Source organism: Saccharothrix sp. 6-C (genome assembly GCF_016695385.1).
Taxonomy (GTDB): Bacteria; Actinomycetota; Actinomycetes; order Mycobacteriales; family Pseudonocardiaceae; genus Actinosynnema; species Actinosynnema texasense.
Window position 1 is genome coordinate 8,926,436 of sequence record NZ_CP064192.1, and the last position, 56,268, is coordinate 8,982,703.

Sequence of the window (56,268 nt, forward strand, 5' to 3'; positions counted from 1 at the left end):
CGCGGCGGGCCGCGTCCCGTCACCGGGCACACCCGCTTCGAGCTGGGCTCGCTGACCAAGACGTTCACCGGCCTGCTGCTCGCCGAGATGGCCGGCCGGGGCGAGGTGCGCCTGACCGACCCCGTCCGGCGGCACCTGCCGGTGGGCGCGGCGCCGCACCTGGGCCGTGACGTCACCCTGGAGCGCCTGGCCACCCACACGTCCGGTCTGGCGCGCCTGCCACCGGGGCTGCTGTCGCGGGCGGTGCCGCGCTGGCGCACCAACCCCTACCGCGACTTCGACGCCGACGACTTCGCCGCCGCGCTGCGCCGCGCCCGGTCCCGGGCGCCCGGCCGCTACCGCTACTCGAACTTCGGCGGCGCGCTGCTGGGCGAGGCCCTGGCGGGTGCGGCGGGCCGGCCCTTCGCCGACCTGCTGGCCGAACGCGTGCTGCGCCCGCTGGGCCTGACCGACACGGACTGCACGCCGTCCGCGCAGGTCACCGGGCACCTGAGGGGGCGTCCCCGGCCGCCGTGGGAGATACCCGGCATGCCCGCCGCCGGTGCGCTGCGCTCGTCGGCGCTGGACCTGCTGCGCTACCTGACCGCCCACCTGCCGCCCTTCGCCGGGCCGCTGGGCCGGGCCGCCGCCGAAGTCGCCCGGCCGCGCGCGTCGGCGGGCGACCACGACGTGTGCCTGTTCTGGGACCTGCGCCGCCGAGCGGACCGCGAGCTGCTGGTCCACTCCGGCGGCACCCGCGGCTGCACCGCGTTCGCCGCTTTCAGCCCCACCACCTCGACCGCGTTCGCCGCCCTGGCCAACGCCGGGCCGACACCGGGCAGCACCTTCGTCCAACGCGCCTACGAAGCCGCCTGGGCACTGGTCGACCGCGCGGCGAACCGGACCGCCGAGCCCTGTCCCGTGCCGGACCTGCGGGCCACCTGACGGTCAGGTCAGGTTCCGGACCCGGTCCAGGCGGGCCAGCCAGCGGGCGGTGGTCTCGTCGTCGGCGGCGAACTCGGCGAAGCGGTCGGGTGCCGGCGGGTGCGCGGGCACGGGCAGGTAGCCGTTCACCGGCCGCGGGGAGTCGGTGGTCACGTCACCGTCCATCAACGACAACGTGGCCAGCCCGCACGCGAAGTCCAGCTCCGGCAGCGCGGCGGCCAGCGCCAACCCGGCGGCCATCCCGACCGACGTCTCCACCGCCGACGACACCACGCACGGCAACCCGCACGCCTCCGCCACCGCCAACGCCCGCCGCACACCGCCCAGCGGCGCGACCTTGATCACCGCGATGTCCGCCGCGCCGGCCACCGCCACCTTCAACGGGTCCTCCGCGCGCCGGATCGACTCGTCCGCCGCGATCCGCACGTCGACCCGCCGCCGCACCGCCGCCAGCTCCTCGATCGACCGGCACGGCTGCTCGACGTACTCCAAGCCCCCGGCCGCCCGTGCCAGCTCGCGGATCGCGGTGACGGCGGTGTCCACGTCCCACGCCATGTTCGCGTCCACCCGGATCGCCCCGGCCGGCCCGAGCGCGTCCCGCACCGCCTCGACGCGCGCCAGGTCGTCGGCGAGCGGCGTGCCCGGATCGGCCACCTTCACCTTCGCCGTGGCGCAGCCGGACGCCGCGACGACGGCGTGCGCGCGTTCGGGGGAGACGACGGGAACCGTGCAGTTCACCGGGATCTCGGACCGGACCGGCGCGGGCCACCCCTGCTCGGCGGCCTCCAGCGCGCACGCGAGCCACGGCGCGCACTCGTCGTCGGCGTAGTCGAGGAACGCGCAGAACTCGCCCCACCCGGCGGGCCCTTCCAGCAGCACGCCCTCGCGCACCGTGATGCCGCGGAACCGGGTGCGCATCGGGATCGAGTAGACCAGCACCACGCGACCCTAAGCGATGCCGTGCCGGTCCCGACGCTCGCCACGCTTATTGAAATTCGATAGGTTTCGAGTGATAATCGATGTGGTCATACCTCAGGAGGTCTCATGAAGTACGTGCTCCCCGTGCTGGTCCTCGCCCTCGGCCTCGCCGCCTTCGTGGCCGGGGGAGCCGACGACTCGCCGGGCCTGCAGCTGATCGGCGCCGTCATCGTCGTCGGCGCGATCGTGCTCGGCGTGCGGGCGGCCCGGCGGGCGGGCTGACCAGTGGAGCGGGTCCAGGGCGGCGACCCGGCGCAGGGCGCTGTGCGTCAGCTCCGGGTCCGACTCCTCCGCGACGATCCGCAACGCCGACTCGAACTGGTCGAGGCGGCGGTCCAGCTCGGCCAGCTCGCGGGTCGGCTCGGCGATCGCGGCGGCCAGGCCGGGGCGGTTCGTCTCGCGGTGCAGGGCGGCCCGCATCGGCAGGCTGTCGCGCAGCGCCACCAACGCGCGCCAGAGCAGTTGTTCCACCTGCGCGACCCGACGCGCGTCCAGGTCGCGCACGGCGTCGAAGTGGGCGCACAGGCGGCCGGCGCGGCGGCGTTGGGCGGAATCGGTGAACTGGTCGCAGTGCACGACGTCCCGCGCCTCGGCCGCCAGCACGACGTCCCACTCGACCACCCGCGCCCAGAACCGCTTCCGCTTCGCGGCCCGGCGGATCGCGTCGAGGTCGGCCTCCGGCCGCCACATCCACCAGCGGGGTAACGGCGCCACCCGGGTCACGTCAGCGGGCCCGCACGCCGACGACGGTGGAGACGCGCCACTGGAACTTCATCGGGGTCACCACTCCATTCATAGCCTTCCGGGCCCGGCCCGCACAATCCTCGGGCTCGTCCGCCCCGGCACGCAGTCGGGTCAGGGCGTCCCGGTACGTCATGACCTGAGCCGGGGTCGGCGAAGGTGGTCGAGCCCTTCCAGCGAGCGCTCGACCGTCTCCGCTCACCCGACCCGGCGCCGAGCGGCTCAGCCGACCTCGGGCAGCTTCGGTCCGAGCAGGTCGTCCGCGTCCACGATCTTGTAGGCGTAGCCCTGCTCCGCCAGGAACCGCTGCCGGTGCGCCGCGTAGTCGGTGTCCAGGGTGTCCCGCGACACGACCGAGTAGAAGTGCGCCTGGCGGCCGTCGCCCTTGGGGCGCAACAACCTCCCGAGCCGCTGCGCCTCTTCCTGCCGCGACCCGAACGTCCCCGACACCTGCACGGCCACCGACGCCTCGGGCAGGTCGATGGAGAAGTTCGCCACCTTCGACACCACCAGCGTCCGCAGCTCGCCCCGCCGGAACCGGTCGAACAGGGCCTCGCGCTCCTTGTTCTTCGTCGAACCCTGGATGATCGGCGCGTCCAACGCCTCGCCCAGCGACTCCAGCTGGTCCAGGTAGGCCCCGATCACCAACGTCGGCTCGTCGGGGTGCCGCTCCAGGATGGCCTTCACCACCGGCAGCTTCGTCCGGGCCGTGGAGCACAGCTTGTACCGCTCCTCCGGCTCGGCCGTGGCGTACTGGAGCCGCTCGTTGTCGGTCAACGTCACCCGCACCTCGACGCACTCGGCGGGCGCGATCCAGCCCTGCGCCTCGATGTCCCGCCACGGGACGTCGTACCGCTTCGGCCCGATCAGCGAGAACACGTCGCCCTCCTGGCCGTCCTCGCGCACCAGGGTCGCGGTCAGGCCGAGCCTGCGGCGCGACTGGAGGTCGGCGGTCATCCGGAACACCGGCGCGGGCAGCAGGTGCACCTCGTCGTAGACGATCAGGCCCCAGTCCCGCGAGTCGAACAGCTCCAGGTGCTTGTACTCGCCCTTCGACTTGCGGGTGATCACCTGGTAGGTCGCGATCGTGACCGGCCGGATCTCCTTGCGCTCGCCGGAGTACTCGCCGATCTCCTCCTCGGTCAACGAGGTCCGCGCGATCAGCTCCCGCTTCCACTGCCGACCGGCCACGGTGTTCGTGACCAGGATCAACGTGGTCGCGCCCGCCTCGGCCATGGCCGCCGCGCCGACCAGCGTCTTGCCCGCGCCGCACGGCAGCACGACCACGCCCGAGCCGCCCGCCCAGAACGCCTGCGCGGCCAGCCGCTGGTAGTCGCGCAGCTTCCAGCCGTCCTCGACCAGGTCGATCGGGTGGGCCTCGCCGTCGACGTACCCGGCCAGGTCCTCCGCCGGCCAGCCGACCTTGAGCAGCAGCTGCTTGAGCCGGCCGCGTTCGCTCGGGTGCACGACCACCGTGTCGTCGTCGACGCGCGCGCCGAGCATCGGCTTGACCTTCTTGTGCCGGAGCACCTCCTCCAGCACGGCGCGGTCGAGCGAGTTCAGCACCAGGCCGTGCACGGGGTGGTTGGCGAGCTGGAGCCGGCCGAACCGGCCCATCGTGTCGACCACGTCCACCAGCAACGGCTGCGGCACGGGGTAGCGGGAGAACCGGACCAGCGCGTCGACCACCTGCTCGGCGTCGTGGCCGGCGGCACGCGCGTTCCACAGCGCCAGCGGCGTGATGCGGTAGGTGTGGACGTGCTCGGGCGCGCGTTCGAGCTCGGCGAACGGCGCGATGGCGGTGCGCGCGTCGTCCGACAGCGGGTGCTCGACCTCCAGCAGCAAGGTCTTGTCCGACTGGACGATCAAAGGGCCGTCGGTCACGGGTGCGCGCTCCTGTCGCTTGGTGTACCTCAAGTGTGCATACCGCGTGCAAGTCGAGAGCGGACAGTACGCGGGCGCGCACGCAACGCTTACGGACTCGGTTCGGTAAAGCCGTGCACACCGAAGTGGTGCAGTCGATAGCGTCCCTGCGCCCCACCACGCGACCCTACGCGCGGACGTACGGGGCCCTCCCGGATGAACGAAGGTCCACATGAGCACGGACATGCCCGCGTCCGCACCGCAGTACCAGAACGGTCCGCAGTACCAGGGCGCCCCGCAGTACCAGAACGCCCCGCAGCCCCAGCAGGTTCCGCCGGCGCCGAAGAAGAAGGGGATCGTCGCGCGCATCCTCACCGCGATCATCGGTATCGCGGTGGCCGCTGTGGTCGTGTACGGCATCAACTACTTCACCAGCGACGCGGCCCAGTCCAAGGCCGGTGACTGCGCCAGCCTGACCGGCACCAACACCAAGCCGGACTACAAGGCCGTCGACTGCGGCTCGGCCGACGCCAACTACACCGTGGGCCAGGTGCTCGACTCCACCACGGCTAAGTGCGCCACCGAGTACTACGACGAGTACACCGAGACCGCCCGTCGCGGCCCGGACTCGAAGCTGTGCCTGGTGCCGAACCTGGTCGAGGGCAGCTGCTACGACCTGGAGAACACCACGCAGATGGGCTACCCGGCCGTCGACTGCGGCCAGTCCGGCACGTTCAAGCTGGTCAAGCTGGTCAAGGGCAGCGCCGACGAGAGCGCCTGCGCCGACGCCTCGCCGCTGACGTTCCCCGAGCCGAAGACGACCATGTGCTTCGCGCCGAACGAGTGAGAACCGCTCCACCTCGCGGGCACGCGGGCCCGTGACGACGCGGACCCGGGCGGATCGCCGGTGAACCGGCCGGGCCGCGAGCGGCTGATCCACCTCGCGGTGCGCGTGGCGCTACCTTCTGTGGCGTCACGCGCACCCGTCCAGCGAGGATGATCATGAGCAACGAGCCGAGTCGACCCGCCGACGACGACGTGCCGGCCGGGGCCGCGGGCGACCCCGCCGCGCGTCCCGACGTGCCACCCGCCGACGCCGACCGCATCGCGGCCTCGCGGGACGCCGCCGCGTCGGCCGAAGAGCGGGAGCTGTCCACCCCGGCGTCGTCCGGGCTGGGCACGGGCGCCGGCTCCGCCGAACCCGCCGGCGCCACCCCCGAGCCCGGCGCCGGCGCCAGGGAGCGCCCGGTGGCCGGCAACGAGCCCGTCACGCCCGCCGGCCCCACCGCGGTGCCCGGCGCCCGCCCGGCGCCCGCCGCGGACCCCGTCGAGCCCGCCTCCGCGGCGCCGGCGGTGAACGAGACCGGCACGTCCGGCGGCAGCGGCCGGAAGGTCCTCATCGGCGTGCTGGTCGTGCTGCTGATCGGCATCGTCGTCTACGGCGTGCGCTACCTCACCAGCGATCCCGCCAACGCGGAGGCCGGCGACTGCGTGAGCGTGTCCGCCGAGACCGACAACCGGGCCGAGGTCGACACCCTGGACTGCTCCGCCGACCAGGCGTCGTACAAGGTGGGCAAGGTCCTCGACGCGACCGACGCCACCTGCCCCGAGGACGGCCTCTACACCGAGATCGTGCCGGCGGGCGGCGTCGGCGACGGCTACAAGCTGTGCCTGCTGCCCAACATGGCCGAGGGCTCCTGCTACAAGCCCGACGAGGGCACCGGGTTCGTCAAGACCCAGTGCACCGGGCCGGAGACCATCAAGGTGACCAAGGTCATCGAGGGCTCGACCGACCTGGAGGCCTGTGCCGACGGCGCGGGCATGGCCTACCCGGAGCCGCCCGTCACGTACTGCCTGGCGCCCGCCGAGCTGTGACGTCCGTCGCCCTGACCTGACCACTGGCGGGTGAACCCGCTCAACCCGGCGCGCGACCGTGCCGATGCCCTGTTCCATGCGGAAGATCGGGTTGGGCATCGGGGCGGTCGCGGTCGTGGTGGCGGGCGCGTTCGCGTTCACCCTGCTCACCAGCGGGCCCGCGGGCACCGAGCCGGGCGTCTGCGCGCACATCGAGAAGGCCGAGAAGGGCGCGAAGTACCGGCCGATGGACTGCCGGGCCGCCGACGCCAACGTGCGGGTCGCCAAGGTCGTCGACGAGGCCTCGCAGTGCCCCACGGGCGGCGCGCCGTACACGATCTTCACCCGCGCCGACACGTTGTGCCTGATCCCCAACTTCCTGGAGGGGGCCTGCTACCAGGGCGACCGCGAGTCGGGGATGAAGAGGGTCGACTGCACGACCGCCGAGGCGATCCGGGTGACGAGCGCCGCCCGTGAGCCGGTGGAGTGCGCGAACGGGCAGAAGTTGACCTACGTCGAGCCCGTCGTCACGTTCTGCCTGGTCCGGGTGTCGGACAAGGGCTGAAATCGCTGCGCCCCCGAGGCGCGCGACGGTACGTTCCGCTCGTTGCACGTCGAGAGGAACGCCAGGTGACCACGCCACCCGACCAGCCGCCCCACGGCTACCCACCGCCCCAGCAGCCTGGCTGGGGGCCACCGTCGTCGCCGCAGGGCTTCCCGGCCCCACCGCCCGGCCTGCCGGACCCGCAGCAGCCGCCTCAGCCGCAGCCGGGCTACCCGCAGGTCCCCGGTGACCAGCAGCAGGGGCCCGGCTACCAGCCGATGCCCGGCTACCCGGGCCAGCCGCCCCAGTACGCGCAGCCCCAGTACCCCGAGCAGGCCCCGTACCCCGGTCAAGCCCAGTACCCCGGCCAGGCCCAGTACCCCGGCCAGGCCCAGTACCCCGGCCAGGCCCAGTACCCCGGCCAGGCCCAGTACCCCGGTCAAGCCCAGTACCCCGGCCAGACGCAGTACCCGGGCCAGCCCGGTCAGTTCGGTCAGCCGGGCCAGTTCGGTCAGCCGGGTCAGCCCGCCTACCCCCAGCAGTTCCCGCCCCCGCCCGCCAAGGGCACCTCGCGCGGCGCGAAAGCGCTGGTCGCGGTGGTGGTGCTGGGTGTCGTGGGCATCGTGGTCGCGGGCGTCATCGCCGGCCTCACCGGTCCCGCGGGAGCGGAGGAGGGCGACTGCATCAAGGTCGTCTCGGCCTCCGTGACCGACGCCGACGTCGAGAAGATCGAGTGCTCCTCGGCCGAGGCGGCCTTCAAGGTCGCCGCCAAGCTGGACAGCAGCGCCGACTCCTGCCCGGACGGCGACTACGCCGAGTACTCCGACAGTGGCGGACGGCGCAGCAACGGCTTCAAGCTGTGCCTGATGCTCAACGCCGCCGAGGGCGACTGCTTCAAGGAGGAGTCCTCGATTGCCGCCGCCAAAACGACCAAGGTGACCTGCGATTCGAGCGCCTCGTACAAGGTGGGCAAGGTCGTGACGGGTCGAGCGGACGAGAACGAGTGCGAGAGTGGCGACACCGTGACCGTTTACTCACAGCCCGCGACGACGATCTGCTTGACGCAAGCCTGATCACGACAGCGCCGAGACGCGGCCGTCGCCGGATCGAGTTCCAACCGACGCGGAAAATCAAAGAAAAAGGGGGCCTTCCGCAATGGGAAGGCCCCCTAACGCACGGGATTTCGCTGACCGTGTGTCAGTTGGTGGTTCCAGGCGGCAACAACCCGCCGACGTCCAAGCGCTCGGGCAGCACCTCTTCGGTGTCCATCATGTCGGCGACGCGCTGCAACCGGACCGGGTTCAGCGACAGCGGGAACGTGCCCACCGACACCAGCGCCGCGGTCTGCTGGTCGACGTCCATGTAGCCGGTCAGCGCGTTCTGCACGGACAGCTTGTCGTTGGACGCCGCCTCCTGCGCGTCCCGCAGGACCTGCCGGAACAGGGCCAGCGTGCGCGGGTTGCCGTCGGCGAACTTCTTGCTCGACGCGTACCCGGACATGGGGAAGTCCTTGGTCGGGCCGACGGCCGTGTCGGTGAGGATGCGCGCGCCGGCGCCGGCCTGGGCCTGGGTGATGTACGGCTCGGTCATCCACGCCGCGTCGACCTGCTTGGCCTGCATCGCGGTGACCATCTGCTCGAACGGCATCTCGGACAGCCTGATCCGCTGCTTCTCCACGCCCGCCGTCTTGAGCACGGCCTTCGTGGTCAGCGCGCCGACGTCGCCGACGGACGGCACGGCGATGCGCGGGTTGGCGAGCTTGCCGGGGCTGTCGTAGTCCGGGTCGAGGGTGACGAGCGCCATGGTGTTCGCGCCCGCCTGGTACGCCTCGCCCTGCAGCTGGAGCGGGGTCTGCTCGGCGTAGCTGCGGAACAGCGTGACGTGCGTCGCCCAGGTCAGGTCGAGCGTGGTGTCGAGCTGCTTGATGCCCTCGACCTCGTTGTTCAACGGCACCAGCTGCACCTGCAGCCCGGCCTTCTCGAACAACTTGTTGTTGAACGCCAGGCGCAGCGGCGCCACGTCCACCACCGGCAGCACACCGATGCGCAGTGTGTTGCGTTCCACGTCGGGGCGGCTGTTCCCGTCGGTGCCGGGGATCAGTCCGCACGCCGTCAAGGTGGCGGCACAAGCGAACAACGCTGCCGCACGTCGCAGAACACGCGCTGGGGTAGGCATGGCACCTCTCGCCGGGATGACCTCGAGAGCGGGGTCTTTTTGATCAACGAATTTGTCGACGCACTTGTCGATGCCCGGGATGGTAACCACCCAGAGGTATGAAACGACAGCCCTGCTCCGATACGGTGAGTGCTTCCGGAGTCTTCCCCGGGGCTGGGGACGAGCACTACGCTCCCCGGCTGGTGGCACAGGTCGTCGCAGACCGTCGTGTCCCCGCGCGGGGTGGGGGTGACTAGCCGGCACCACCGCTCCTGTGCTGCAATTCGGCCCGAATTCGAGTCCATGCTTCGGTCCGCGGGGGAGAGGCCGGAACCACTGCTGCCGGAAGAGGAAGCCCAGGGTGGCCCGTCGAGAGAGAGGTCCCAGCCAGTCAGGCGTGGGGTTTACACCGCGCTCCGAAAGGCCCGGAACGGGTGACGGACTGACTGCGCTGAGTGATGGAACGGTGACCGAGCAAACGGGGCCGACGAAGACCGGTGCGACCACGGCCGGCCGGGCCGGCTCGGCTCGCACGGCCGGCTGGCGCCTGCGCAACTGGCGGCTGCCCACCAAGCTGACGGCCGTCCTGCTGATCCCGACCATCGCCGCGGTGGCACTCGGCGGCCTGCGCGTGAACTCCGACCTCGCCGACGCGGCCGACCTCAACAGGCTCGCGAACCAGATCCAGCTGGAGTCGGCGGTCGCCGACCTGGTGCAGCAGCTGCAACGCGAACGCGACCTGAGCGCGAGCCACGTGGCGTCCGGCAAAGAGCTCGACCGCGTGGTGCTCGACCGGCAGCTGCGCCGCGTCGAGGACACCGTGCAGGCCCTCAACGCCAAGATCGTGGACCTCAGCGCCGACCTCGACGACGAGGTGGTGACCCGGTTCCGCCGGGCGTCCAGCCAGCTCAACCGGCTCAACAGCCTCCGCAACGCGGTCCGCGAGACGCAGTACCCGTCCGAGGCCGTGATGCGCACCTACTCCGAGTCCGTGGAGAGCCTCCTCGACCTCGGCGAGCAGGCCATCGCGGGCATCAACGAGCCCGAGCTGGTGCGGCTGCACCTGGCGACCAACGCGATCGCCCGCATCAAGGAGCAGGAGTCGCGCAAGCGCGGCATCATGCTCGACGTCTTCCAGGGCGGCGTGTTCGGCCCGGGCCAGGAGCGCCAGCTGCTGGCCGCGAACGCCGAGCTGGACGCGGCCCGCAACGACTTCCGCAAGTCCGCGACCGCCGACCAGGCCAAGATCTACGACGACACCGTCACGGGTCTGATCGTCGACACCGCGAACGACATGCAGGAGACGGCGCTGAACCTGGCCGCCGCCGGCAAGCCCATGACGTCGCTGCGCCCGGAGAAGTGGGACATCGCGTCCACGCTGACCGTGAACCTCACCCGGGACGTGGAGAACCTGCTGCTGGAGCAGCTGCAGAACCGGACCGACGAGCTGACGGGCGTGGCGCGCGCCGCCGCGTTCCGCGACTCCGGCATCGTGCTGGGCGCGTTGCTGCTGGCCCTGGTCATGGCGCTGTTCGTGGCCCGCTCGATCCTCAACCCGCTGCGCACGCTGCGCCGCACCGCGCTCGCGGTCGCCGACCGCGGCCTGCCCGAGGCGGTCAACCGGATCCTCGCCGACCCGAACCCGCAGGAAGCGGCGAAGACGGCCATCGCGCCGGTGCCGATCACCACCCGCGAAGAGGTCGGCCAGGTGGCGCGGGCGTTCGACGCGGTGCACGGCGAGGCCGTGCGGCTGGCCGCCGAGCAGGCCCTGCTGCGCGACAACGTCAACTCGATGTTCGTCAACCTGTCCCGCCGCTCGCAGGCGCTGGTCGAGCGCCAGCTGAACCTGATCGACCGGCTGGAGCAGGACGAGCAGGACCCCGACCAGCTGGCCAGCCTGTTCGAGCTGGACCACCTCGCCACCCGCATGCGGCGCAACAGCGAGAACCTGCTGGTGCTGTCCGGCACGGACCTGTCCCGGCGGCTGACCCGCCCGGTCCCGGCGGCCGAGGTGCTCGGCGCAGCGGTGTCCGAGGTCGAGCAGTACGCCCGCGTGCAGGTCGGCCAGACCCCGGAGCTCACCGTCCAGGGCCGCGCGGTCAACGACCTCGTGCACCTGATCGCGGAGCTGCTGGACAACGCGACGGCGTTCTCCGACCCGGTGACGAAGGTCACCGTGCGCACCGCCCGCACCCGCAAGGGCGAGCTGGCGATCGAGATCCAGGACCGCGGCGTCGGCATGGGCGAGCAGGAGATCACCGACGCCAACGAGCGGCTGGCCGACCCGCCGGACGTGGACGTCGCGGTGTCCCGCCGGATGGGCCTGTACGTGGTCGCGCGGCTGGCCAAGCGGCACGACATCAAGGTGCGCCTGCGGTCCAACGAGGACATCGAGGGCGGCACCACCGCGCTCGTGCTCGTGCCGGACACGCTGGTCGCCTCGCCGGGCGCGATGGGCTCCCCGATGGGCGCCGAGCCCGCCGCGGCGTTCGGCGACTCCGGTTTCGGCGACGCCAACGCCAACGGCTTCGGCGATGGCGCCGGGTTCGGCGAGTCCGGGTTCGGGACGACGGCGCAGCGCGCGTCCGGCATCGCCGGCGCGTTCGGCACCGGCACCATGTCCCGCCTGGACGACGACGCGAGCTTCCCGAGCATCCCGCGGGTGGAGGACGAGCCCGCGTTCCCGGTGAGCTTCGTGCAGGGCCAGGGCGAGCAGGACCCGGCCCGCGTGCCCGCCTTCGGCGAGACGCCGACGTTCGGGCAGGCGCCCGCGGAGACCTCCGCCGAGGTGTCGCAGCCGTGGCTGCGGACGGCCGACGAGCGCGACGTGGACGACCGGGAGCCGGTGGGCTCGTTCGGCGAACCGACCCTGTTCACCGCCTACGAGGACCGCTCCGAGCACGACTCGGACTACGAGCACGGCTTCGAGACCACCCAGTTCGCGCCGCTGGACAGCGGCTTCCTCGTCGAGCCCGAGCCCGAGCCCGAGCCGGAGCCCGAACCGGCGCACGTGCCGGAACCGGAGCCCGCGCACCGCAACGGCTCCGCACCGCGGGTCGCGCCCGCGGCCAGGGAGGTCGACCGCGACTTGGACGCGCCGACCGAGCGGCTGCCGATCTACGAGGCGGTCCTCTCGCAGTGGTTCCAGGCCGTGGGCAGCGAGACGTCGGCGGCGACCGCGCAGGCGGTGCCACCGGCGCCGGCCGAGCCGGAACCGGCCGTGCCCGTCGGTTCGGCGCTGCCGACCCGCCGGCCGCGCCCGATCCCGCCGGTCGCGCCGACCACGTCCGCGGACCCGCTGCCGCCGCGCGGCGGCCTGCTCGACACGGGCCACAACGCCCAGCCCAAGCACGAGTCGGACGGCGGTTCGGCGCCCCAGCGGGGCGAGACGACGTCCGGTCGCGCCGAGGGCACTAGTCTGACCGAGGGCGGGCTGCCCAAGCGGCAGCCCGGATCGCCCACCAACCTGCCCAAGCGCGCCGCGGAGGTGTCCCGCGTGACCGAGCCGGAACCGGTCGCCGAACCCGAGCCGGCCGCACCCGCCGCCGAGTCGGTGTGGGAGTCCCCCGCCGACGAGGGTTGGCAGGCGGCACAGGCCTTGCTGAACAAGGCACCCGAGACCACGACACAGGCGGGGTTGCCCAAGCGGGTGCCCAAGGCTCAGCTTGTGCCGGGATCCGCCGCACCGAAGCCGTCGGCCTCGGAGCGGCAACCGCAGCGGCCCCCGCTGCCACCACGATCGGCTGACGCGATCCGTGGACGCATGTCGAGTCTTCAGCAGGGCGTCCATCGAGGGCGACACGCTTTGATCGACGCTTACGCTGGTGACATGTCGAGCCGGCAAGACGAGGAGCAGGAGTGACGACCGCAGCTCAGCCAGGCAGCTTTGGTTGGCTTATCACCGACTTCGTGCGCCGGGTTCCCGGTGTGGCACATTCCGTGGTCGTGTCGGCGGACGGGCTATTGCTCGCCGGCTCGCAGGGTCTGCCCCGCGACCGCGCCGAACAGCTGTCCGCCGTGGCATCCGGGCTCGTGAGCCTCACCGCGGGCGCGGCACGGTGCTTCGAGGCGGGCACGGTCAACCAGACCGTGGTCGAGATGGAACGGGGCTACCTGTTCCTGATGTCGATCAGCGACGGGTCGTGCCTCGCGGTGCTCGCGGCCCCGAACTGCGACATCGGCCTCGTCGCGTACGAGATGACGTTGCTGGTCGAGCGCGTGGGCCAACAGCTGACCCCGGAGCTGCGCGCGCAGCTCCAGGGCGTGGTTCGGCGGTAGATCCTCATGAGATCGTGGGGGTGAAGGTAAATGGCTGAACGATCTGGCGCCGGCGGCCGACGCTTCGGTAGGAACTTCGACTACCAGGAGTGGGCGGTCGGCGGCTTCCGATTCGCTGAGCCGGATGCCGACCTCGCACAGGACGAGGAAGCCGAGGACGCACCCAACTCGTGGCGAGGCCGCCGGGCGGAGCAGGCGCAGCGGCCACGGGTCGAAGGCACAGGGCAGGGGCAAGGCGATATGTCTCAGCGTGAGGTTGACGACTCGTCGTACGACTACGACGACGTTCCCAACCGGTTCGACATCGACGGGTACGGCAGCGGCCTGTTCGGCGGCCCGGGAGCCGATCTGTTCGGCGCCCACGGCCTGCCGGACAGCGTGCCGGAACAGGTGCCGTACGCGACCGGTCCGCAGCCGGTCGTGCGGCGCGAGGAGAACCCCGCCGCGGAGTCCGGGTCGCTGGTCCGCCCGTACACCCGGACCGGTGGCCGGACCCGGCCCGACTACGACCTCGCGATCGAGGCGCTGGTGTCCACCAGCGAACGCGGTCTCGAACGCGACGCGGCGGTGCTCCCCGAACACCGGTCGATCTGCGGGCTGTGCACCGACACCAGGTCGGTGGCCGAGATCGCCGCCCACCTCCGGCTACCGCTCGGCGTGGCCCGGGTGCTGATCGGCGACATGGCGAGCATGGGTTTGGTTTTGATTCATCAGGGCGGCTTGATCACCGGGGACAAGCCGTCCATTGATTTCCTTGAGAGGGTGCTCAGTGGGCTTCGCAGGCTCTAGCCCCAACGCGGCCGAAGGCGAACGGAAGCCGACGACCTCCGCGAAGATCGTGGTGGCCGGTGGCTTCGGCGTGGGCAAGACTACGTTCGTCGGTTCCGTGTCGGAGATCGTTCCGCTGACCACCGAAGCGGTGATGACCGAGGCCAGCGCCGGGGTCGACGACCTCTCGGCGACGCCGAACAAGGTCACCACGACGGTGGCCATGGACTTCGGTCGGGTGTCGCTCGACCAGGATCTGATCCTGTACCTGTTCGGCACACCCGGCCAGCACCGGTTCTGGTTCATGTGGGACGACCTGGTGCGCGGCGCGATCGGCGCGATCGTGCTGGTGGACACACGGCGGTTGGCGGACGCGTTCGCCTCCATCGACTTCTTCGACGACCGGCAGTTGCCGTACGTGGTCGGGGTCAACTGCTTCGACGGCCTGCTGCACCACCGCATCGAGGACGTCCGCGAAGCGCTCACGATCGACCAGTCCGTGCCGATAGTGACTTGCGACGCGCGCAACCGGCAGTCGACCAAGCAGACGCTGATCACGTTGGTCGAGCACGCCATGCGCCAGTGGATGTCGGTGCGCGCGGGCTGATCGACCTCCGGGTCGGGCCGCGCGCGTGCTGATCAGACGGCTTTCGCGCCGTAGGGCGGTCTCCTCCGGGGGCCGCCCTTCGACGTGCCCGACGGCCGTCGGCTCCGGGGCCGAAGGGGCGGTCTCCTCGTAGGAGGCCGCCCTTCGACTTGCCCGAGCGGGTGGGGGTGGCCCGGCCGTTCGACGCGCGGGTGGTGCGCGGGCGTCGCGATTCGACGCTAAGGGGTTCCGGGATCACCGTTCAGGTGATCATCGGCGCCGAACGGGGGATTACGCGCCGTCGTCCTCGACCAGGGCGGCGGAGGTGATGCGGTGCAGGGGGAAGCGGCGGACCTCGCCGTAGCTGACGTCGACGCCTTCCAGCACGCCACCGCCCACGACCTGCGGGGTGATCACGCGGCGGGCGGCGGTGCCGTGGCCGTCCACGAAGTCGACCAGGACGCTGCGCCCCTCCCGGGCCGCGCGTTGCAGCAACGCGAGCGTGGCCGACGGTCCCGCGCCCAGGTGACCCGGCACCGACACCCGCGCACCGCCGGTGGTCGTCGCGGCGCGGTCGCCCGCCCGCACGAGCAGCACCAGCTCGCCCAGCTGCTCGTCCGACGGCACGCTCGGCTGCACGGGCCTGCGCCGCCCCTTGCCCGCGATCCGCCGACCACCGGCCCGCAGGTCCAGCACGTGACCGTCCGGCCCCTCGGCGGCGGGCGCGAACCCGGCGTCGCGCAACCCGTCGAGCACCTCGGCCAGCGGCAGCGGGCTGACCACGACGGTCGGCGCGATCTTGCGCAGCGCCAGCCGCTCGGCCGCCGCGTGCGACATCACCTCGGTGACCAGCACGGGGTCGTCGCAGCGCAGGAACGACCCGGCCGCGCCGCCCCGCAACCGGCCGTGCCTGCGGGCCGCGTCGTCGATCAGGTACGTCAACGACTGCGGCACCGGTGTGCGCGACCGGGACCGGAACAGCTCGTGCAGCTCGGCGGCGCTGCGCCCGGCGTCGAACGCGCGCCGCACCGAGCCTTCCCGCACCCGGTAGACCGTGGCGCTGCCGGCCGACTCGACGTCCGCGACCAGCGCGATCTCGTCGGCCAGCTCAGGGTCCAGCCGGCCGGGCGCGACGACGGTCAGGTCGGCCTGCACCAGCACGTGGTCGACCGGCGCCGGCAACGCGTCGCCCAGCCGCTTCGCCGCCGCCCCGGGCCCTTCGACCAGCAGCGTGCGGCCCTGCGCGGTGATCGCGTTGTGCGCGAGGACGCCGACCCGCGTGCCCTCGTCGACGGTCCAGCGCACCAGCTCGTCGCGCAGCCGCCCGCCACGTCGGGGCGCGCGCCACGCCAGCACGGCGGCCAGCTCGTCCGGGTCGATCACGGCGGTGCCCGGCTCCAGGGCGGCCAGAGCTTCGAGGATGCGCTTGCGGTCGCGTGGCGCGCCCGGCCGGTTCAGCTCCGGCGCCAGCGGGTTGAGCAGCCGGTCGCGCTCGTCGCGCTGCCCGATCAGGCCCGGCAGGCGGGGCAGGTCGAGCCACGCCTGGGCCAGCGTCGCCCACCGGTGCTCGGGCGCGGCGACCAGCCACGCGTCGGTCTGCGTGGTCGGCACCCACTCGGGTTCGACGCCTTCGGTGTCGGCGACCAGGCCCGCGTTGACGACCAGCTCGACCAGCAGCGCGGCCCGCCGCTCGTCCACGTCGAGGTCCTTGGCGAGCTTGCGCAGCTCCCGCACGCCGACGCCGCCCGACCGCAGCACCGCCGGCGGGTCCTCCGACCAGCTCTTGAGCAGCGTCTCGACGTGCCGGGACAGCTCCAACGCCTCGCCGCCGCCGGTGTGGTCGACGTCGGAGGGGTCGCGGCGGAACGTGGTGAGCGGCGGCTCGGTGGTCCGGATCGCGCCGAGCGGGTGCTCGCCCCGGACCTTCAGGCCGATCTCGCGGGGCAGCTCGACGGTCTGCGCGTCGCGCCGGACCAGCAGGCCGCGGGCGAGGAGCTTCTGGATCGGCGTCCGGGCGTTGGCGAGGGAGACGACGTGCGCGGCGTCCTTGGTCTGGCCGACCGGCGGACCGGCGGCGAGGGTCTGCAGGACCCGGAGTTCGTCGGGGTCGAGGTCGGCCAGGTCGGCGGTGGCCAGGCGCGGCACCGAGCGGCCGAGGCCGCCGGGGAACGGGTTGACCGCGTCGCGGGTGGCCGGCGGGGTGCTCAGCGCGTGGTCGCCGCCCCACAGCAGGGCACGGGCGCGCAGCGTGCCGAGGGGCCCGCTGATGTCCGTCGGGCCGAACAGCTCCTGCAGGGCGGTCCGGCCGACCGGCGCGAGGTCGGCGTCGAGCACGAGCAGCGCTTCGAGGACGGTCAGCGTCAGCGTGTCGAGGTCTTCGCAGGCCCGCGCCACGGAAGCCCGCGACCCGATGCGGGTGGCGAGCACGGTCGTGTCCGCCGGTGGGGGCGTGGCCAGGTCCGGCCGGGCGCGCAGCAGAGCCACGAGCGCGGAGTCGTCCTGCGCCCGCAGCCACTCGGCGAGGGTCGTGCCGGACATCCTCACCACGGTATATGCCGACCGCCGGGGCCCGTCGTGCGACTCCGGTTCACGTCGGCGGCGCGACCGCCCGGCCGGGGCCGGCGGTCGCCCGCGAGCCGACGGCTAGAGCCACCACTTCCAGTTCTCGGCGGGGTTGCCGGCGCAGTACCAGATTTCGGTGGGCGTGCCCGGGGTGGTGCCGAATCCGGCCACGCTGAGGCACAAACCGGATTGCTTGTGCATCAGGGTGGCCCCGTTGAAGGACCAGAGCGCGACCTTCGGGTTGCACGCCCACAGTTCCGTCGGCGTGCCCGCCAGGACGCCGTAGCCCACCGTGTTCAAGCACAATCCGGAGTTCGGGTTGTAGAGCTGCCCGCTGCTGTTCAGTTCCCACAATTCGGCCGGTTGGTCGAGGCAGTTCCAGATTTCCGTCCGGGAGCTCGGCTCGCTGCCGAAGCCCTTCACGTTGAGGCACAGCCCCGAATTGGGGTTCAGCAGGTGGGCCTTGCCCGGCGGCGCGGGGGACGTGGTGGTCACGGGTGTGGTGGGGAGGGGTGTGGCGGAAGCGGGCGCGCTGGCGGCGGCAACAGGCCCGGTGGCGGCGGGTGCGGTGGCGGCGGTGCCGACCGCGGTGAGCGCGATGGCGCACAGCGCCACGAGCGAAGAGGCCGCGCGAATGGTGAAGGAACGGATTCTCACGACAGTTCCCTTCCGTTTCGCCGGTCAATGCCGGCGGCAGGGTTGCACGGAATTGGGTGACTATTTCGCGGCGGCACCTCGAAGCTTACCGGCGGTGAAGCGGGGGCGGCAAGGTTCCTTTCGCCGGCCCGGCCTTGCCGATCGGTCGCGATTGCTGCACCTTTCGGCTCAACGGCGCGTGGTCGTCGCGAAATAGATTAACCGGGACCGCGAAAATCGGGACGCGGCCGGCGGGGCGGGAAGCTCACCCGAGGCGGTCGCCCGGTGTCGTGGTCGGCTCCGCCGGCCAGGAGTCGCGCCCCGCCAGGTGGAGGACCAGGGCCGCGATGTTCCACGCGTCGTCCGCGCCCGAGTGGTGCCTGCCCTCCAGCGGCAGGCCGGCGACCTCCAGGGCCTGCGCCATGCCCGGCCGCTTGCGCAGCCCGTGCGCCCCGGTGAACACCAGCTTCGCGTTCCAGTGCCGCCGCCCGAACGGGTAGGGCACGCCGGTCGCCCGGCACTGCCGCGAGAACTGCTTGCGGTCGTAGTCGCCCCAGCTCGCCCACGGCCTCGAACCGGCCTGGTGCTCGACGGCCAGCTGCCGGCACGCCTCGGCGAAGTCGACGCCCGCGTCCACCTCCGCCTGCGTCAGGCCGGTCAGCCCGGTGCAGAACGGGCTGACCGACGAGCGCCGCGGCCGGACCAGGACCCGGTGCTTGCCGACCCGTTCGCCCGACGCCAGGTCGACCGTCGTCAGGCCGATCTCGATGATCTCGGAGACCTGTCCGGGGGGTGGGTCGCCCGCCCAGCACGTGGCCTCGATGTCGACCACGTTGAGCAGTGCCGTCGTGTCGCTCACCGGCACGAGGGTAGGGATCACACCCGTGACGTGGCTCTCGCTTTTCCCGGCCGGGCACCCCGCGTCGCCACCAGGGCCGATGAGGCACACTTGTCGCGACGAAGGCACGACCGAGGAGGAACCGTGGCCAAGGCCCGCCCCGAGCGCATCGACCCGCACTGGCCGGAGCCGCCCGCCGACGGCAAGTACGCGGTGTCCGAGCTGGCCAGCGACATGCAGGGTGCGATGTCCCCGTTCGGCACGGTGACCTTCCCGCTGCCCGTCGAGGAGCTGGGCTACCACCACCCCGTGACGGAGATCAACCGCTAGCACGGGCGCGCGCGGCCGTCGAGCCGCGCGCGTTCCGTATTTCCGCCCGGACTACGCTCGATCCCTCTTGAGCTGTGCTGTTCTGGGAGGTTCGATGCCGGTCCCCGGCCCTGGTTACTCGATCACCGTCCGGCTGGAGGCCCCGCCGTCGGCGTCGGCCGCCGGCGACCTGACCTCGGCCGTCGGCCGGGCGGGCGGCGTGATCACCGCGTTCGACGTCGTCGAGTCGCACACGGACCGGGTGATCGTCGACCTCACCTGCAACGCGCTGTCGGCCAACCACGCCAAGGACATCACCGACACCCTGGAGCTGCTGCCCGGGATCGTGGTCCGCAAGGTGTCCGACCGGACGTTCCTGGTCCACCTCGGCGGCAAGATCGAGATCTCGTCCAAGGTGCCGCTGCGCAACCGCGACGACCTCTCCCGCGCCTACACGCCCGGCGTCGCCCGCGTCTGCATGGCCATCGCGGAGAACCCGGACGACGCCCGCCGCCTCACCATCAAGCGCAACACGGTCGCCGTGGTCACCGACGGCTCGGCCGTGCTCGGCCTGGGCAACATCGGCCCGGCCGCCGCGCTGCCCGTGATGGAGGGCAAGGCGGCGCTGTTCAAGAAGTTCGCGGGCGTCGACGCCTGGCCGGTCTGCCTGGACACCCAGGACACCGAGGAGATCATCCGCGCGGTCGAGCTGATCGCGCCGGTCTACGGCGGCATCAACCTCGAGGACATCGCCGCGCCGCGCTGCTTCGAGATCGAGGCGCGGCTGCGCGAGAAGCTGGACATCCCGGTCTTCCACGACGACCAGCACGGCACCGCGATCGTCGTGGTCGGCGCGCTGCGCAACGCCCTGCGCGTGGTCGGCAAGAAGATCACCGACTGCAAGGTCGTGGTGTGCGGGGTCGGCGCGGCGGGCAGCGCGATCATCCGGCTGCTGCTCAAGCAGGAGCCCGGCGACGTGGTGGCCGTCGACGTCGACGGCATCGTGCACCGCGACCGGCCCGGCCTGGACGACAACCTGAAGTCCGTCGCCGCGTCGACCAACAAGGACAACGTCACCGGCCGGCTGAAGGACGCGCTGGTCGGCGCGGACGTGTTCATCGGCGTGTCGGCCCCGAACCTGTTCGGCGCCGAGCAGGTCGCCACCATGAACCAGGACGCGATCGTGTTCGCGCTGGCCAACCCGGACCCGGAGATCGACCCGATGGAGGCGCAGAAGCACGCCGCCGTCGTGGCCACCGGGCGCAGCGACTTCCCGAACCAGATCAACAACGTGCTGGCGTTCCCGGGCGTGTTCCGGGGCCTGCTCGACGCCCACGCGCGCACGATCACCGACTCGATGCTGATCGCGGCGGCCAACGCCATCGCCGACGTGGTGGACGGCGACCGGCTCAACGCGTCGTTCATCGTGCCCAGCGTGTTCGACACCTCGGTCGCGCCCGCGGTCGCGGAGGCCGTGCGCAAGGCCGCCACGGAATCCGCGTCCGCCTAGCTTCGGCCTAGCATCGGCTCCATGAGCAACCAGTTCACCCACCTGGACTCCAGCGGCGCGGCGCGCATGGTCGACGTGTCCGAGAAGGAGCAGACCACGCGCACGGCGGTGGCGTCCGGTGTGCTGCGCACGACGGACGAGGTGGTGGCGTTGCTGGGCAGCGACGGCCTGCCGAAGGGCGACGCGCTGGCCACGGCCCGCATCGCCGGGATCATGGCGGCCAAGCGGACGTGGGAGCTGGTGCCGCTGTGTCACCCGATCGCGTTGTCCGGGGTGAGGGTGGACCTCGTGCTCGGTGACGCCGAGGTGCGCATCACCGCGACCGTCCGCACGACGGACCGCACGGGCGTGGAGATGGAGGCGTTGACGGCCGTGTCGGTGGCCGGGCTGACGCTGCACGACATGGTGAAGGCGGTCGACCCGGCGGCGTCGCTGGACGCGGTGCGGGTCGAGCGCAAGGAGGGCGGCAAGACCGGCCTGTGGGAGCGCCCGTGACGCCCGGGGCGGCGGGTGCGGCGGTCCGGACCGCGCGGGTGATCACCGCGTCGAACCGGGCGTCCGCGGGCGTGTACGCCGACCGGGGCGGGCCGATCATCGTGGCGTGGCTGCGGGAGCGGTCCTACGACGTGCCGGACCCGGTGGTCGTGCCGGACGGCGAGCCGGTCGCGGAGGCGCTGCGGGCGGCCGTGGCGGACGGGGTCGCGGTCGTCATCACGACCGGCGGCACGGGCGTCAGCCCGACCGACCGCACGCCGGAGGCGACCCGGTCGGTGCTGGACTTCGAGGTGCCGGGGGTGGCCGACGTCATCCGCGGCTCAGGCTGGCCGCGCGTGCCCACGTCCGTGCTGTCGCGCGGGGTGGCGGGGGTGGCGGGCCGCACGTTCGTGGTGAACCTGCCCGGCTCGACCGGCGGGGTGCGCGACGGGCTGGACGTCCTCGCGACCGTGCTGGAGCACGCCGTCGACCAGGTGTCCGGAGGTGACCACGCGTGACCGAGGTGCTGCGCGCGACCGTCAGCGACCAACCGCTGTCCGTGGCCGAGCACGCCGAGCTGGTGGAGCACGTGTCGGCGGGCGCGGTGGTGACGTTCGCCGGGGTGGTGCGCGACCACGACCACGGGCGTTCGGTGCGCGAGCTGGAGTACGTCGGGCACCCGACGGCCGGCGCGGTGGTGGCCGAGGTGGTGGCGGACGTGGTGGCCCGGTTCGAGGGCGTGCGCGCCGTCGCCGTGTCGCACCGGGTCGGCGCGCTGGCGATCGGGGACGTGGCGCTGGCGTGCGCGGTGTCCGCCGACCACCGGGGTGAGGCGTTCGCGGTGTGCTCGGAGCTCGTCGACGAGGTGAAGCGACGGCTGCCGGTGTGGAAGCGGCAGGTCTTCGCCGACGGTGACGACGAGTGGGTCAACATGCCCTGAGCGGCGGCGACGACCGCCGGTCGGGGCGACGGCGGTCGTCGGCCGGCCGCGTCACCCGCGGGTCAGGCCCGGAGACGGGTCGGGGACCCCGGATCGCCGAGGGGGGCGATCCGGGGTCCCTGCTCCGTCGTGCACCGACTCGCGCCGGCCACAGGTCACTTGGTGGCGATCTTGTGGCCAGGCAGGATGAGGTCGGCGTTCGGGATGAACTCCTTGTTGAGCTCGTGCAGCTTGGCCCAGCCGCCTTCGACCTTCAGCTCGTCCGCGATCTTCGACAGGCTGTCGCCCGCCTTGATCTCGTAGTCGCCGTTCGGGTTGGAGGACGGCAGCGCCACGGTCACGGGAGCGGGGGCCTCCTGGACCGGCGCGGCCTGCTGGACCGGCGCGGGGGCGGCCTGGCGCGGCTGCGCCGGGGCCGGGGCGGTCCTGGCGGGCGCCGCGGCGCCGCCCAGGCCCTTGGGGCCGCAGACGGGCCAGGCGCCGATGCCCTGGGTCTGCAGCACGTTCTCGGCCACCCGGATCTGCTCCTCGCGGGAAGCCTGGTGGGGCATTCCGGAACCACCGTGGGAGGTCCACGTGGACGGCAGGAACTGCAGACCGCCGTAGTAGCCGTTGCCGGTGTTGATGCTCCAGTTGCCGCCACTCTCGCACGCGGCGACCGCGTCCCAGTTGACGTCGGACTGCGCGTTGGCGGTGCCGGCGGCCATGGCCAGGGGCGCTCCGACGATGACGCCGGCGACGGCGACCTTCGCGATGCTCCGGGCGGTGGAACTGGTGGTCGGACGGTGCTTGCCTCGGTAAGAAGCCATTTCCCTCTCGTCCACCCGCACCTGCTCGTCCGGCTCGGGTTCGGGCCCGGTACGCCGTTCGGCTTGATCCCTGTCCGGTGGTTGTCTCTCGCTCGGGGGGTGTTCCGGGACACCGGTGGACAGGTTCGGTGCGAGGCGTCCCGGTCTAGCTCTGGTCGGTCGGGGCCAACCGAGAAGCGACGGTACGTAACCGGGAGGCTCGCGCCAAATGATCTGGCATGTGACTCACGTCACTGTAACGCGACAGAGTGACTCCCCGAGCGTGCCGTTTAGCCAGCTCAGGGCACCGTTACCGGTCTGTTTCCGTTCCGAGATTCGCCGAGATTAATCACCGTAAGTGAGGTTTACCTCACGTACTAAGCCGCATGAGTGGAGAAGACTCATCCACCGGCGAAGGGTGGCAACACGTCGAGTTGTGACCCGGACCACACGGCCGTGTCATGATCGCGAACGGCCACACCGTCCAACAGGTAGCTGCACGCGGGCAGCACGCGGACCGCTTCCGCGCCGTGCCGGCGCCGGACCGCCTCGATCGCGGCGCCCACCGTGGCCGCGTCGCCGGGCAGCTCGAAGCTCTCCTCGGCCACCCCCACCGCCGCCCGCGCCCCCGCGAAGTACCGCACCGTCAGCCGCACCTCACCCTCCGATCGCGCTCATGGGCCGGTCCGGCTGGCTGAAGCCGGCCGAGTTGATGCCGTGCCCGGCGGCCTTCGCCCACGAGTTGCCGCGCCACGCACTCGCGACGTCCTCGTCCGACGCCCCGCCGCGCAGCAACGCTCGCAGATCCGTCTCCGACTGGCTGAACAGGCAGTTCCGCACCTGGCCGTCGGCGGTGAGCCGGGTCCGGTCGCACGCCGCGCAGAACGGTCGGGTGACCGAGGCGATCACGCCCACCACGGCCGGGCCGCCGTCCACCAGCCACCGCTCGGCGGGCGCGCCGCCCCGCTCGCCAGGCTCGGGCGTCAGCGTGAACTCGGCGCGCAGGGACGCCAGGATCTCCTCGGCGGTGACCATGTCGGCGCGGTCCCAGCCGTGCTGCGGGTCCAGCGGCATCTGCTCGATGAACCGCAGCTGGTAGCCGTGCTCCAGGCAGTGGCGCAGCAGCGGCACGGCCTCGTCCTCGTTCACGCCGCGCATCAGCACCGTGTTCACCTTGACCGGCGTCAACCCGGCCTCCCGCGCGGCGGCCAGGCCCGCGAACACGTCACCCAGCCGGTTGCGGCGGGTGAGGCGGTGGAAGCGCTCGGGGTCGAGGGTGTCGAGCGAGACGTTCACCCGGTCGAGCCCGGCGGCGACCAGCCCGGCCGCGCGCTTGGCCAAGGTCAACCCGTTCGTGGTCATCGAGATGCGGGGACGGGGGTCGAGCGCCGCGGTCGCCGCGATCACGTCGTCCAGCCCGGGCCGCAGCAGCGGCTCGCCGCCGGTGAACCGGATGTCGGTCACGCCCAGGCGGGTCACCGCGATGCCGATGAGGCGGACGAGCTCGTCGTCGGAGAGCAGGTCGGGCTTCGGCAGCCAGTCCAGGCCCTCCGCCGGCATGCAGTAGGTGCACCGCAGGTTGCAGCGGTCGGTCAACGACACGCGCAGGTCGGTCGCGACCCGGCCGAACCGGTCCACCAGCAGCGGTGAGTCCGGTCGTTCGGAGGTGTCCGGGTTGCCGCGCACGACGGGTAGCCCCAACTCGACAGCTGTCACCCCTGCCAGGGTAATCGGCCGACACTTGTGGGTGCTGGTGGAAATGGGGGACGGCGGCCGGCGGTGACTTGGGCGAGGATGCCGGACACGTTCGCCGGAACCCCGGGTGGGAACGCTAAATTGCCTGGCATGACCAGTGAGCACGAGGTGCCCGCGGACGTGCTGGCGCGGTTCAGCGTCTACGCGCGGGAGACCAGCGCGCTCACCGTCCTGTTCCACAGCCGGGTGGCCGAGCGGATGGGCCTGTCGCCGACCGACGAGAAGTGCCTCGACCTGGCGCTGCGCGCCGAGGGCCCCATCACCGCCGGTCGGATCGCCGAGCTGTCCGGCCTGTCGACCGGCGCGGTGACCGGCGTCATCGACCGGCTGGAGCGCGCCGGGTACGTGCGGCGGGTGCGCGACCCGCACGACCGGCGCAAGGTGCTCGTCGAGGTCACGGTGGGCGACGAGGGCAGGTTCGAGCACCTCTTCGCCGGCGCCCAGGAGACGCTGCGCGAGGTGCTGTCGCGGTTCACGGAGGAGGAGCGCGACGTGCTGGAGCGCTACAACCAGGCGCTCATCGAGACGTTCCGGCGGCGCGTGATCGAGGCCTGAGCCGGCAGCATGTCCGCCATGGCCGCTCAGTGGAACTACCTGATGGACATGGACGGCGTGCTCGTGCACGAAGAGCACCCGATCCCGGGGTCGAGCGAGTTCGTCGCCGAGCTGACCGCGAACGACATCCCGTTCATGGTGCTCACGAACAACTCCATCTACACCCAGCGCGACCTGCGGGCCCGCCTGTCCCGCACGGGCCTGGAGGTGCCGGAGGCCGCCATCTGGACGTCCGCGCTGGCCACCGCCAGGTTCCTCGACTCGCAGCGGCCGGGCGGCTCGGCGTACGTGATCGGCGAGGCGGGCCTGACCACGGCGCTGCACGAGGTCGGGTACGTGCTGACCGACCGCGACCCGGACTACGTGGTGCTCGGCGAGACCCGCACCTACAGCTTCACCGCCATCACCAAGGCGATCCGGCTGGTGGAGGAGGGCGCGCGGTTCATCGCGACGAACCCGGACGCCACCGGCCCGTCGCGCGAGGGCTCGCTGCCGGCGACCGGCTCGATCGCCGCGCTGATCGAGCGGGCGTCCGGGCGCGCTCCTTACTACGTGGGCAAGCCCAACCCGTTGATGATGAGGTCGGCGCTGCGCGCCCTGGGCGCGCACTCGGAGAGCACGCTGATGATCGGCGACCGGATGGACACCGACGTGCGGTCCGGTCTGGAGGCCGGGCTGCGCACGATCCTGGTGCTCACCGGGATCTCGACGGAGTCGACGGCGGAGCTGTACCCGTACCGGCCGACGCGGGTGGTCAAGTCGATCGCGGACCTGGTCGGGAACTCGGCCGACCCGTTCCCGGACGGGCTCGCGGACGCGGGCTGAGCCGGGGCCGGGGTCGGTCGAGCGGCGGTGGGCTGAGCCGGGGTCGGTCGAGCGGCGGCGGGCTGAGCCGGGGTCGGTCGAGCGGGTGGGGTGTCGGCACCTCCTTTGACCTGCGGTCGAGCGGGAATGTCGGTGGTCGCGGCTAGCGTCTGCGGGCATGGGCATCGATCACCTGGCGGTCGTCGAGGAGTACAGCGGGTCCTTCACCGAGGCGGTGGCGGGCAACCTCGGCGCGCCGGTGCCGAGCTGTCCCGGGTGGACGGTCGACGACCTGGTGGCGCACCTGGCGGAGGTGCAGGCCTGGTGGACCGCGGTCGTGCTGGCGAAGGGCGCGTACCCGGACGAGGAGGCGGCCCGGCGGGCCGCCGACACCGGACCGGACCGGGTCGAGGGGTGGCGCGAGATCAGCGCCCGGTACGTCGCCGTGCAGGAGGACTACCTGCGCGTCGCCGGGCCGGACGCGCCGGTCTGGGCGTGGTGGAACGAGGAGCGGCGCGACACGGCGGCGGCGCTGGCGCAGCGGCAGGCGCACGAAGCGGTCGTGCACTGCTGCGACGCGCAGCGGGCGGTGGGCGAGGCGAAGTCGATCCCGGCCGCGTTGGCGGTGGACGGCATCGAGGACTTCTTCGCGCGCTTCCTCCACGGCGAGGCGTGGGCCGGCGGGCCGGCGGTGCTGGAGCTGGCGGCCACCGACACCGACGCCGGCTGGCTGCTGGGCACCGACGGGTCGGCGGCACCGGCCCGGCTCGCGGGCGGCGCGGCGGACGCCCGGGTCGTCGGCACGGCCGAGCAGCTGTACCTCCTGCTGTGGCGGCGCCTCGGCGTGCGGGAGGTGACCGTGACGGGCGACCGCGCGAAGGCGGACGCGCTGCTCGGGTGGCCGGACCTGACGTGACGGGGTCGTCACCTGCGGCGGGCATGCCGTTGATCCGGTCGGCCATGCGCTCGGCCCGGTCGCGCGGCAGCTCCGCGCGGGCCGGGTTTCGTCACGGCGAACCACCCGGATCTCACCCCGGCGGGGGAGGTTCGGGCCCGTCCGACCGAAGCGTCCGGGCCGAGCGCTGATCGACTTTTGCGCACCACGCGCCCGCGTCGCTTATCGTCGCAGGTGTGGAACGACCGCTCTTCGTGGTTGGCGACGTGCACGGGCACCTCGCCGAGCTGACCCGCGCCCTGCACGCCTCGGGCCTGGTCGACGCCGACGGTGATTGGTGCGGCGGTGACGCGGAGCTGTGGTTCCTCGGCGACTTCGTCGACCGCGGCCCCGACGGCATCGGGGTGATCGAGTTCGTGATGCGGCTGGCCGAGCAGAGCGGCGGCCAGGTCGACGCGCTCATCGGCAACCACGAGGTGCTGCTCCTGGGCATGCACCGGTTCGGCGACCGCAACGTGCCCGGCGCGCCGACCCCGCGCAGCTTCGCCCGCAGCTGGCTGCTCAACGGCGGCCTGCGCAGCGACCAGGACCGGCTCACCGACGCCCACATCGAGTGGCTGACCAGCCGCCGGGTGCTCACCGAGGTCGACGGGCACCTGCTGATGCACTCCGACACCCTCGCCTACCTCGAGTGGGGCGACACGATCGACGAGGTCAACAAGGCCGTGCGGGAGGTGCTCCGGAGCGACGACCTGGAGCACTGGTGGGAGTGCTGGCGCAAGATGACCACCCGCTACGCGTTCCGCGGCCCCGACGGCGCGCTCGTGGCGAGTGAGCTGCTCGAAGTCCTCGGCGGCCACGAGGTGGTGCACGGGCACAGCGTCATCGCCGACCAGCTCGGCGTGCCGCCGGAGCAGATCGACGGCCCGCTGCGGTACGCGGAGGACAAGGTGCTGGCGGTCGACGCGGGCCTCTACAGCGGCGGCCCGTGCCTGGTCGTCCAACTGGTTGCGGACCAGTCGGAGTAAGCGCAGCATGGCAGCCACCGCAAGGAGGCACGCCATGCTCACCGCGACGCGGACCACGACGATCCTGCCCGTGACCGACCCCGACCGGGCGGCCCGCTTCTACGCCGACCGGCTCGGCCTGACGCCGCTCGGCGACACCGGCGACGGCACGCGGCTCTTCGAGCTGGGCCGGGGCGACGTGCTCGGCCTGATGCCCGCTGAAGAGGGCGCGCAGAGCGGGCACACCGTGCTCAGCTTCGAGGTCGAGGACCTGACCGCCGAGATCGGCGAGCTGCAACGGCGCGGCGTGCGGTTCAAGGACTACGACCTGCCCGAGCTGAAGACCGTGAACCACGTCGCCGCGTTCGGGTCGGAGAAGGCGGCCTGGTTCCACGACAGCGAGGGCAACGTGCTGTGCCTGCACGAGGTCGGCGGCTGAGACCGAGGCTTGGGTTGGGCGGGGAGGTCGGGTCGGGTCAGGGGAGGGCGACGATCTCCTTGCCCAGCGGCATCAGCGAGACCGGCACCATCTTGAAGTTCGCCACGCCCAGCGGGATGCCGATGATCGTCACGCACAGCAGCACGCCGGTGACCACGTGGCCGATGGCCAGCCAGATCCCCGCCACGACGATCCACACGACGTTGCCGAGCAGGGACGGCGCGCCCGCGCCCGGCCGGTCGACCACCGTGCGCCCGAACGGCCACAGCGCGTAGTTCGCGATGCGGAACGACGCCAGCCCCCACGGGATGGTGACGATCAGCACGCAGCACACCACGCCGGCGACCACGTACCCGACGGCCAGCCAGAAGCCGCTCAGGACCAGCCAGATCAGGTTCAAGATGAGCCTCACGCACCCATCTTGCCCGATTAAGCTCCCGTCCTGTGCCGAACAAACTCCGCTGGGGTGTCGTGGCGACCGGCGGCATCGCCGACGTCGTCACGGGCGACCTCCGCCTGCTGCCCGACGTCGAGGTGCTCGCGGTGTCCTCGCGCGCCCTGCCCAAGGCCGAATCCTTCGCGGCCAAGCACGGGATCCCGCGCGCTTACGGCGACTACGCCGACCTGCTGGCCGACCCGGACGTGGACGTCGTCTACGTGGCGACGCCGCACGTCCAGCACCACGCGGTGACCCGCGCCGCGCTGGAGGCGGGCAAGCACGTGCTGTGCGAGAAGCCCGCCACGCTGACCCTGCGCGAGCTGCGGGACGTGGTGGACCTGGCGCACGAGCGCGGCCTGTTCTTCATGGAAGCCATCTGGACCAGGTTCAACCCGCTCATCCGGCGGATGGCGGAAGTCGTGGCGGCCGGCGAGATCGGCGAGGTCCGGTCGGTCCGGGCGGACTTCGGCTTCACCCTGGAGCACGACCCGGCGCACCGGCTGTGGAACAAGGCGCTGGGCGGCGGCTCGCTGTTCGACCTCGGGATCTACCCGGTGTCGTTCACGCACCTGCTGCTGGGCGGGCCGGAGACGGTTCAGGCGCACGGTCGGCTGGTCGACGGCGTGGACGCCGAGATCGGGATGCTGCTGGGCTACGAGGGCGGCGCGCACGCGCTGCTCGGGTCGTCGTTGGTCAGCCCGTTGAAGTCCGGCGCGGTCGTGTACGGGACGCGGGGCCTGGTCGAGGTGCCGGAGGCGCTGTTCAACCCCAGCCGGATCGTGGTGAACGGGGTGGAACACCGGCACGAGCAAGAAGGCGCGGGGTACGTTCCACAGCTGCGCGAGGTCGTGGACCGGGTGCTGGCGGGCGAGACGGAGAGCCCGTTGATGCGGCCCGCCGAGTCGTTGGCGATCCTGCGCACCCTCACCAGGGCCGCCGAACGGGTGGGCCTGACCTACGACGACGTGGCGGGTTAGAACATGGGCAAGAAGTGGCTGGTCGCGGTGGCCGGGCTGGTCGGCGCGGCGGGGTTGGTCGTGGTCTCGCGGAGGTCCGCGCGGGCCGAGGAGCCGGCGCGGCCGGCGGTGGTCCGGCGGCGTGAGGCTCCCCGGCGGGAGGACGTGCGGCGGGGCGGTGGGCGTCAGGTCGGTGGGCGCCAGGTCGGGGGAAGGCCTGTCGAGGGTGGGAAGCGGCGAGTCGGTGTGAGGAAGGTCGGGGCTGCGGCGCGTCGGTGAGGTCGGTGAGGCCGGTGAGGTCGGTGGAGTCCGGAGTCGGCGGGCCGGTGGGTGGGGTCAGTCGGCCAGGAGGGCTTCGGTCACCTGGACCACTGATTCGACCCGGCGGCTGCTCGGCGTGAGCAGGTGGCTCAACGCCACCCGCACGATCGTGTCCGCGACCAGCCGCACGCGCGCGTCCGGCAGCGCGGGCCAGTGCCGGCGGATGTGCTGAGCGAACACCGAGGTGGCGAGCGTGAGGATCGGCCGCCCCTTGGTGGTCAGCAGCGGCAGCATGTCCTCGGCGTTCGCGCCGGTCAGCACGGACCTGGCGAGCGGGTCCTCGGCGGCCAGGTCGAACGCGAACGCGATGCTGCGCCGCAGGCCCTCCAACGGGTCGGGGGCGCTCAGCAGCTGCGCGCGCACGCCGTCGAGGAACTCGGCCGTCTTGTGCAGCGCCACGGCCTGCACGAGCCGTTCCTTGTTGCCGAACTCGTTGTAGACGGTCTGCCTGCTCACGCCCGCCTTGGCGGCGACCTCCGCCATGCGCAGGCCACGTGAGCCGTGTGCCGCGATCAGCTCCACCGCCGCGTCGAGCAGGGACCGGGTGAGTTCCGTCACGGCGCAAAGCTTGGCACAGCGCATAGGGTGCGAACCGTGCCGCTGACCGTGGGCTTCGACCTGGACATGACGTTGATCGACCCCAGGCCCGGCATGGCCGCGGTGATGGACGCGGTCGCGGCGGAGACCGGCTACCCGCTGGACGGCGCCCACTTCGCGGCCAACCTCGGCCCGCCCCTGGACATGATCTACCGCGACTTCGGCGTGCCGGAAGAGGACGTCCCGAGGCTGATCGCCCGCTTCCGCGCGCTGTACCCGGAGGTCGTCATCCCGGCCACGGTCGCCCTGCCAGGCGCGGCGCAAGCGCTTGCGGTGGTGCGTGAGCTGGGTGGGACGACGATCGTGGTCACCGGCAAGTACCGGGCCAACGCGGCGCTGCACCTGGCGGCGCTGGACTGGGAGGTCGACCACTTGTTCGGGGAGCTGTGGTCGACCGGCAAGGCCGAGGCGTTGAAGGCGCACGGCGCGGCGGTGTACGTGGGCGACCACGTGGGTGACGTGCGCGGCGCGAAGGCGGCCGGCGCGGTGTCCGTCGGCGTGGTGAGCGGGCCGTGCGACGCCGACGAGCTGACGGCCGAAGGCGCGGACGTGGTGCTGCCGGACCTGACCGCGTTCCCGGGGTGGCTGCGGGCGAACGCCGACCGGTTGCTCAGCGTCGGGGCCGAGGTCGGGCGTTCCGCACCGCGCTGAACACGGCCAGCGCGAGACCCGCGGGGGCCAAGAGCCAGCCCGCGGCGAACACCCAGACGGGCAGGCCGCGTTCGCCGGCGATGAACATCGCGACGATGGCCGCCACGCCGAGCGCGAACAACGCCACTGCCGGCGGCATCAGCTTCGAGGACGACATGGGTGGAGCGTAGTCGCGGGTGCGGGGCACGTCCGGGGTGGGCGAGGGGCGGACGCGGGCGGGCGCGGGGCGGGCGCGGGGCGGGGGTGGGCGCAGTCGCGCGATCGGAGGTGCCCCGGCGGTGGTGTTCTGGATAGTCTGGTGGGACGCGCCTTGGGCAGGCCCCGGGGCGCGTTCGTCGTGTGATCGCATAAGGATTGGTGAGAACGGTGCCGACCGGCAAGGTCAAGTGGTACGACTCGGAGAAGGGCTTCGGCTTCGTCACACAGGATGGTGGCGAAGACGTCTACGTGCGGAAATCCGCGCTGCCTCCGGGTGTCGAAGGCTTGAAGGCCGGTCAGCGGATCGAGTTCGGCATGGCCGAGGGCAGGCGCGGTCCCCAGGCGCTGTCGGTCCGGCTGGTCGACCCGGCGCCGTCGGTCGCGGAGGCCCGTCGCCGGCCCGCGGAGGAGCTGCACGGCCTGATCGAGGACATGATCAAGCTGCTGGAGAACAAGGTGCAGCCCGAGCTGCGGCGGGGGCGGTACCCGGAGCGGAAGAACACGAAGCTCATCGCCGAGGTGGTTCGGGCGGTGGCGCGGGAGTTGGATCCGTAAAGCGGGGGTTCGGGGTCGAGTGCTGGAGGCCGGCGCGGGTGCCGGAGTGCGGTGCGGGTGCTGGAATGCGGCGCGGGTGCTGGAATGCGGTGCGAGTGGTCGAGTCCGGCTCGATTTGACATGGGGCCCTTACGGGCGCTCCAGGCAGGCCAAAGCCGGGCAGGCCTGGCGGGAAGAGCGTCCGCCAAGCCTGCCCGGCTTCGACCAGCCTAAAGCACCCGAACCCATGTCAAATCGGGCCTCGGCGGTGCCTGCGGTCCGTTGTGGGGTTGCGGTGGGGGTGCTGTGGGGGTGCGGTGGGGGTCAGTCGGTGGGGCGGTCGTCGACGGAGAGGACCCAGGTGCCCCGGGCGACGAAGTCGAAGGCGCCGGTGGTGCTGGACTCGATCCGGGCGCCGTACTGCTGGACCTCGACGCTTTCCAGCTGGTCGTCGGGGTTCGGGAGCACGAGGGTGTAGGCGTACCTGGGCTCGCGTTCGGTGAAGAGCTTGCTGCGCAGCGGTTCCTGGGGTTCGCCCCGGGCGTTGCGGTAGGTGAACTTCACCGACCAGGCGGTGTCGGCCAGGTCGCCCGGCACGGAGATCTGGACCGGCTTGCCCGGGCGGACGCGGAGCACGCCGACCGCGTCGGGGGTGACGTCGCAGTTCTCCGACTGCAGGTCGCAGTACTGGGACGGCCTGACGTTGATCGTCCGGCCGTCGGCGTGGAACGTCACCTCGGGGTCGGTGGGTGCCGCCGCGCACCCGGCGAGGACCAGGAGCGACACGGGGATCAGGACTCGGCGCACGGCGGTCGAGCCTACGTGCCCGGCCTGGGGACGACGGGCGCGGGCCGCAGTGGGCGGTCGCCGCCCAGGCCCGGGATGAGGGACGTGCCCCGCTTGGTCTGGACGGTCTGCGCCAGGCCGACCGCGAGGAGGACGGCCATGACGGTGAAGCCGATCCAGTACTCGGTCGGCAGCAGCACGCCCAGCGCGCCGCCGAACACCCAGCCCAGTTGCAGGATGGTCTCCGACCGGCCGAACGCGGACGCGCGGGACTCGTCGGGGACGTCGTCCTGGATGACCGCGTCCAGCGACACCTTGGCCAGCGAGCTGGCGGTGGCGCCGACCAGGCCGACGGCGGCGGCCGTGACCAGGCCGGGGAGGACGGCGGCCACGATGACGGTGACCAGCGCGCCGACGAGGCAGCCGATGACCACCTGGTCCGGGGCGCCGAAGTGCAGGCGCGCGCCCACGGCGTTGCCGAGGAAGCTGCCGACGCCGGCGGCGGCGGCGATCACCCCCAGCAGCAGCAGTTGCATGAACGCGTCGCCCTCGGTCTGGGCGCGGACCACGAACGCGGCGAACAGCATCAGGAAGCCGGTCAGCATGCGGATCGAGCCGTTGGCCCACAGCCCGACCACGACCGTGCGGCCGAGGGGCTGTCGCTTCGGTTTCTGCGGCTTCGCCCGCAGCGAGGTGGGCACCTCACCCTCGGTGACCTCGACCCACGACGGGATGCGCAGGCAGTAGTAGGCGTTGGCCAGGCAGAGGACGGCGGTGAACCAGAGGGCCCCCGGTGAGCCGAAGAGGTTCGCGAAACCGGCCGCGACGGCGCCGAAGACACCGCCGGCGGCGAGCCCGAACACGGTCATCCGGGCGTTCGTCTTGGACAACGTGATCTCACGCGGCAGCACGCGGGGTGTGATCGCGGCCTTGAGGACCGTGAACGACTTCGAGAGGACCATGCTGCCCAGCGCCGCCGGGTAGAGGCCCCAGTTGTCGAAGTTCAGCGCCATCACGACGGACAGGAAGACGCGCAGGGCGCAGGCCGCGGCCAGGGCTATCCGCCTGCCGTGCTGGATGCGGTCGAGAGCGGGGCCGATGACCGGCGCCACCAGCGCGAACGGCGCGACGGTGATCAGCAGGTACAGCGCGACCTTGCTCCGGCTCTCGCCCGACGCGGCGGAGAAGAACAAGGTGTTGGCCAGGGCGACGGCCATCGCCGCGTCGGCCGCGTAGTTCAGCATCACCGCGTAGGTGAGGGACGACAGGCCGGACTGCTTGGCGCCGTCGGCGTGCGCGGCCTTGCGGAAGGCGGCCAGGGCCTGGCTGCTGAGCTGCCTGGTGCGGAACCACGCCACGCGGGTGACGGTCAGCTTCCTCGGCAAGGTGGGGACGGTCGGTTTGTCCGAGTCGGCGTCCGGGGGTGGTGGGGTGAAGCGGGCGGACTCGCGGTCGGCGCGCGGGTCCTGCCGGGGTGGGTCGGGTGGCGGTGGCGAACCCGGGGTCGGGTACGGCCGGGTGCGCGGCTTGTACTCGTCGTCCTCCCACGGGTACCGCCGCGACTGGTCTTCCGGCCGAGGGGGTGTCACGCCTCCAATCCTGCCTCACCCGGTGCGGGCTGTCTCACACATTGCCGCCGGTGAGCACGGTGGCGATCGTTTCACCCGGGATGTCGGCGGCGGCGATGGCGGCCAGGCCGATCGCGCCCGCCGGTTCGAGCACGAGACCCAGCGTGGTCCGGGCCAGCGCCATCGCGTCCCGAATGGCGTCGTCGGGCACCAGGAGCATGTCGTCGACGAGGGCCCGCAGCCTCGGGATGGCGGCGGGCACGGGGACGCGGACGGCGATTCCGTCGGCGATGGTGTCGATGGGCGTGTCGGCCACCGGGCGACCCGCCCAGGCCCGCGCCAGGGCCGGCGCGCCCTCGGCGCAGACGCCGACGACGCGGGTGTCCGGGGAGTGCTCCTTCAGCCAGCGGGCCATGCCGGTGATCAGCGCGCCGTCGCCGACGGGCACCACCGCGGTGTCGAACCGGCCGGCGCGCAGCAGTTCCACGGCGATGCTGCCCGCGCCCTCGGTGATGGCGACGTCGCGGCCGTCCTCGACGAAGATCGAGCCGACGCGCTGGGCGTGGTCGCGGGCGGCGTCCTTGGCGGCGGTGAAGTCACCCGGCACCTCGGTCACGGACGCGCCGAGCGACTTCATCCGGCGGACCTTGTCGCGGACGGCGGACCGGGAGACGAAGACCTCCACCGGGAAGCCCCGGGTGCGGCCGACGTAGGCCACGGCCTGCCCGAAGTTGCCCGCCGACGCGCACACCACCGGGCGTCCCGGCGGCAGGGTGGCGCCCATGAAGTCCGCGCCCCGGCCCTTGAAGCTGCGCAGCGGGTTGACCGTCTCGACCTTGATCAGCACCCGGCGGCCCAGGGCCGTGCAGAGCTGCTCGTCGACGTACTGCGGGGTGCCGCGGAAGACGGGGTCGATGGTCTCGGCGGCGCGGGCGATGTTGTCGAGGTCGATGTCCACGTCCGAGACGGTAGGTCACTACCGGGTGAACCGGATCCGGAAGATCGTCGGCCAGTTCTTGCCCGTGACGAGGAACTCGTCGGTGCCCGGCACGGCCGCGATGCCGTTGAGCACGTCGGTCTCCGGCACACCGGCCGGCCGCAGCCCGCCGAGGTCGACGGTGGCGGTGACCTGGCCGTTCGCCGGGTCGATGCGCACCACCTCGTCGGTCTGCCACACGTTGGCCCACACCTGGCCGTCGACGCACTCCAGCTCGTTGAGCCGGGTGACCGGCTGCCCGTCGCGGCGCACGGCGACCGCGCCCGTCTCGGCGAAGGAGGACGGGTCGCGGAACGCCAGCTCGTCGCTGCCGTCGCTCATCACCAGCCGGTCGCCGTCACGGCACAGCCCCCAGCCCTCGCCTTCGTACGTGACGCGTCTCACTTCTTCGAACGTGTCCCGGTCCCGTTCGATGGCCACGCCGTCCCGCCACGTGAGCTGCCAGATCCGGTCACCCACGACCGTGATGCCCTCGCCGAACAGCGGTTCGGGCAGGTCGACGCGCTGCTCGAGCTCGCCGGAAGAGGGGTCCAGCCGGCGCAGCGAGGACTGCCCCTGCAGGCCGGTGCCCTCGTAGAGGCTGCCGTCCACGAGCTCCAGGCCCTGCGTGAACGCGCCCGTGTCGTGGGGCAGCGTGCCCAGCACCTCGAACCCGGTCGGACCGCCCGTCGGACCGCTCGGCGGGGTGGTGCACGCCGCCGACAACACGAAGACCACCGTCATCAGGAGCCACCGCACGTCCGAAAGGGTGGCACGTGTGCACGGCGCGGCGCAGACGTGCGGCACAATTCATCCCGTGACCGCCACGCCGACCCGCCAGCCCGATCCAGCGCTCGCCGACCCAGCGGCAGTCCGGCTCGCCCGAGCCGCCGCGCAAGAGGAGGCGGGCGCGGAACGCGTCGGCGACCACGTGGGCACCGTCGCCGAGGACCCGGTGTCCGCGACGCACCTGTTCGAAGCCGACCACGCGGGCTACCAGGGCTGGAACTGGGCCGTCACGGTCGCGTTCGCCGGACCCGGCACGCCGCTGTCGGTGAGCGAGGTCGTGCTGCTGCCCGGCGACGACGCCCTGGTCGCACCCGAGTGGGTGCCGTGGCACGAGCGGGTGCGCGCGGGAGACCTCGGGGTCGGCGACCTGCTGCCCACGCCCGAGGACGACCCGCGCCTCGCGCCCGGCTACGTCGGCTCGGACGACCCGGCGGTCGAGGAGGTCGCCCTGGAGGTCGGGCTCGGACGCGTCCGGGTGCTGTCGCGGGAAGGCGTGCTCGACGCCGCCCAGCGCTGGCACGGCGGCGACTTCGGGCCGCGCAGCGAGATGGCCCGCAGCGCGCCCGCCCACTGCGGCACCTGCGGGTTCTACACCCGGATCGCCGGATCGCTCGGCGCCGCGTTCGGGGTGTGCGCGAACGAGATGACGCCGGCCGACGGCCAGGTCGTGCACGTGGAGTACGGGTGCGGCGCGCACTCCGAGGTCGAGGTCGAAGGCGGCCCGCTGGTGCCGGTCGCCGAGGTCGTCTACGACGACGCGGTGCTCGACGTCGAGGCCAACGTCGAGAGCGGGAAGTGAGCGCGGACCCGTTCGGCACCGAGGCGCTGCGCGAGTCGGTGCTGGCGGCGTGGCGCGGCTCGCCCACGCGGTTCCGCGAGGACGCCAACGCCGAAGAGGACCTCAGGCTCGGCGGGTACCGCGACCGGCTGCTGGTGGAGCTGGCGCAGAACGCGTCCGACGCGGCCGGTGACGCGCCCGGCGTGCTGCGACTGTCCGTTGTGGACGGTGAGCTGCGCGCGGCGAACACCGGCGCGCCGCTCGACGCCGCCGGGGTGGCGGCCCTGGCGTCGTTGCGCGCGTCGTCCAAGACCGCCGACACGGTCGGCCAGTTCGGCGTCGGCTTCGCGGCCGTGCTGGCGGTCACCGACGCACCGCGGGTGGTGTCGCGCAGCGGCGCGGTGGCGTTCTCGGCGACCCGCACGCGCGAGGCGGTGCCCGCGCTGGCGTCCGCGCGCGGCGGCGACGTGCCGGTGCTGCGGCTCGTGTGGCCCTCGGACGAGTCGGACGTGCCGGACGGCTTCGACACCGAGGTCCGGTTGCCGTTGCGGTCGGTCGACGGACCCGCCCTGCTGGCCGAGTTCGCGGAGCAGGTGCCGGACCTGCTGCTCGCGCTGCCCGGGTTGCGGCGGGTCGAGGTCGGCGAGCAGGCGTGGGACCGCACCGAGGCCGACGGCGTGGTGGTGCTGACCGGGCCCGGCGGCGCGCAGCGGTGGCTGGTGCACCGCGTCGGCGGCGAACTGCCCGAAGCGCTCGTCGCCGGGGTGGAGTCGCGGCCGCAGTGGTCGGCGTGCTGGGCGTGGCCGATGGACGAGCCGCCGGCCGGCGACGTCCTGCACGCGCCGACGCCCACCGACGAGAAGCTGTCGCTGCCCGCGCGGCTCATCGCGACCCTGCCGGTCGAGCCGTCACGCCGGCGGGTGCTGGCGGGCGCGGCGGCGACGTTCGTGCTGCAAGAGGCCGCGGCGGCGTACCCGGACCTCGTGGCGAAGCTCCCGGCGGTCGAGCGGACGTCGCTGGTGCCCCTGCCCGGCTTCCCGCTGTCCGAAGTGGACGATCGGCTGCGCACCGGTGTGCTGGCGGCGCTGCGGTCGGCTTCGTGGCTGCCGCTGGCCGACGGCGAGTGGGCCGCGCCGTCGACCGCGAAGGTGCTCGACCTCGCCTCGTTCGACCTCGTCGAGCTGCTGGAAGACGTCATCCCCGGCCTGCTGGACTACGAGCTGACGCTGCCGCCGCACGCGAAAGCGCTGGCGGCGCTGGAAGTTCCCCGCCTCGGCGTGTCCGAAGTGGTCTCCGCGCTGGCCGGTGTCGGCGGCGACCCGTCGTGGTGGCACCAGGTCTACGACGCGCTGTCACCGGTCGCCGACGTCGACTCCACCGCGCGCGAAGCGATGGGCGGCCTGCCCGTGCCGCTGGTCGACGGGCGGCTGGTGAGCAGCCCGCGCGGTGTGCTGGTGGGCACGGACACGGAGCTGTTCTCGGTGTCCGGCCTGCGGATCGCGCACCCCGAGGCGGCGCACCCGCTGCTGCTGCGGCTGGGCGGCACCGAAGCCGGCCCGGCGGAGCTGCTGGACTCCGACGCCGTGCGCGAAGCCGTGCACCGCAGCCTGGACGACCCCGCGCTCGACGGCCCCGAGCTGGTCCGCACCGTGCTGCGACTGGTGTCGCGGGCCGGCGGGCGGCCGTGGCTCTCGGAACTGGCGCTGCCGTCGGCGGACGGTGAGTGGCGGCGCGCGGACGAACTCGTGCTGCCCGACTCGGCGCTGCTGGCCGTGCTGGAGTCCGACGCCCCGTTCGGGGTGCTGGACGCCGAGGTGGCGGCCGAGTGGCCGCGGTCGGTGCTCGCGGACGTCGGCGTGATCGACGGGTTCACCGTGGTCGAGGACGACTCGCCCACCGAACCCGACCACGACCTGGCCGACGAGGGCTACTGGTGGGACGCGTTCGACGTGCCGCCGACCCGGGTGCTCGGCATCCGCGACCTCGACCTCGTGGCGCGCGACAAGTGGCCGCAGGCGCTGGCGATGATGGCCGCCGACCCCGTGGCGTGGCGCGCGGTGAGCGAACCGGACGGCTACACGAGCTGGTGGCTCGCCCGCTACGCGACGATCGACGGCGTGCCGCTCGGGTCGTGGCGGCTGCCCGACGCGGAGGCGTTGGAAGGCCTGTACGACGTCGTGCCCCCGATCGGCCTCCCGCCGCACGTGCTGGCCGCCGCCGGGGTGCGCACGTCGTTGAGCGTCGTGGACTCCGACGACGTCACGGACCTCATCGCGCGGCTGGGTGACCCGGCGCGGAAGCTGTCCGACGCCTTGGTGCTGCGGGTGCACGCGGAACTGGCCGAGGTGGCCGACTCGGTGAGCGTGGAACCGCCCGACCGGGTGCGGGTGCTGACGGGCGCCGCCGAGCCGGCCGACGACGTGCTCGTGCTGGACCTGCCGTGGCTGCTCGGCGTGCTGCCGCCGGCCCAGGTGCTGGCGTCGTCCGGCGCGGCGGCGGAACTCGCGGAACTGCTCGCGCTGCCGCTGGCGTCGGAAGAGGTGTCCGGCGCGGTCGTCGGCGAGGGCGACGAGGTGGTCTGGTCGGAGCTGGGCGCGGTGCGGTTGGCGTGCGACCTGCTCGGGGTGGACCTGCCGGGCGGATCGGTGATCGTGCACGACGACCTGGTCGTGGCGGCCGAGAGTGCGGAGCACTCGGTGTCGTGGTGGGTGGACGAGACGGTCGTGCACGCCGCGGACACGCCCGAGGGCTTAGCGCGTGCGCTGGCGTGGACCGCTGGCCGCTGGGATGATCGGCACACGTTCGCCGCGCTGATCGCCGACCCGACACCAGCCGTCCTCCTCGGCTGACCACCAGGCCGCCAAGATCACCCGATCGTGCAAGCGGGTCCGGGGATGAATGGAAATCCCGGATTTGTTGCCGGAAAAGAGGGAGGCGCGGCGCCCCGGCCCTCAGTGTCAGCCGAGCCCTCGGGCTCCCGCCGCCCTTGGCCGGTGCACGTCGACCGGAGCACGTCGACCGGTGCGAGCTGACGGGCAGCCCGCGGCAGCCGGTCGGACCGCGGTCGACGGTGAACCGGGCCGTCCCAGGGGCGGTCGGTGGCGCGGGGTGGGGCGCGGTCGGCCGGCGGTGGCGGCGGCGGCCGGTACCGGGCGGCGTCGGTGAGCAGCCGGTGCCGGTCGCGCAAGCGGTGCCGGGTGCGCGAGCGGAGGTCGGGCGCGGCAGGGTGTCAGGCGGCGGGTGTCAGCCGAGGGTCGGGCTCACTCCAGGCCTTGGCCCTGCTGGGCGGTGCGGCTGCCTCGGCGGGCGGCGGAGCGTTGCCAGGTGAAGATGCCGTAGCCGATGAGGCCCAGCAGGCCGCCGGACAGGCACGTCCAGAGCAGGACGGTGTGGTCCCGCGCGAACAGCAGCACCCCGACCAGCGCCAGCAGCCACAGGGCCGTCCCCACCACGATCGCGGGCACGGGGTCGGCCAGGCGTGGGGGGAGCGGGGGTGGGGGAGGGAGGGGTGTCGAGTCCTGTTCGGCCACGTCGGGCAGGCTACCCGCCTGAAACACGAGTAGGGCACGCTCTGCCTGCTCCGCACCACCGATCGAGGAGATGAGATGGCCACCGCCGAGACACCCGCCGGGACACCCGCCGGTCAGACGCCGACCCCGCCGACGCCGGCCCGGTCCAAGCTGGACGGGTTCTTCAAGATCTCCGAACGCGGCTCCTCGGTCGGCCGGGAGGTGCGCGGTGGGCTCGTCACGTTCGTGACCATGGCCTACATCGTCGTGCTGAACCCGCTGATCCTGGGCAGCTTCGCCGCCGACGACCCCTCCGCCAAGGTCGACGTGCTCGGCAACATCCTCACCATCCCGCAGGTCGCGGCGGTGACGGCGCTGGTGGCGGGGGTGATGACGATCCTCTTCGGACTCGTCGCCAACTACCCGTTCGCGCTGGCCACGGGCTTGGGCATCAACTCGTTCGTGGCCGTCACGATCGTGCCGCAGATGTCGTGGCCGGAGGCGATGGGCCTGGTCGTGGTCAACGGCCTGGTGGTGCTGCTGCTGGTCGTCACGGGTGTCCGCACGGCCGTGTTCAACGCGGTGCCGGCGGAGCTGAAGGCGGCCATCGCGGTCGGCATCGGGTTGTTCATCTGCTTCATCGGCCTGGTCGACGCCGGGTTCGTGCGCCGGGTGCCGGACGCGGCGGGCACCACCGTGCCGGTCGGGCTCGGCATCAACGGGTCGATCGCGTCGTGGCCCACCTTCGTGTTCGTGGTCGGCCTGGTGGTCACCGGCATCCTGGTCGCGCGCAAGGTCAAGGGCGCGATCCTGATCGGCGTGCTGGCGGCGACCGTGCTGTCCGTCGTGATCGAGGCGATCGTCAAGGCCGGCCCGTCGAAGGGCACCAACCCGGCCGGCTGGAACCTCGGCTACCCCGGCCTGCCGGAGCAGGTGTTCGGGCTGCCCGACCTCTCGCTGCTGGGCGACGTGTCGTTCGGCGCGTGGACGCGGGTGCCCGCGCTGACCGCCGCGCTGCTGGTGTTCACGCTGGTGCTCACCGACTTCTTCGACACCGTCGGCACGATGACCGGCCTGGGCAAGGAAGCCGGGCTCATCGGCAAGGACGGCCAGTTGCCGGGCGTGTCGAAGGCGTTGTTCGTGGACGGCGTGGGCGCGGTCGCGGGCGGTGCGGCGTCCTCGTCGTCCAACACCGTCTTCATCGAGTCGGCGTCCGGCATCGCGGAGGGCGCGCGGACCGGGTTGGCGAACATCGTCACCGGCCTGCTGTTCCTCGCCGCCATGTTCCTCACGCCGCTGTACGCGGTGGTGCCGATCGAGGCGGCGGCGCCCGCGCTGGTCGTCGTCGGCGCGCTGATGATCATGCAGATCAAGGAGATCGACTTCGCCGACTTCTCCGTCGGCCTGCCCGCGTTCCTCACCATCGTGGTCATGCCGTTCACGTACTCGATCGCGAACGGCATCGGCGCGGGCTTCGTCAGCTACGTGGTGTTGCGGGCGCTCACGGGGCGTGCGCGCAGCGTGCACCCGCTGATGTGGATCGTGGCGGCGGCCTTCGTCGTGTACTTCGCGATCGGGCCGATCCAGGCCGCGTTCGCGAGCTGAGGACGGGCGGGGGCGGGCAGGGATGGGCAACTTCACAGGGACGGACGCCGAGATCGTGAGGTATGCTAACTACGTGGTGGAGACCGAGGCTGAAGCGGGACTGGCGAGTCGGCTGCGACTGGCCGTCGTCCGGCTCAACCGCAGGCTCCGCGCGCAGCGGGTGAACTCCGCGATCTCGCTCACCCAGGTGTCCGCGCTGTCGACGTTGCACAAGTGCGGACCCTTGACGCCGGGTGAGCTGGCCGCCAGGGAAGGCGTCCAGCCACCGTCGATGACCAGGGTGATCGCCGCCCTGGAGGAGTACGGGTTCGCCACGCGCCGCCCCCACCCCACCGACGGCCGGCAGGCCATCGTGGAGCTGAGCGAGACGGGGCTGAGCTACATCAACGAAGAGGTGTCCGCGCGGGAAGCCTGGCTGGACAAGCGGCTGGCCGAGCTGACCCCGGAGGAGCGGGGCGTGCTGTCGCGCGCCGCCGGGATAATCGACAGGATGGCGGGGCAGTAACGAAGTGCCGGCGTACGCGGGTGGGGCAGAGACGGACCAGGTCGAACGCAACCCAGCCGCACCCCCGCCACGTCGGCGCATGTTCGGTTCGTTGCGCGTGCGCAACTACCGCCTCTACGCCTCCGGTCAGGTCGTCTCGCTCGTCGGGCTGTGGATGCAGCGCGTCGCGCAGGACTGGCTGGTGCTGGAGCTGTCCGACGGCTCACCGGTCGCCCTCGGCATCGCCGCCGCGCTCCAGTTCGCGCCCACGCTGGTGCTGTCGCTGTGGGCGGGCGTGCTCGCCGACCGGATGGACAAGCGCAAGCTGCTGCTGGTGCTGGAGACCGGTCTCGGGCTCTGCGCGCTGACGCTCGGCCTGCTCGACGTCACCGGCGTGGTCCAGCTGTGGCACGTCTACCTGCTGTGCCTGCTGCTCGGCGCGGTGTCCGCGGTGGAGACGCCCGTGCGGCAGAGCTTCGTGGTCGAGATGGTCGGCCGCGACCAGCTCACCAACGCGGTGGCGCTGAACGCGATGACGTTCAACCTGGCCCGGATGGTCGGACCGGCCGTCGCCGGCGTGATGATCATCTTCGTGGGCACCGGCTGGGTGTTCCTGATCAACGCGATCAGCTTCCTCGGCGTGCTGGCCGGGCTGCTGCTGATGCGCGCCGCCGAACTGCACCGCGGCGACCCCGTGCCGCGCGAGAAGGGTCAGCTCCGGGAAGGCCTGCGGTACGTGCGCAAGCGCCCCGACCTGGTGATCCTGATGTTCCTGGTGTTCTTCATCAGCACGTTCGGGCTGAACTTCTACGTCACGCTGGCCGTGCTGGCGCGCAACACGTTCGGCGGCGACGCGTCCGCCTACGGCCTGCTGTCGACGATGCTCGCGGTCGGCACGCTGGCCGGCGCGACCCTGGCGGCCAAGCGCAGCGCGCGCGGCAAACCCCGGCTGCGGCTGCTGATCCTGGGCGCGCTGGCGTTCGGCGTGCTGGAGGTCGTGGTCGGGCTGATGCCCACGATGTGGCTGGCCGGGCTGGCCCTGATCCCCGTCGGCATCGCCATGATGACGTTCACGACGACCGCCAACGCGACCGTGCAACTGGGTGTGTCGCCCGCGATGCGCGGCCGGGTCATGGGCCTGTACATGCTGGTGTTCCTGGGCGGCAACCCGGTGGGCGGCCCGGTGATGGGCTGGCTGGCCGAGCACTTCACCGCACGCGCGCCGCTGGTCGTCGGCGGCGTGGTGTCGATCCTGGCGGCCGTGGTCGGCGGGATCGTGCTGGCCCGGCGGGGCGGCGTGAAGCTGCCGACGCACCGCTTGGGCCTGCGCCGCCGCGCCCGCGCCTGACAATGGGCTCGTGGTCATCGCGACGGACTGGGTCCGGCTGCTCGTCGTCTGCCTGATCTTCACCGCGGTCGCGGGCGCGGTGGTGCGGTGGGCCCGGTTGGCGTCTCCCCGGCCCGTGGTCCGGGCGGCCGTGCGGGCGGCGGCGCAGCTGGCCGCGGTGTCGGCGGTGATCACCGCGGTGCTGGCGTCGTTGCCGTTGACGGCGGCGTTCCTGGTGCTGATGGCGGCCGTGGCCACGGGGACGTCGGCGGCCCGCACGAAGACCGGACGGCGTGGCGCGTGGGTGGGCGTGGCGATCCTCGGCGGGGCGGCGCCGGCTCTCGCGGCGCTGGTGGTGAGCGGACTGGTGCCGGTGCGGGGGATCGCGCTGGTGCCGGTCGGCGGAATCCTGATCGGTGGGGCGATGACCGCCACCACGTTGTCCGTGCGGCGGACGTTGGACACGCTGCGGGACCGGCACGGCGAGTTCGAGGCCGCGTTGGCGCTGGGGTTCACCGAACCGGTGGCGGTGCGCGAGCTGGTGCGGGGGCCGGCGGCCGAGGCGTTGGTGCCGGCGCTGGACCAGACCCGGACGGTCGGCCTGGTGACGTTGCCCGGCGCGTTCGTGGGGATGCTGCTGGGCGGCGCGCCGGTGTGGCAGGCGGGCGCGTTGCAGCTCGTCGTGCTGCTGGGGCTGCTGGCGGTCGAGGCGGTGGCGATCGCGGTGGTCGTGGAACTCGTCGCCCGCGGTCTCGTGCGCAGGACTGGTGCGACCGGTGAAGTTAGGCTAACCTAAGCGTCGTCGCTTCGTGGTGGGAGCGGCAGTCAGTTCGGGAACAGACGAGGCCCCGCCTCCCGGTCGTACCGCCGGGTGGGTGGGGCCTCGTCGTGTGCCGGGTCCGGAGGTCGCCGCCGCGGCGGGTGTGGTGGCGGCGTGGTGGTGGCGCGGCGGCGGAGCGGTGGTGGCGCGGTGGAAAGTCGGGTGCCGATCGGAGGTGGGCGTGCCACGATCGGGCGGTGCTGACAGCCAGGAACGTCACGCTGTCGTTCGGTCCGCGGACCGTGCTCTCGGAGGTGGACCTCGATGTTCCCGCAGGTGAACGCATAGGGCTGGTCGCGCCGAACGGCGTCGGCAAGTCGACGCTGCTGCGCGTGCTGGCCGGTGAGCTGACCCCGGATTCCGGCGCGGTGACCGTGCGCGGTGTCGTCGCCCACCTGACCCAGGAGACGGAGATCCGACCGGGCGAGTCGTTGCGCGACCACCTGGCCCGGCGCACGGGGGTCGCGGCGGCGCAGCGCGCGTTCGAAGCGGCGACCGAGGCGTTGAGCCAGGGCGCGCCGGGAGCGGAAGACGCCTACGCGCGGGCGTTCGACGTGTGGACCGCGTCCGGCGCGGCGGACTTCGCGGAACGCGCGGAGGAGGCGTGCGAACGGCTCGGGCTGCCGGCGACGCTGCTGGACGAGCGCGGTGCGGGCGAGCGCGGATCGGGTGAGCTGTCCGGCGGGCAGTCGGCGCGGCTGCGGCTGGCGGCCGTGCTGCTGACGACGGCCGACGTGCTGCTGCTCGACGAGCCGACCAACGACCTCGACCTGGCCGGGCTGGAGATCCTGGAGTCGCACGTGCTGCGCAGCCGTGCCGGGATGGTCATGGTCAGCCACGACCGCGAGTTCCTGGCCCGCACCACGACCGCCATCGCCGAGCTGGACGAGTTCAGCCACGCGGTGAGCGTGTTCGGCGGCGGGTGGGACGCGTACGTGCGGGAGCAGGCCCGCGCCCGGGAACGGGCGTGGGAGGAGTACGACGCGTTCGCGGCGAAGCGGGACGCGTTGACGCAGCGGGCCCGGCAGACGAGGGAGTGGTCGCGGCAGGGCGTGCGGCGCAACGCGAAGTCGGACGAGAGCGACAAGAACATCAAGGCCGCCCGCAAGCAGGGCGCGGAGAACCTGACCGCCAAGGCGTCCGTCGTGGAGCGCCAGTTGGCGCGGCTGGACGAGGTCGACGAGCCGCGCGAGCCGTGGGAGCTGCGGTTGACGTTGCCCAGCGCGGGACGGGGCAGCCAGGTCGCGTTCACGTTGCGCGGGGCCGTGGTGCGTCGGGGCGACGTCACGCTCGGGCCGGTCGACCTCACCGTCGGCGCGGGGGAGCGGTGGCGGATCACCGGGCCGAACGGGTCGGGCAAGTCGACTCTGCTGGGCGCCCTGCTGGGCCGCGTGCCGCTGGCGTCCGGTGATCGGAGCCAGGGGCCGGGCGTGGTGGTGGGCGAGGTCGACCAGGTGCGCGCGGACTTCGCCGTGCCGTCGACCGTGCTGGAGGTGGTGACCGGGCTGACCGGGCTGGCGGACGTGGAGGCGCGGACGTTGCTGGCGAAGTTCCGGGTAGGCGCGGACGCCGTGCTGCGACCGGCCCGCTCGCTCTCGCCGGGCGAGCGGACCAGGGCCGGGTTGGCGGTGCTGCAGGCCAGGGGGACGACGTGCCTGGTGCTGGACGAGCCGACCAACCACCTCGACGTGGCGGCCATCGAGCAGTTGGAACAGGCGCTGGAGGGTTACGGGGGCACGCTGCTGCTCGTCACCCACGACCGGAGGATGGCGTCGGCTGTGGGGGTTGACCACACCTTGGACGTGCGGACCCTGGCAAGATAGGCGCATGGGCACCGAGGAGGACTGGCCGGTCGAGCAGACGTGGTCACTGCGCAGCACGCACTGGCACGCGTACGTGGAGCACACTTCGCTCGACCACGCCTCCCCGCGCGCCGAGCGGTTGGAGCGCACGCCGGAAGAGGTCCTGACCACGCCGACCGAGGTCGCCGCGTGGCTGGAGGTCAACCTGCGCAGCGCCACCAAGCCCGAAGAGGCCGGGAAGAAGCGCACGAAGGACGAGCGGGACTTCTCCGACTCGAACCGGGTGCACACGTCGCTGGCGTCGGCGGGCGAGAGCATCTACACGGGCGTGAAGGGCATGCTGACCCTGGCGGTCGAGGCGGTGACCCCCGACGAGTGCCGCAGCTCCCACGACGGCGCCGACGTCGCCCCGCTCAAGTCCGGCCGTCGTCGCTGACCTGGGGTAATGTGGTGGTGCCGCGCTGTCGGCGGTGCTGACAGGGCGCTGTGAAGATCACCCGAACGCGCGAATCGCGTGGGCTCGGGGATCAATGGCACGGGCGAAAGCGTTGCCGGAAGAATGAAGGCGCGGCGCTCGGCCTGAACCCTGCCGCGACGCTCGGCTTCGACGATGTGCCGGGACTCCAGGCTCCAGGCCGGATCGCGGATCGCGCGTCGTGGGTGCGTGGGTGCGTGTGGTCGTGGACCGGCTCACCACCAGCGGCCCGTGGTGGCGTGGTCGGTGGCGGTGTGCCCGACGCGGGTGCCGTCGTGCGACGCGCCGACCAACCGGGCCCCGTGCAGCCGTGCGCCTGTCAGGTCCGCGCCGTCCAGCCTCGCACCGCTCAGGTCCGCCGCGGTGAGGTCGGCTCCGCCCAGGTCCGCGCCGATCAGGACCGCTTCGCCGAAGCTCGCGCCGGTGAGGGTCGCCGAGCCCAGGTCGGCTTGGACCAGGTTCGCCGAGCGCAGGTCCGCGCCGGTCAGCTTCGCGCTCACGAGGTAGGTCTCGCTCATCTGCGCGCCGCCGAGGTGCGCTCGGGGCAGGCGGGCCATGCTCAGGTTCGTGTCGTCCAGCGTCGCACCGGTCAGGTCGACCTCGGTCAGGTCCGCGTAGTCCGCCCGCGCGCGAGTGAGATCGGCCCACTTCAGCGTGGCCCGCGTGAGGTCCGCCCCGCGCAGGTCCGCGCCGACGAACCTGCCGCGCGCGAGGCAGGCGCCGCGCAGGTCCAGTTGGCCCGCGGCGGGTGGTGCGGTGTCGGTGTCGTGGGCGTGGTCGCGGGTGGTCAGCACGGTGAAGGCGGCTTGGATGTCCGGCGCGATCCGATCGGGGCAGCGGATGTCGGCGGCCGTGTCGGCGCGGTGGACGGTGGAGCTGATGAAGGTGCCCAGGACGTTGACGATGGTGGGCTGGTCGCGAGGCGAGTCCGCGGCGAGGCGTTGCAGGGCGTAGATCCCGCCGAGCCGGGTTTGCAGGCGCTCGGGTCCGGTCTGGTCGAGCTGCTCGACGGCCTTGGTGTAGCGGTCGGTGTACTGGCCCTGCTCGGAGAGGGCGACCTGCTTCTGGGTGGCGTTCAGGGAGAACCCGGTGAAGACCAGCGCGCCGCTCGCGGTGAGAGCGGTGATCACGGCGCTGACGGCCTGTGCCTTCGAGGCAGGCGCGGGAGCGGCAGGTGGTGCGGGTGCCGGGGCGTCGGCGGGTGGCGCGGGAGCGGCTGGGGCGCGAGTGGTGGCGGCCGGGGACTGGGGGCGCATCCGGAGCCTGCCGCCTGTGAGGTGACGGCGTGGCGTGCTTCTCATGCCCCTTGAGTCGCTGCCCGCACCCCGAACATCACACGTCCGGGCTGCGCGAGGCGCACGTGCCCGCCGCACCCGGGCGCGGCGGGCACGTGGTGGTCACAGGCCCACGGGCCAGGTGTGGACCGGTTCGCCGACGTGGGACAGCTCGACGTAGCGGCCCAGCATCGCGCTCAGCGCGGTGTCGCGGTCGGCGCCCCGCTCCTCCAGCAGCGCCACCGTCTCGCGTTGCCACAGCGAGCCCGTGCGCCGCGCCAGGCACCGGGCCTCGATCACGCCCAGGTAGCGCTCACGCGCCTCGTCGGACACGCCGCACGCCTGCAACCCCTCGTGGGCCAGGGGCAGGAGGCGGCGCAGGACGAGCTCGTCCGGCGGCACCCAGCCGATGCCCGGCCAGTACAGCTGCGACCCCATCCCGTGCCGGGAACCGGCGTACAGGTTCTCCTCCGCCGCGTGGAACGACATCTGGGTCCACAGAGGACGTTCCAAAGTGGTCAGTGCCCGCTGCGCGCCGTAGAAGAAGGCGGCGTTCGCCATCGTGTCGAGCACCGTCGGCCCGGCCGGCAGCACGCGGTTCTCCACGCGCAGGTGCGGCACGTCGTCCACCACGTCGTAGACCGGCCGGTTCCAGCGCCACACGGTGCCGTTGTGCAGCCGCAACTCCGTCAACGACGGCGTCCCGCCCGCGCCGAGCACGTCCAGCGGGTCCTCGTCGCCGGTCTCCGGCAGCAGCGCCGGGAAGTACCGCACGTTCTCCTCGAACAAGTCGAAGATCGACGTGATCCACCGCTCGCCGAACCACACCCGCGGCCGGACGCCCTGGTTCTTCAGCTCCTGCGACCGGGTGTCCGTGGCCTGGAGGAACAGCGGCACCCGGGTCTCGTGCCACAGCGCCCGCCCGAGCAGGAACGGCGAGTTCGCCGCGATCGCCACCTGCACGCCGGCCAACGCCTGCGCCGCGTTCCAGTGCGCCGCGAAGTCGTCCGGCGCCACCTGCAGGTGCAGCTGCACGGACGTGCAGGCCGCCTCCGGCATGATGGACTCGGCGTAGCTGGACAACCGCTCGCCGGCCCGCCCGGGCAGGGGCGAGCCCTCCATCGACAGCACGACCTCCTCGCCGCGGGCGGCGAGGATCTGGTCGTTCAACGTCGTGTACCGCGCCTGCTGCGACAGCCACCGCCGGTCGAAGTGCTCGTGCCGCAACGTCGGCAGCACCCCGATCATCACGATCGACGTGCCGGCGTCGTGCGCTTTCACGTCCGCCGCCGCGAGCGTGGAGACCAGCTCCCGCTCCAGTTCCAGCGTCTCGTCACCGGCCAGCTCGCGCGGCGGGACGTTCACCTCCAGGTTGTGCTGACCGAGCTCCAGCGTGAACGAGGGGTCGTCGATCTTCTCCAGCACCTCGGAGTTGGCCATCGCGGGCTTGCCGACGCCGTCGACCAGGTTCAGCTCGATCTCCAGCCCCATCTGCTGCCTCGGGAAGGAGAAGCTCTCCTCCGCCAGCATGGTTCCCAGCGCGTCCATGCACCGCTGCATGCGCTGGCGGTAGCGCCGGCGGTCCTCTCTGGTGAACGTCCGACTGGACACATCCGTACCCATGCCGCCTCCCAATCGGTAGGGCTGCTCCGGCGGGCTTAGCGGAGGCCAACCGTGACACAGCAAGCATCTGCCCGCCAGCGCCCAAATCGGTGCTCTCTGTCACACAGCAGTAACAATCAGCAAGAATGTGCTGGTTGGCGGCTTGCTGCTGCGGCATACGATCGACGAGGGGTGTTCACCTGTCGACAAGTGGGACACTGCTCGCGTGATCGAGATCGACGACCCGGCGGACCCCCGGCTGGACGACTTCCGGGACCTGTCGACGGCCGACCGGCGACCCGACCGGCCCGGCGGGCGGGGCCTGGTGATCGCCGAGGGCGTCGTGGTGGTCGAACGGCTCCTCGGCTCGCCCTACCCGGTGCGCGGGCTGCTCGGCGTGCGGCGGAGGGTGGAAGCGCTCGGCGACCTCCCCGCGCCCGCCTACGTCACGTCCGCCGAGGTCATGGCCGAGGTCGTCGGGTTCCACCTCAACCGGGGCGTGCTGGCCGCCGCCGACCGGGCGCCCCAGCCGGACCTGGCCGAGCTGGTCGCGTCGTCACGGCGGCTCGCGGTGCTGGAGGGCGTCGGCGACCACGAGAACCTGGGCTCGCTGTTCCGCAACGCCGCCGCGCTCGGCATCGACGGCGTGCTGCTCGGCCCGGGGTGCAGCGACCCGCTGTACCGGCGCAGCGTCCGCGTCTCGATGGGTCACGTGCTGCGCGTGCCGTTCGCCTCGGCGCCGAACCTGACCGAAGCGTTCGAGCTGCTGCGCCACAACGGTTTCACGGTCGCCGCGCTCACGCCGAGGGCCGGTTCGGCGAACCTGCCCGACGCCGGGCTGCGCGGCCGCAAGGTCGCTGTCCTGCTCGGATCGGAAGGGCCGGGCCTGACGGACGAGGCCATCGCGGCGGCCGACGTCGCGGTCCGCATCCCGATGGCGGACGGTGTCGACTCGCTGAACGTCGCGACCGCGGCCGCGATCGCCTTCTACGCGATCGCCTGAACGCGATACGTTCTCACCGAGCAGAGGAGGACGCAGGTGGAACTGCGGGTCCAGGACGGTCGGGCCGTGCTCGCGGGCCGCGACGACGCGGGCGAGCGGGAAGTCGACCCGCGCACCCTCCCGCTCGGCGCCGGCCTCGCCGACGCGTTGCACGAGTGGGCGAAGGTGGCCGACGCGGTCACGCGGTCCGACGCGCCCTCCGACGGTGTCGCGAGCGCCCTCGTGACCAGGCGGGGACGACAACTGGCGGGAAGGTTGGCGGCTGAGATGGGCACACCGGTGGAGTACACCGATCCCGTGACCGGTGAGCTGGTCGTCGTGGACGTTCCGCCCGCCGAGTCCGGCGAGCCGGGCGGGACCGGCGAAGCCGGGGAGACCGGCGAGCCCGGTGACGTGGTCGAGGACGCGGACGCGGAGCCGGAACCCCAGGAGGAAACCCCCTGGGGCACCGGGCTCACGGTCAGCTTCATCGTGGCCGCCGTGGTGACGTTCACCGTCTACACGCTGTCGGTCGGGTTGGGCGAGACCAGCCAGTGGCTCGCGTTGCTGGCGAACGCCCTCGTGGTCGGCGGCATCACCCCGTCGGTGTGGCTGGCGCGGAAGGTGCCGGTGTGGCGGTGGGTCGCGTACGGCGTGGTGGCCGGTGTGCTGGCGGCCTGGTTGTCGTTGCTGCTGACGACCCTCCTGTAGGGGTTCGCGGGGCGAGCGCTCACGCCAGCGAGTCCCGCCAGGCGGTGTGCAGCGCGGCGAACCGGCCGCGCCCGCCGATCAGCTCCTCCGGCGTGCCGTCCTCCACCACCCGGCCGCCTTCGAGCACCAGGACCCGGTCGGCGATCAGCACGGTGGAGAGCCGGTGGGCGATGATGAACGCGGTCCGCTCCGCCAGCACGGTCTCCAGCGCGCCCTGCACCGCGCGCTCGGTCGGCACGTCCAGGCTGGACGTCGCCTCGTCCAGCACCAGCACCGCCGGATCGGCCAGGAACGCCCGCGCGAACGCCACCATCTGCCGCTGCCCGGCCGAGAGCCGCCCGCCGCGCTTGCGCACGTCGGTGTCGTAGCCCTCGGGCAGCGCCCGGATGAAGTCCTCCGCGCCGACCGCCCGTGCCGCCGCCTCGACCTCCTCCCGGGTCGCGGACGGCCGGCCCAGCGCGATGTTGTCCAGCACCGACCCGTCGAACAGGAAGTTCTCCTGCGTCACCATGACCACCGCGCGCCGCAGCTCGACGTCCGCGACGGACCGCAGGTCGACCCCATCCAGCCGCACCGCACCCGCGGACGGGTCGTAGAACCGGGCCACGAGCTTGGCCAGCGTGGACTTGCCCGCACCGGTCGCGCCGACCAGCGCCACGGTCTGCCCGGCGGGCACGGTCAGGTCGAACGGCGGCAGCACGACCGGCGTGGAGTCGGAGTAGCGGAACTCGACGCCGTCGAACCGGACCGCGCCCTGGACGTCGCCGAGAGGGGTCGGTTCCTCCGGTTCGCGGACCAGCGGCTCCTCCTCCAGCAGACCGGAGATCTTCTCCAAGGCGGCGGTGGCCGAGGCGTAGGCGTTGGCGAACATGGCGAGCTGGTCGAACGGGTCGTAGAACCGCCGCACGTACAGCGTGAACGCGGCCAGCACGCCCAGTTCGAGCTGCCCGCCCGCCACGCGGAACGCGCCCCAGGCGAGGATCACCGCCAGCGACAGGTTGCCGATCACCCGGACGAGTGACGTGAAGGCGGCCATCACGCCCATCGCGTCGGTGTTGGCGTCGCGGAACCGGGTGTTCAGCTCGCCCATGATCTTCTCGTTGCGCCGCTCGCGCCGGAACGCCTGCACCGCGCGGATGCCGTTCATCGTCTCCACGAACTGCACGATGATCTTCGCGATGGCGCCGCGGGTGTGGCGGTAGGCCCGGCCGGAACGGCGGCGGAACCACCGGGTGAGCAGGATCAGCGGCAGGAAGCCCGACAGCACGACGAGCGCCAGCGGGACGTCCAGGTAGAGCAGCACGACCGAGATGCCCAGCAGGGACAGCATCGAGCTGAAGAAGCCGTCCAGACCCTCCTCGACCAGGTCCTGAAGGGAGTCGACATCGCTGGTCAGCCGGGAGATGACCTTGCCGGACGTGTACTTCTCGTGGAACGAGACGGACAGGCGCTGGGCGTGCCGGAAGACGCGTTCGCGCAGGACGAGCAGGATGTCCTGGCCGATCCGGCCCGTCAGGCGGACGAACGACCAGCGCAGCAGCGTCGCGGAGATCGCGGCGGCGACGTAGCCGCCGACGCACCAGGCCAGGGCGTCCGGGCGGCCGTCGAGCGCCGCCGGGATGCCGGTGTCGATGGCGGCGGCGATGAGGAGCGGGCCGGCCAGGTTGACCACGTTCTCCGCGATCACGATCACCAGGGCCAGGATCGCGGCCCTCGTGTGCGGGCGGATCAGCTCGCCGAGCAGGCGGCGGGAGCGGGCCTGGAGCTTGACGCCGGTGGCGTGGTCGAGGTCTTCCACGTCCTCGGCGGCGACGCCGCGCCAGGACTCCTCGGAGTGGATCGGGTCCGGGTGGGCAGGGTCCGGTTGGGCACGGTCCGGTTGGGCAGGGTCCGGGTTGGCCGGGGTCGGGTGGGCGCGACCAGGGTGGGTCGGGCCTGTGCGGGTCGGGTCTGCGCGGGTCGGGTCGGGTCGGTCGAGCCCGTGCGGGTCGGGTGCGCTGGTCACGCCGCCACCTCCTCGTCCTCCGAGGTGGACAGGAGGTTGCGGTACTCCTCGTTGTCCGCCAGCAGCTGCGCGTGCGTGCCGGTGGCCGCGATCCGGCCGTCGACCAGCATCGCCACCCGGTCGGCCAGCTGCACGGTGCTCGGGCGGTGCGCGACCACGAGCGCCGTGACGTCCTTGAGCACGCGGCGCAGCGCGGCTTCGACCTCGGCCTCGGTGTGCACGTCCAGCGCGGACAGCGGGTCGTCCAGGACGAGCACGGCCGGGTGGCCGGCGACCGCGCGGGCGAGGGCGAGCCGTTGGCGCTGACCGCCCGACAGGGACAGGCCCTGCTCGCCGATCCGGGTGTCCAGCCCCCACGGGAGGGCGTCGACGAAGTCCTCGGCGCGGGCCACCTTCAAGGCTTCGCGGACCCGTTCCTCGCTGACGTCCTTCGAGCCGAGGGCCACGTTCTCGGTGACGCTCGCGGAGAACAGGATCGGCTCCTCGAACGCCGTGCCCACGACCCGGCGGAGGTCGGACAGGTCGAGCTCGCGCACGTCGACGCCGTCGAGCGTGATCCGGCCCGCCGTGACGTCGGCCAGCCGGGGCACGAGCGCGGTGACCGTGGTCTTGCCGGAGCCGGTGGCGCCGACGAGGGCCACCGTCTCACCCGGCCGGATGTCCAGGTCGACGCCGCGCAGCACCTCGTTGTCCGAGCCGGGGTGGTGGTAGCGGACACCCTCGAAGCGGACGTGCCCCCGCACGGGCGAGGCCAGCGGCTTCGGGGTGGCGGGCGCCGTCACGGTGATCGCGGTGTCGGTCACCTCGAAGTACCGCTCCAAAGCGGAGGCGGTCGAGTTGGTCTCCGCCAACAACCACCCGATCGAGTCGACCGGCCAGCGCAGGTAGGCGCTGACCGTGACGGCGGCGACGAGCGTGCCGACCGTGACGGTGCCGTCGGCGATGCCCATCGAGCCGAACGCCAGCTGACCGGCGATGCCCAGCTCGGGCAGCACGATCAGCACGGCCCACAGCGCGGCGAAGATCCGGACCTTCGTGACCTCGGTGTCGCGCAGCTCCCGCGCCTGCCGGACGAACCGCTTCGTCAGGTGCGGGCCGCGGCCGAAGGCCTTGAGCACGCGGATGCCGAGGACCGACTCCTCGACCACGGTGGTGAGGTCACCCGACTGGTCCTGCGCGCGGCGGGCCACCACCTTGAACTTCGTCTCGAACAAGTAGGACAGGGCGACCAGCGGCAACGTGGTCACCAGCACGATCAGGCCGAACGTCGGCGACAGCCAGAACAGCACGCCCAGCCCGGTCAGCACGACCAGGCTGTTGACCACCAGGAAGATCACGGCGAAGCCGACGAACCGCCGCACCTGGGTCAGGTCGGTGGTGGCGCGGGACAGCAGCTGCCCCGACTGGTAGCGGTCGTGGAAGGCCACCTGCAGGTCTTGCAGGTGGTGGTACAGCTCGGCCCGCATCCGCGCCTCGACGTCCGACGCCGGTCCGGCGATCAGCTTGCGGCGGGCGTAGAACAGCGCGGCCTCGGCGCAGCCGAGCAGCACGATGACGCCGATGAGCAGCGGCAACGCGTCCAGGTCGCGGCCGGCGATCGGGCCGTCCACGATGCGTTGGGTGATCAGCGGGATGCCCAGGCCGCACGTCATCGCCAGCATGGTGGCGGCCATCGCCAGCACCACGGGCGTGCGGACGGGCTTGAGGTACGGCCACAGCCTGCGCAGAGTCGCGGCTGTGGAAGTACGGTCTTCCGACACGAGTCCCCCTCCGGTCCACCATGACGTTACGAAGGTGGACCGACAATCGGCATCCTGTTTTCGCGTCTTCGACCCTGCAAGCTGGAGCTAGGTGGAGGTCAAGGTGGATGTGCGGTATCTCCGTGCGGAACCGACTATGGCATTCCCCCGAGGCCGGCTGTTGGCGGTGAGCGGCGGGAGGCTGTACGTGCTCGCACCCGACGGGTGGGACGTGGTCGGCGGCACCCGACCCGACGGGGCGAAGCCGGTCAGCCGGGAGGAGGCGGAGGACTGGTGCCGGTTCGAAGGGGTGGAGGTGCAGGTGCTCGACGCCGTGCCCGGGTGAAGGTCTACTTCCTGCGGCGACGCAGGATGGCCGGGGCGGTGACCAGGCCCGCGAGGCCGTAGCTCGCGCCGGCGAGGAGGATCAGTACCGTCCACCGGTCGCCGACCGGGGCGAGCCGCTCCGGCACCTCGAAGTAGTGCGCGAGGCCCAGGACGATCGGGCCGAGCAGGATGATCGGCCACACCGGGCGGACCTTCAGCAGCCAGAGCACCGGGCCGGCGACCAGGGCGCTGAACACCAGCGCGATCGGCAGGCCGACCACGACCAGCAGGATGAACTCGCTCAGGGTGGTCTCGTTCACCACCCGGTCGAGGACTCCGCTGCGGTACGCCCAGACCCAGGCGACGAGCAGCGCGGAACCGAGGACGGCCGACACCACGACGCGCAAGAGCACCTTGAACGCGAAGCCGCCCGCGGTGAGGCGTGAAGGGCGCGGCGTGTCAGTCACGGGCGGAAGTGTGGCCGACCGGGTGCTTCGCTGTCACCGGGGCGGCCAGGACGAAACCGAGCACACCCGCGGCGACGGACCCGGCCGGGATCGAGACCCAGACGGTGAGCAGGGTGAGGATGGCGGTGAACGTGACGCCCACGGCGGCGTAGCCGAGCGGACGGTCCTGGTGGGCGGCTCTGAGGACGACCCAGGCGACCAGCACGCCCGCGACCATGCTGATCGGCATGGCGAACAGGCCCATGGCCAGGCAGTCCCAGTCCTCGGTCGAGCAGACCCTTCCGGATGCGATGAGTTCGCGCAGGCCCCACCAGGCCGCGCCCAGACCGGCGCCCAAGACGGCG

At 72.4% G+C, this 56,268-nt stretch carries 56 protein-coding genes and 1 pseudogene (2 of these 57 only partly in view); 32 read left to right on the forward strand and 25 right to left on the reverse strand.

Going from position 1 to position 56,268, the window contains the following annotated elements:
* Positions 1-924, forward strand: the 3' portion of a protein-coding gene (locus IOD16_RS39215) for a serine hydrolase domain-containing protein (protein ID WP_201438318.1). 111 nt of this gene lie to the left of the window's left edge; the window shows 924 of its 1,035 coding nt (coding positions 112-1,035); the start codon falls outside the window, past its left edge; it ends in the stop codon at positions 922-924.
* Positions 925-927: 3 nt separating this feature from the next.
* Here the strand turns inward: IOD16_RS39215 and IOD16_RS39220 are convergent, their stop codons facing one another.
* The 4 genes from IOD16_RS39220 to IOD16_RS39235 all read right to left on the reverse strand — a co-directional run bounded on the left by IOD16_RS39220 (position 928) and on the right by IOD16_RS39235 (position 4,527).
* A complete protein-coding gene (locus IOD16_RS39220; RefSeq protein WP_201438319.1) occupies positions 928-1,863 on the reverse strand; it encodes an o-succinylbenzoate synthase in 936 nt (311 codons plus the stop codon).
* Between the two features lie 93 nt (positions 1,864-1,956).
* On the reverse strand, positions 1,957-2,616 hold the full coding sequence (locus tag IOD16_RS39225) for a hypothetical protein (protein WP_201438320.1): 660 nt from the start codon (positions 2,614-2,616) through the stop codon (positions 1,957-1,959).
* 10 nt (positions 2,617-2,626) lie between these two features.
* Entirely contained in the window at positions 2,627-2,779 is a 153-nt protein-coding gene (locus IOD16_RS39230; protein ID WP_201438321.1) for a hypothetical protein, read from the reverse strand.
* 86 nt (positions 2,780-2,865) lie between these two features.
* The gene (locus tag IOD16_RS39235) at positions 2,866-4,527 is read right to left on the reverse strand and encodes a DNA repair helicase XPB (protein ID WP_201438322.1); all 1,662 of its coding nucleotides are present in this window, start codon (positions 4,525-4,527) and stop codon (positions 2,866-2,868) included.
* 211 nt (positions 4,528-4,738) lie between these two features.
* On the opposite strand from IOD16_RS39235, the gene IOD16_RS39240 reads away from it, so the two are divergent.
* The 4 genes from IOD16_RS39240 to IOD16_RS41170 all read left to right on the forward strand — a co-directional run bounded on the left by IOD16_RS39240 (position 4,739) and on the right by IOD16_RS41170 (position 7,977).
* Positions 4,739-5,353: an LppU/SCO3897 family protein gene (locus tag IOD16_RS39240; RefSeq protein ID WP_201438323.1), complete on the forward strand. Its 615-nt coding sequence runs from the start codon at positions 4,739-4,741 to the stop codon at positions 5,351-5,353.
* Between the two features lie 155 nt (positions 5,354-5,508).
* Positions 5,509-6,381 carry an LppU/SCO3897 family protein gene (locus IOD16_RS39245; RefSeq protein WP_201438324.1) on the forward strand — a complete coding sequence of 291 codons (873 nt, stop codon included), beginning with the start codon at positions 5,509-5,511 and terminating at the stop codon, positions 6,379-6,381.
* Between the two features lie 76 nt (positions 6,382-6,457).
* Complete coding sequence (locus IOD16_RS39250) at positions 6,458-6,925, forward strand: LppU/SCO3897 family protein (RefSeq protein ID WP_123744373.1); 468 nt, start codon at positions 6,458-6,460, stop codon at positions 6,923-6,925.
* Between the two features lie 65 nt (positions 6,926-6,990).
* Positions 6,991-7,977 carry an LppU/SCO3897 family protein gene (locus tag IOD16_RS41170; RefSeq protein WP_201438325.1) on the forward strand — a complete coding sequence of 329 codons (987 nt, stop codon included), beginning with the start codon at positions 6,991-6,993 and terminating at the stop codon, positions 7,975-7,977.
* 124 nt (positions 7,978-8,101) lie between these two features.
* On the opposite strand, the gene IOD16_RS39260 is transcribed toward IOD16_RS41170, so the two are convergent.
* Complete coding sequence (locus IOD16_RS39260; RefSeq protein WP_236594637.1) at positions 8,102-8,968, reverse strand: ABC transporter substrate-binding protein; 867 nt, start codon at positions 8,966-8,968, stop codon at positions 8,102-8,104.
* 556 nt (positions 8,969-9,524) lie between these two features.
* Between IOD16_RS39260 and IOD16_RS39265 the strand changes: the two genes are divergently transcribed.
* The 4 genes from IOD16_RS39265 to IOD16_RS39280 are packed head-to-tail and all read left to right on the forward strand — an operon-like array spanning position 9,525 to position 14,711.
* Positions 9,525-12,920 (forward strand): sensor histidine kinase, encoded by a 3,396-nt coding sequence (locus IOD16_RS39265; RefSeq protein WP_236594638.1) that lies wholly within the window; start codon positions 9,525-9,527, stop codon positions 12,918-12,920.
* Entirely contained in the window at positions 12,917-13,336 is a 420-nt protein-coding gene (locus tag IOD16_RS39270) for a roadblock/LC7 domain-containing protein (protein WP_033442969.1), read from the forward strand. Before IOD16_RS39265 ends, IOD16_RS39270 begins: the two co-directional genes overlap by 4 nt.
* 30 nt (positions 13,337-13,366) lie before the next feature.
* On the forward strand, positions 13,367-14,125 hold the full coding sequence (locus tag IOD16_RS39275) for a DUF742 domain-containing protein (protein ID WP_236594639.1): 759 nt from the start codon (positions 13,367-13,369) through the stop codon (positions 14,123-14,125).
* Positions 14,106-14,711, forward strand: coding sequence for a GTP-binding protein (locus IOD16_RS39280; RefSeq protein WP_053718648.1), 606 nt, complete (start codon positions 14,106-14,108; stop codon positions 14,709-14,711). The genes IOD16_RS39275 and IOD16_RS39280 overlap by 20 nt, the downstream gene beginning before the upstream one ends.
* 270 nt (positions 14,712-14,981) lie before the next feature.
* On the opposite strand, the gene IOD16_RS39285 is transcribed toward IOD16_RS39280, so the two are convergent.
* From IOD16_RS39285 to IOD16_RS39295, 3 genes are all read right to left on the reverse strand, one after another.
* Positions 14,982-17,228, reverse strand: coding sequence for a helicase-associated domain-containing protein (locus tag IOD16_RS39285; RefSeq protein WP_201438327.1), 2,247 nt, complete (start codon positions 17,226-17,228; stop codon positions 14,982-14,984).
* 105 nt (positions 17,229-17,333) lie between these two features.
* Positions 17,334-17,909 (reverse strand): RICIN domain-containing protein, encoded by a 576-nt coding sequence (locus tag IOD16_RS39290; RefSeq protein ID WP_201438328.1) that lies wholly within the window; start codon positions 17,907-17,909, stop codon positions 17,334-17,336.
* Positions 17,910-18,153: 244 nt separating this feature from the next.
* Entirely contained in the window at positions 18,154-18,747 is a 594-nt protein-coding gene (locus IOD16_RS39295; RefSeq protein WP_236594640.1) for a 3'-5' exonuclease, read from the reverse strand.
* 123 nt (positions 18,748-18,870) lie between these two features.
* Here IOD16_RS39295 and IOD16_RS39300 point away from each other — a divergent pair, with 123 nt between their 5' ends.
* From IOD16_RS39300 to IOD16_RS41620, 4 genes and pseudogenes are all read left to right on the forward strand, one after another.
* Positions 18,871-19,056, forward strand: coding sequence for a hypothetical protein (locus IOD16_RS39300; protein WP_123744367.1), 186 nt, complete (start codon positions 18,871-18,873; stop codon positions 19,054-19,056).
* A 94-nt stretch (positions 19,057-19,150) separates the two neighbouring features.
* Positions 19,151-20,545 (forward strand): NAD-dependent malic enzyme, encoded by a 1,395-nt coding sequence (locus IOD16_RS39305; protein ID WP_201438329.1) that lies wholly within the window; start codon positions 19,151-19,153, stop codon positions 20,543-20,545.
* 21 nt (positions 20,546-20,566) lie between these two features.
* A complete protein-coding gene (gene moaC, locus IOD16_RS39310) occupies positions 20,567-21,040 on the forward strand; it encodes a cyclic pyranopterin monophosphate synthase MoaC (RefSeq protein WP_123744365.1) in 474 nt (157 codons plus the stop codon).
* Positions 21,037-21,959: pseudogene (locus tag IOD16_RS41620) on the forward strand (molybdenum cofactor biosynthesis protein MoaE). Before moaC ends, IOD16_RS41620 begins: the two are co-directional and overlap by 4 nt.
* Positions 21,960-22,114: 155 nt before the next feature.
* On the opposite strand, the gene IOD16_RS39325 reads toward IOD16_RS41620, so the two are convergent.
* The 3 genes from IOD16_RS39325 to moaA form a co-directional block, all read right to left on the reverse strand.
* Positions 22,115-22,768 (reverse strand): LysM peptidoglycan-binding domain-containing protein, encoded by a 654-nt coding sequence (locus tag IOD16_RS39325; protein WP_123744363.1) that lies wholly within the window; start codon positions 22,766-22,768, stop codon positions 22,115-22,117.
* A gap of 380 nt (positions 22,769-23,148) precedes the next feature.
* Positions 23,149-23,403 (reverse strand): MoaD/ThiS family protein, encoded by a 255-nt coding sequence (locus IOD16_RS39330; protein WP_123744362.1) that lies wholly within the window; start codon positions 23,401-23,403, stop codon positions 23,149-23,151.
* 1 nt (position 23,404) lies between these two features.
* Positions 23,405-24,463, reverse strand: a complete 1,059-nt coding sequence (gene moaA / locus IOD16_RS39335) for a GTP 3',8-cyclase MoaA (RefSeq protein WP_201438331.1) — start codon at positions 24,461-24,463, stop codon at positions 23,405-23,407.
* 129 nt (positions 24,464-24,592) lie between these two features.
* On the opposite strand from moaA, the gene IOD16_RS39340 reads away from it, so the two are divergent.
* The 5 genes from IOD16_RS39340 (at position 24,593) to IOD16_RS39360 (ending at position 28,202) form a co-directional block, all read left to right on the forward strand.
* A complete protein-coding gene (locus tag IOD16_RS39340; protein WP_201438332.1) occupies positions 24,593-25,057 on the forward strand; it encodes a MarR family winged helix-turn-helix transcriptional regulator in 465 nt (154 codons plus the stop codon).
* Positions 25,058-25,075: 18 nt separating this feature from the next.
* Positions 25,076-25,882, forward strand: coding sequence for an HAD-IIA family hydrolase (locus tag IOD16_RS39345; RefSeq protein ID WP_123748168.1), 807 nt, complete (start codon positions 25,076-25,078; stop codon positions 25,880-25,882).
* 157 nt (positions 25,883-26,039) lie between these two features.
* Complete coding sequence (locus IOD16_RS39350; protein WP_201438333.1) at positions 26,040-26,777, forward strand: maleylpyruvate isomerase family mycothiol-dependent enzyme; 738 nt, start codon at positions 26,040-26,042, stop codon at positions 26,775-26,777.
* A gap of 215 nt (positions 26,778-26,992) precedes the next feature.
* Positions 26,993-27,784: a metallophosphoesterase gene (locus tag IOD16_RS39355; RefSeq protein ID WP_201438334.1), complete on the forward strand. Its 792-nt coding sequence runs from the start codon at positions 26,993-26,995 to the stop codon at positions 27,782-27,784.
* Positions 27,785-27,818: 34 nt separating this feature from the next.
* Positions 27,819-28,202, forward strand: a complete 384-nt coding sequence (locus tag IOD16_RS39360; RefSeq protein ID WP_201438335.1) for a VOC family protein — start codon at positions 27,819-27,821, stop codon at positions 28,200-28,202.
* Between the two features lie 37 nt (positions 28,203-28,239).
* Here the strand turns inward: IOD16_RS39360 and IOD16_RS39365 are convergent, their stop codons facing one another.
* On the reverse strand, positions 28,240-28,614 hold the full coding sequence (locus IOD16_RS39365) for a YccF domain-containing protein (protein ID WP_123744356.1): 375 nt from the start codon (positions 28,612-28,614) through the stop codon (positions 28,240-28,242).
* A 32-nt stretch (positions 28,615-28,646) separates the two neighbouring features.
* Here IOD16_RS39365 and IOD16_RS39370 point away from each other — a divergent pair, with 32 nt between their 5' ends.
* On the forward strand, positions 28,647-29,618 hold the full coding sequence (locus IOD16_RS39370) for a Gfo/Idh/MocA family protein (protein WP_201438336.1): 972 nt from the start codon (positions 28,647-28,649) through the stop codon (positions 29,616-29,618).
* A gap of 315 nt (positions 29,619-29,933) precedes the next feature.
* Here the strand turns inward: IOD16_RS39370 and IOD16_RS39375 are convergent, their stop codons facing one another.
* Positions 29,934-30,476, reverse strand: coding sequence for a TetR family transcriptional regulator (locus IOD16_RS39375; RefSeq protein WP_201438337.1), 543 nt, complete (start codon positions 30,474-30,476; stop codon positions 29,934-29,936).
* Between the two features lie 36 nt (positions 30,477-30,512).
* On the opposite strand from IOD16_RS39375, the gene IOD16_RS39380 reads away from it, so the two are divergent.
* Positions 30,513-31,166, forward strand: coding sequence for an HAD family hydrolase (locus tag IOD16_RS39380; protein ID WP_123744353.1), 654 nt, complete (start codon positions 30,513-30,515; stop codon positions 31,164-31,166).
* Here the strand turns inward: IOD16_RS39380 and IOD16_RS39385 are convergent.
* Positions 31,126-31,323 carry a hypothetical protein gene (locus IOD16_RS39385; protein ID WP_201438338.1) on the reverse strand — a complete coding sequence of 66 codons (198 nt, stop codon included), beginning with the start codon at positions 31,321-31,323 and terminating at the stop codon, positions 31,126-31,128. The two genes, IOD16_RS39380 and IOD16_RS39385, sit on opposite strands and share 41 nt — an antisense overlap.
* Before the next feature lie 209 nt (positions 31,324-31,532).
* On the opposite strand from IOD16_RS39385, the gene IOD16_RS39390 reads away from it, so the two are divergent.
* Complete coding sequence (locus IOD16_RS39390; protein ID WP_123744351.1) at positions 31,533-31,919, forward strand: cold-shock protein; 387 nt, start codon at positions 31,533-31,535, stop codon at positions 31,917-31,919.
* A gap of 303 nt (positions 31,920-32,222) precedes the next feature.
* On the opposite strand, the gene IOD16_RS39395 is transcribed toward IOD16_RS39390, so the two are convergent.
* Genes IOD16_RS39395 through IOD16_RS39410 form a run of 4 tightly spaced genes read right to left on the reverse strand, consistent with a single transcriptional unit; the run spans position 32,223 to position 35,972 of the window.
* Complete coding sequence (locus IOD16_RS39395) at positions 32,223-32,705, reverse strand: DUF2771 family protein (protein WP_201438339.1); 483 nt, start codon at positions 32,703-32,705, stop codon at positions 32,223-32,225.
* 11 nt (positions 32,706-32,716) lie between these two features.
* Positions 32,717-34,282 carry an MFS transporter gene (locus tag IOD16_RS39400; RefSeq protein WP_442978145.1) on the reverse strand — a complete coding sequence of 522 codons (1,566 nt, stop codon included), beginning with the start codon at positions 34,280-34,282 and terminating at the stop codon, positions 32,717-32,719.
* Between the two features lie 25 nt (positions 34,283-34,307).
* Positions 34,308-35,210 (reverse strand): threonine ammonia-lyase, encoded by a 903-nt coding sequence (locus tag IOD16_RS39405; protein WP_123744348.1) that lies wholly within the window; start codon positions 35,208-35,210, stop codon positions 34,308-34,310.
* A gap of 18 nt (positions 35,211-35,228) precedes the next feature.
* Complete coding sequence (locus tag IOD16_RS39410; protein WP_201441770.1) at positions 35,229-35,972, reverse strand: glutaminyl-peptide cyclotransferase; 744 nt, start codon at positions 35,970-35,972, stop codon at positions 35,229-35,231.
* A 73-nt stretch (positions 35,973-36,045) separates the two neighbouring features.
* On the opposite strand from IOD16_RS39410, the gene IOD16_RS39415 reads away from it, so the two are divergent.
* On the forward strand, positions 36,046-36,816 hold the full coding sequence (locus IOD16_RS39415; RefSeq protein WP_236594643.1) for a DUF3027 domain-containing protein: 771 nt from the start codon (positions 36,046-36,048) through the stop codon (positions 36,814-36,816).
* Positions 36,813-39,644, forward strand: coding sequence for a sacsin N-terminal ATP-binding-like domain-containing protein (locus IOD16_RS39420; protein ID WP_201438341.1), 2,832 nt, complete (start codon positions 36,813-36,815; stop codon positions 39,642-39,644). Before IOD16_RS39415 ends, IOD16_RS39420 begins: the two co-directional genes overlap by 4 nt.
* Positions 39,645-40,055: 411 nt before the next feature.
* Here the strand turns inward: IOD16_RS39420 and IOD16_RS39425 are convergent, their stop codons facing one another.
* Positions 40,056-40,325, reverse strand: a complete 270-nt coding sequence (locus IOD16_RS39425; RefSeq protein ID WP_201438342.1) for a DUF2530 domain-containing protein — start codon at positions 40,323-40,325, stop codon at positions 40,056-40,058.
* A gap of 75 nt (positions 40,326-40,400) precedes the next feature.
* On the opposite strand from IOD16_RS39425, the gene IOD16_RS39430 reads away from it, so the two are divergent.
* The 6 genes from IOD16_RS39430 (at position 40,401) to IOD16_RS39455 (ending at position 46,778) form a co-directional block, all read left to right on the forward strand.
* Entirely contained in the window at positions 40,401-41,909 is a 1,509-nt protein-coding gene (locus IOD16_RS39430; protein WP_201438343.1) for an NCS2 family permease, read from the forward strand.
* A 55-nt stretch (positions 41,910-41,964) separates the two neighbouring features.
* Positions 41,965-42,414, forward strand: a complete 450-nt coding sequence (locus tag IOD16_RS39435; RefSeq protein WP_201438344.1) for a MarR family winged helix-turn-helix transcriptional regulator — start codon at positions 41,965-41,967, stop codon at positions 42,412-42,414.
* 79 nt (positions 42,415-42,493) lie between these two features.
* Positions 42,494-43,741: an MFS transporter gene (locus IOD16_RS39440; protein ID WP_170185148.1), complete on the forward strand. Its 1,248-nt coding sequence runs from the start codon at positions 42,494-42,496 to the stop codon at positions 43,739-43,741.
* A 10-nt stretch (positions 43,742-43,751) separates the two neighbouring features.
* Positions 43,752-44,516, forward strand: coding sequence for an ABC transporter permease (locus IOD16_RS39445; protein ID WP_236594645.1), 765 nt, complete (start codon positions 43,752-43,754; stop codon positions 44,514-44,516).
* Positions 44,517-44,737: 221 nt separating this feature from the next.
* On the forward strand, positions 44,738-46,363 hold the full coding sequence (locus tag IOD16_RS39450; protein WP_201438345.1) for an ABC-F family ATP-binding cassette domain-containing protein: 1,626 nt from the start codon (positions 44,738-44,740) through the stop codon (positions 46,361-46,363).
* Between the two features lie 4 nt (positions 46,364-46,367).
* On the forward strand, positions 46,368-46,778 hold the full coding sequence (locus IOD16_RS39455) for a hypothetical protein (RefSeq protein ID WP_123744342.1): 411 nt from the start codon (positions 46,368-46,370) through the stop codon (positions 46,776-46,778).
* Positions 46,779-47,032: 254 nt separating this feature from the next.
* Here IOD16_RS39455 and IOD16_RS39460 read toward each other — a convergent pair whose 3' ends face one another.
* Both IOD16_RS39460 and IOD16_RS39465 read right to left on the reverse strand, forming a co-directional pair.
* Positions 47,033-47,947 (reverse strand): pentapeptide repeat-containing protein, encoded by a 915-nt coding sequence (locus IOD16_RS39460; RefSeq protein WP_201438346.1) that lies wholly within the window; start codon positions 47,945-47,947, stop codon positions 47,033-47,035.
* Between the two features lie 267 nt (positions 47,948-48,214).
* Entirely contained in the window at positions 48,215-49,714 is a 1,500-nt protein-coding gene (locus tag IOD16_RS39465) for a glutamate-cysteine ligase family protein (RefSeq protein WP_201438347.1), read from the reverse strand.
* Positions 49,715-49,919: 205 nt separating this feature from the next.
* Between IOD16_RS39465 and IOD16_RS39470 the strand changes: the two genes are divergently transcribed.
* Both IOD16_RS39470 and IOD16_RS39475 read left to right on the forward strand, forming a co-directional pair.
* Positions 49,920-50,696, forward strand: coding sequence for a TrmH family RNA methyltransferase (locus IOD16_RS39470; protein ID WP_236594646.1), 777 nt, complete (start codon positions 49,920-49,922; stop codon positions 50,694-50,696).
* 36 nt (positions 50,697-50,732) lie between these two features.
* On the forward strand, positions 50,733-51,386 hold the full coding sequence (locus tag IOD16_RS39475) for a DUF2537 domain-containing protein (RefSeq protein WP_201438348.1): 654 nt from the start codon (positions 50,733-50,735) through the stop codon (positions 51,384-51,386).
* 19 nt (positions 51,387-51,405) lie between these two features.
* Here IOD16_RS39475 and IOD16_RS39480 read toward each other — a convergent pair whose 3' ends face one another.
* Both IOD16_RS39480 and IOD16_RS39485 read right to left on the reverse strand, forming a co-directional pair.
* Positions 51,406-53,391, reverse strand: coding sequence for an ABC transporter ATP-binding protein (locus tag IOD16_RS39480; RefSeq protein ID WP_236594647.1), 1,986 nt, complete (start codon positions 53,389-53,391; stop codon positions 51,406-51,408).
* On the reverse strand, positions 53,388-55,151 hold the full coding sequence (locus IOD16_RS39485; protein WP_201438349.1) for an ABC transporter ATP-binding protein: 1,764 nt from the start codon (positions 55,149-55,151) through the stop codon (positions 53,388-53,390). Before IOD16_RS39485 ends, IOD16_RS39480 begins: the two co-directional genes overlap by 4 nt.
* A gap of 136 nt (positions 55,152-55,287) precedes the next feature.
* Here IOD16_RS39485 and IOD16_RS39490 point away from each other — a divergent pair, with 136 nt between their 5' ends.
* Complete coding sequence (locus tag IOD16_RS39490) at positions 55,288-55,476, forward strand: hypothetical protein (protein WP_236594648.1); 189 nt, start codon at positions 55,288-55,290, stop codon at positions 55,474-55,476.
* A gap of 4 nt (positions 55,477-55,480) precedes the next feature.
* On the opposite strand, the gene IOD16_RS39495 is transcribed toward IOD16_RS39490, so the two are convergent.
* Positions 55,481-55,924, reverse strand: coding sequence for a hypothetical protein (locus tag IOD16_RS39495; protein WP_201438351.1), 444 nt, complete (start codon positions 55,922-55,924; stop codon positions 55,481-55,483).
* Positions 55,917-56,268: the 3' portion of a hypothetical protein gene (locus IOD16_RS39500; RefSeq protein ID WP_201438352.1), read on the reverse strand. Its footprint extends 23 nt past the window's final position; only the last 352 of its 375 coding nucleotides appear in the window; its start codon lies beyond the right edge, outside the window; it ends in the stop codon at positions 55,917-55,919. Before IOD16_RS39500 ends, IOD16_RS39495 begins: the two co-directional genes overlap by 8 nt.

What these genes read in the sequence shown, in the direction of transcription:
- IOD16_RS39440 (WP_170185148.1), top strand. Translation starts at nt 42,494, where the DNA reads ATGTTCGGTTCGTTGCGCGTGCGCAACTACCGCCTCTACGCCTCCGGT.
- IOD16_RS39230 (WP_201438321.1), bottom strand. Translation starts at nt 2,779, where the DNA reads ATGACGTACCGGGACGCCCTGACCCGACTGCGTGCCGGGGCGGACGAG.
- IOD16_RS39305 (WP_201438329.1), top strand. Translation starts at nt 19,151, where the DNA reads ATGCCGGTCCCCGGCCCTGGTTACTCGATCACCGTCCGGCTGGAGGCC.
- IOD16_RS39325 (WP_123744363.1), bottom strand. Translation starts at nt 22,768, where the DNA reads ATGGCTTCTTACCGAGGCAAGCACCGTCCGACCACCAGTTCCACCGCC.
- IOD16_RS39340 (WP_201438332.1), top strand. Translation starts at nt 24,593, where the DNA reads ATGACCAGTGAGCACGAGGTGCCCGCGGACGTGCTGGCGCGGTTCAGC.
- IOD16_RS39350 (WP_201438333.1), top strand. Translation starts at nt 26,040, where the DNA reads ATGGGCATCGATCACCTGGCGGTCGTCGAGGAGTACAGCGGGTCCTTC.
- IOD16_RS39345 (WP_123748168.1), top strand. Translation starts at nt 25,076, where the DNA reads ATGGCCGCTCAGTGGAACTACCTGATGGACATGGACGGCGTGCTCGTG.
- IOD16_RS39285 (WP_201438327.1), bottom strand. Translation starts at nt 17,228, where the DNA reads ATGTCCGGCACGACCCTCGCCGAGTGGCTGCGGGCGCAGGACGACTCC.
- IOD16_RS39385 (WP_201438338.1), bottom strand. Translation starts at nt 31,323, where the DNA reads ATGTCGTCCTCGAAGCTGATGCCGCCGGCAGTGGCGTTGTTCGCGCTC.
- IOD16_RS39245 (WP_201438324.1), top strand. Translation starts at nt 5,509, where the DNA reads ATGAGCAACGAGCCGAGTCGACCCGCCGACGACGACGTGCCGGCCGGG.
- IOD16_RS39455 (WP_123744342.1), top strand. Translation starts at nt 46,368, where the DNA reads ATGGGCACCGAGGAGGACTGGCCGGTCGAGCAGACGTGGTCACTGCGC.
- IOD16_RS39465 (WP_201438347.1), bottom strand. Translation starts at nt 49,714, where the DNA reads ATGGGTACGGATGTGTCCAGTCGGACGTTCACCAGAGAGGACCGCCGG.
- IOD16_RS39490 (WP_236594648.1), top strand. Translation starts at nt 55,288, where the DNA reads ATGGCATTCCCCCGAGGCCGGCTGTTGGCGGTGAGCGGCGGGAGGCTG.
- IOD16_RS39410 (WP_201441770.1), bottom strand. Translation starts at nt 35,972, where the DNA reads ATGACGGTGGTCTTCGTGTTGTCGGCGGCGTGCACCACCCCGCCGAGC.
- IOD16_RS39430 (WP_201438343.1), top strand. Translation starts at nt 40,401, where the DNA reads ATGGCCACCGCCGAGACACCCGCCGGGACACCCGCCGGTCAGACGCCG.
- IOD16_RS39250 (WP_123744373.1), top strand. Translation starts at nt 6,458, where the DNA reads ATGCGGAAGATCGGGTTGGGCATCGGGGCGGTCGCGGTCGTGGTGGCG.
- IOD16_RS39240 (WP_201438323.1), top strand. Translation starts at nt 4,739, where the DNA reads ATGAGCACGGACATGCCCGCGTCCGCACCGCAGTACCAGAACGGTCCG.
- IOD16_RS39275 (WP_236594639.1), top strand. Translation starts at nt 13,367, where the DNA reads ATGGCTGAACGATCTGGCGCCGGCGGCCGACGCTTCGGTAGGAACTTC.
- moaC (WP_123744365.1), top strand. Translation starts at nt 20,567, where the DNA reads ATGAGCAACCAGTTCACCCACCTGGACTCCAGCGGCGCGGCGCGCATG.
- IOD16_RS39360 (WP_201438335.1), top strand. Translation starts at nt 27,819, where the DNA reads ATGCTCACCGCGACGCGGACCACGACGATCCTGCCCGTGACCGACCCC.